The 56,539-nt window shown below is 58.0% G+C and carries 60 protein-coding genes, 4 tRNA genes and 3 rRNA genes (2 of these 67 only partly in view); 9 read left to right on the top strand and 58 right to left on the bottom strand.

The window, feature by feature from the left end:
- Positions 1-468 carry the 3' end of a PLP-dependent aminotransferase family protein gene (locus C2H86_RS14645; RefSeq protein WP_159408684.1) on the top strand. It extends 933 nt beyond the left edge of the window, so 468 of the gene's 1,401 nt are visible here — the last part of the coding sequence; its start codon lies off the left edge, out of view; it ends in the stop codon at positions 466-468.
- Between the two features lie 80 nt (positions 469-548).
- Here C2H86_RS14645 and C2H86_RS14640 read toward each other — a convergent pair whose 3' ends face one another.
- Together C2H86_RS14640 and C2H86_RS14635 are read right to left on the bottom strand one after the other, a co-directional pair.
- A complete protein-coding gene (locus C2H86_RS14640) occupies positions 549-1,091 on the bottom strand; it encodes a single-stranded DNA-binding protein (protein ID WP_085677073.1) in 543 nt (180 codons plus the stop codon).
- A 9-nt stretch (positions 1,092-1,100) separates the two neighbouring features.
- On the bottom strand, positions 1,101-2,495 hold the full coding sequence (locus C2H86_RS14635) for an MFS transporter (RefSeq protein ID WP_103448766.1): 1,395 nt from the start codon (positions 2,493-2,495) through the stop codon (positions 1,101-1,103).
- A 129-nt stretch (positions 2,496-2,624) separates the two neighbouring features.
- Here C2H86_RS14635 and uvrA point away from each other — a divergent pair, with 129 nt between their 5' ends.
- Complete coding sequence (uvrA, locus tag C2H86_RS14630) at positions 2,625-5,459, top strand: excinuclease ABC subunit UvrA (RefSeq protein WP_163985969.1); 2,835 nt, start codon at positions 2,625-2,627, stop codon at positions 5,457-5,459.
- A 72-nt stretch (positions 5,460-5,531) separates the two neighbouring features.
- Here uvrA and bfr read toward each other — a convergent pair whose 3' ends face one another.
- From bfr to tyrS, 54 genes are all read right to left on the bottom strand, one after another.
- Positions 5,532-5,996 carry a bacterioferritin gene (bfr, locus tag C2H86_RS14625; protein ID WP_003257116.1) on the bottom strand — a complete coding sequence of 155 codons (465 nt, stop codon included), beginning with the start codon at positions 5,994-5,996 and terminating at the stop codon, positions 5,532-5,534.
- Between the two features lie 164 nt (positions 5,997-6,160).
- Positions 6,161-7,600, bottom strand: coding sequence for a catalase (locus C2H86_RS14620; protein WP_159408683.1), 1,440 nt, complete (start codon positions 7,598-7,600; stop codon positions 6,161-6,163).
- A 172-nt stretch (positions 7,601-7,772) separates the two neighbouring features.
- Entirely contained in the window at positions 7,773-8,159 is a 387-nt protein-coding gene (gene rplQ, locus C2H86_RS14615; RefSeq protein WP_003255451.1) for a 50S ribosomal protein L17, read from the bottom strand.
- A gap of 42 nt (positions 8,160-8,201) precedes the next feature.
- Positions 8,202-9,203 carry a DNA-directed RNA polymerase subunit alpha gene (locus tag C2H86_RS14610; RefSeq protein ID WP_003255452.1) on the bottom strand — a complete coding sequence of 334 codons (1,002 nt, stop codon included), beginning with the start codon at positions 9,201-9,203 and terminating at the stop codon, positions 8,202-8,204.
- Positions 9,204-9,225: 22 nt separating this feature from the next.
- A complete protein-coding gene (gene rpsD, locus C2H86_RS14605; RefSeq protein ID WP_027917844.1) occupies positions 9,226-9,846 on the bottom strand; it encodes a 30S ribosomal protein S4 in 621 nt (206 codons plus the stop codon).
- A gap of 15 nt (positions 9,847-9,861) precedes the next feature.
- A complete protein-coding gene (gene rpsK, locus C2H86_RS14600) occupies positions 9,862-10,251 on the bottom strand; it encodes a 30S ribosomal protein S11 (RefSeq protein ID WP_003255454.1) in 390 nt (129 codons plus the stop codon).
- 18 nt (positions 10,252-10,269) lie between these two features.
- Entirely contained in the window at positions 10,270-10,626 is a 357-nt protein-coding gene (rpsM, locus tag C2H86_RS14595) for a 30S ribosomal protein S13 (protein ID WP_003255457.1), read from the bottom strand.
- A 131-nt stretch (positions 10,627-10,757) separates the two neighbouring features.
- Positions 10,758-10,874 carry a 50S ribosomal protein L36 gene (gene rpmJ, locus C2H86_RS14590; RefSeq protein ID WP_002555468.1) on the bottom strand — a complete coding sequence of 39 codons (117 nt, stop codon included), beginning with the start codon at positions 10,872-10,874 and terminating at the stop codon, positions 10,758-10,760.
- Positions 10,875-10,902: 28 nt separating this feature from the next.
- Positions 10,903-12,234 carry a preprotein translocase subunit SecY gene (secY, locus tag C2H86_RS14585; RefSeq protein WP_016393394.1) on the bottom strand — a complete coding sequence of 444 codons (1,332 nt, stop codon included), beginning with the start codon at positions 12,232-12,234 and terminating at the stop codon, positions 10,903-10,905.
- On the bottom strand, positions 12,235-12,669 hold the full coding sequence (rplO, locus tag C2H86_RS14580; protein WP_023382625.1) for a 50S ribosomal protein L15: 435 nt from the start codon (positions 12,667-12,669) through the stop codon (positions 12,235-12,237).
- Between the two features lie 3 nt (positions 12,670-12,672).
- Positions 12,673-12,849, bottom strand: coding sequence for a 50S ribosomal protein L30 (gene rpmD, locus C2H86_RS14575; RefSeq protein WP_003255463.1), 177 nt, complete (start codon positions 12,847-12,849; stop codon positions 12,673-12,675).
- A gap of 2 nt (positions 12,850-12,851) precedes the next feature.
- Complete coding sequence (gene rpsE / locus C2H86_RS14570; protein WP_003255465.1) at positions 12,852-13,352, bottom strand: 30S ribosomal protein S5; 501 nt, start codon at positions 13,350-13,352, stop codon at positions 12,852-12,854.
- Between the two features lie 3 nt (positions 13,353-13,355).
- The gene (rplR, locus tag C2H86_RS14565) at positions 13,356-13,706 is read right to left on the bottom strand and encodes a 50S ribosomal protein L18 (RefSeq protein WP_003255467.1); all 351 of its coding nucleotides are present in this window, start codon (positions 13,704-13,706) and stop codon (positions 13,356-13,358) included.
- A gap of 10 nt (positions 13,707-13,716) precedes the next feature.
- Positions 13,717-14,250 (bottom strand): 50S ribosomal protein L6, encoded by a 534-nt coding sequence (gene rplF / locus C2H86_RS14560; RefSeq protein WP_103448762.1) that lies wholly within the window; start codon positions 14,248-14,250, stop codon positions 13,717-13,719.
- Between the two features lie 12 nt (positions 14,251-14,262).
- The gene (rpsH, locus tag C2H86_RS14555) at positions 14,263-14,655 is read right to left on the bottom strand and encodes a 30S ribosomal protein S8 (protein ID WP_003255471.1); all 393 of its coding nucleotides are present in this window, start codon (positions 14,653-14,655) and stop codon (positions 14,263-14,265) included.
- Positions 14,656-14,864: 209 nt separating this feature from the next.
- A complete protein-coding gene (gene rpsN / locus C2H86_RS14550) occupies positions 14,865-15,170 on the bottom strand; it encodes a 30S ribosomal protein S14 (RefSeq protein ID WP_159408682.1) in 306 nt (101 codons plus the stop codon).
- Between the two features lie 13 nt (positions 15,171-15,183).
- Positions 15,184-15,723, bottom strand: coding sequence for a 50S ribosomal protein L5 (gene rplE / locus C2H86_RS14545; protein ID WP_003255474.1), 540 nt, complete (start codon positions 15,721-15,723; stop codon positions 15,184-15,186).
- Between the two features lie 20 nt (positions 15,724-15,743).
- A complete protein-coding gene (gene rplX / locus C2H86_RS14540) occupies positions 15,744-16,058 on the bottom strand; it encodes a 50S ribosomal protein L24 (RefSeq protein ID WP_003255476.1) in 315 nt (104 codons plus the stop codon).
- 11 nt (positions 16,059-16,069) lie between these two features.
- On the bottom strand, positions 16,070-16,438 hold the full coding sequence (rplN, locus tag C2H86_RS14535; RefSeq protein WP_008089810.1) for a 50S ribosomal protein L14: 369 nt from the start codon (positions 16,436-16,438) through the stop codon (positions 16,070-16,072).
- A gap of 23 nt (positions 16,439-16,461) precedes the next feature.
- Positions 16,462-16,728 (bottom strand): 30S ribosomal protein S17, encoded by a 267-nt coding sequence (gene rpsQ, locus C2H86_RS14530; protein ID WP_008089812.1) that lies wholly within the window; start codon positions 16,726-16,728, stop codon positions 16,462-16,464.
- A gap of 2 nt (positions 16,729-16,730) precedes the next feature.
- Complete coding sequence (gene rpmC / locus C2H86_RS14525; protein ID WP_002555481.1) at positions 16,731-16,922, bottom strand: 50S ribosomal protein L29; 192 nt, start codon at positions 16,920-16,922, stop codon at positions 16,731-16,733.
- A complete protein-coding gene (gene rplP, locus C2H86_RS14520; protein WP_003255479.1) occupies positions 16,922-17,335 on the bottom strand; it encodes a 50S ribosomal protein L16 in 414 nt (137 codons plus the stop codon). Before rplP ends, rpmC begins: the two co-directional genes overlap by 1 nt.
- A 12-nt stretch (positions 17,336-17,347) precedes the next feature.
- The gene (gene rpsC, locus C2H86_RS14515; protein ID WP_003255481.1) at positions 17,348-18,034 is read right to left on the bottom strand and encodes a 30S ribosomal protein S3; all 687 of its coding nucleotides are present in this window, start codon (positions 18,032-18,034) and stop codon (positions 17,348-17,350) included.
- Positions 18,035-18,047: 13 nt separating this feature from the next.
- Positions 18,048-18,380 carry a 50S ribosomal protein L22 gene (gene rplV / locus C2H86_RS14510; RefSeq protein WP_003103908.1) on the bottom strand — a complete coding sequence of 111 codons (333 nt, stop codon included), beginning with the start codon at positions 18,378-18,380 and terminating at the stop codon, positions 18,048-18,050.
- Positions 18,381-18,391: 11 nt separating this feature from the next.
- Complete coding sequence (gene rpsS / locus C2H86_RS14505) at positions 18,392-18,667, bottom strand: 30S ribosomal protein S19 (protein WP_003255482.1); 276 nt, start codon at positions 18,665-18,667, stop codon at positions 18,392-18,394.
- Between the two features lie 16 nt (positions 18,668-18,683).
- The gene (rplB, locus tag C2H86_RS14500) at positions 18,684-19,508 is read right to left on the bottom strand and encodes a 50S ribosomal protein L2 (RefSeq protein ID WP_003255483.1); all 825 of its coding nucleotides are present in this window, start codon (positions 19,506-19,508) and stop codon (positions 18,684-18,686) included.
- A 14-nt stretch (positions 19,509-19,522) separates the two neighbouring features.
- A complete protein-coding gene (gene rplW / locus C2H86_RS14495) occupies positions 19,523-19,822 on the bottom strand; it encodes a 50S ribosomal protein L23 (protein WP_003255484.1) in 300 nt (99 codons plus the stop codon).
- On the bottom strand, positions 19,819-20,421 hold the full coding sequence (rplD, locus tag C2H86_RS14490; RefSeq protein ID WP_027917846.1) for a 50S ribosomal protein L4: 603 nt from the start codon (positions 20,419-20,421) through the stop codon (positions 19,819-19,821). The genes rplW and rplD overlap by 4 nt, the downstream gene beginning before the upstream one ends.
- A 12-nt stretch (positions 20,422-20,433) precedes the next feature.
- Positions 20,434-21,069 (bottom strand): 50S ribosomal protein L3, encoded by a 636-nt coding sequence (gene rplC, locus C2H86_RS14485; RefSeq protein WP_027917847.1) that lies wholly within the window; start codon positions 21,067-21,069, stop codon positions 20,434-20,436.
- An 80-nt stretch (positions 21,070-21,149) separates the two neighbouring features.
- Complete coding sequence (gene rpsJ / locus C2H86_RS14480; RefSeq protein WP_003186070.1) at positions 21,150-21,461, bottom strand: 30S ribosomal protein S10; 312 nt, start codon at positions 21,459-21,461, stop codon at positions 21,150-21,152.
- Positions 21,462-21,602: 141 nt separating this feature from the next.
- Entirely contained in the window at positions 21,603-22,796 is a 1,194-nt protein-coding gene (tuf, locus tag C2H86_RS14475; protein WP_010951775.1) for an elongation factor Tu, read from the bottom strand.
- A gap of 31 nt (positions 22,797-22,827) precedes the next feature.
- The gene (fusA, locus tag C2H86_RS14470) at positions 22,828-24,975 is read right to left on the bottom strand and encodes an elongation factor G (protein WP_159408681.1); all 2,148 of its coding nucleotides are present in this window, start codon (positions 24,973-24,975) and stop codon (positions 22,828-22,830) included.
- Positions 24,976-25,005: 30 nt separating this feature from the next.
- Positions 25,006-25,476 (bottom strand): 30S ribosomal protein S7, encoded by a 471-nt coding sequence (gene rpsG / locus C2H86_RS14465; protein WP_003246741.1) that lies wholly within the window; start codon positions 25,474-25,476, stop codon positions 25,006-25,008.
- Positions 25,477-25,582: 106 nt separating this feature from the next.
- A complete protein-coding gene (rpsL, locus tag C2H86_RS14460; RefSeq protein ID WP_003255492.1) occupies positions 25,583-25,954 on the bottom strand; it encodes a 30S ribosomal protein S12 in 372 nt (123 codons plus the stop codon).
- Between the two features lie 211 nt (positions 25,955-26,165).
- A complete protein-coding gene (gene rpoC, locus C2H86_RS14455) occupies positions 26,166-30,365 on the bottom strand; it encodes a DNA-directed RNA polymerase subunit beta' (protein ID WP_152959301.1) in 4,200 nt (1,399 codons plus the stop codon).
- A gap of 64 nt (positions 30,366-30,429) precedes the next feature.
- Positions 30,430-34,503 carry a DNA-directed RNA polymerase subunit beta gene (rpoB, locus tag C2H86_RS14450; RefSeq protein ID WP_159408680.1) on the bottom strand — a complete coding sequence of 1,358 codons (4,074 nt, stop codon included), beginning with the start codon at positions 34,501-34,503 and terminating at the stop codon, positions 30,430-30,432.
- Positions 34,504-34,722: 219 nt separating this feature from the next.
- On the bottom strand, positions 34,723-35,088 hold the full coding sequence (rplL, locus tag C2H86_RS14445) for a 50S ribosomal protein L7/L12 (protein ID WP_003255496.1): 366 nt from the start codon (positions 35,086-35,088) through the stop codon (positions 34,723-34,725).
- 77 nt (positions 35,089-35,165) lie between these two features.
- The gene (gene rplJ, locus C2H86_RS14440) at positions 35,166-35,666 is read right to left on the bottom strand and encodes a 50S ribosomal protein L10 (protein ID WP_060513244.1); all 501 of its coding nucleotides are present in this window, start codon (positions 35,664-35,666) and stop codon (positions 35,166-35,168) included.
- Between the two features lie 198 nt (positions 35,667-35,864).
- Positions 35,865-36,560, bottom strand: coding sequence for a 50S ribosomal protein L1 (gene rplA, locus C2H86_RS14435; protein ID WP_027919361.1), 696 nt, complete (start codon positions 36,558-36,560; stop codon positions 35,865-35,867).
- Positions 36,560-36,991, bottom strand: coding sequence for a 50S ribosomal protein L11 (gene rplK / locus C2H86_RS14430; RefSeq protein ID WP_159408679.1), 432 nt, complete (start codon positions 36,989-36,991; stop codon positions 36,560-36,562). Before rplK ends, rplA begins: the two co-directional genes overlap by 1 nt.
- A gap of 119 nt (positions 36,992-37,110) precedes the next feature.
- Positions 37,111-37,644 (bottom strand): transcription termination/antitermination protein NusG, encoded by a 534-nt coding sequence (gene nusG, locus C2H86_RS14425; RefSeq protein ID WP_003255501.1) that lies wholly within the window; start codon positions 37,642-37,644, stop codon positions 37,111-37,113.
- Between the two features lie 9 nt (positions 37,645-37,653).
- Positions 37,654-38,022 carry a preprotein translocase subunit SecE gene (gene secE / locus C2H86_RS14420; RefSeq protein ID WP_159408678.1) on the bottom strand — a complete coding sequence of 123 codons (369 nt, stop codon included), beginning with the start codon at positions 38,020-38,022 and terminating at the stop codon, positions 37,654-37,656.
- Positions 38,023-38,066: 44 nt separating this feature from the next.
- Positions 38,067-38,142 (bottom strand) — tRNA-Trp (locus C2H86_RS14415).
- A 54-nt stretch (positions 38,143-38,196) separates the two neighbouring features.
- Positions 38,197-39,390: an elongation factor Tu gene (gene tuf / locus C2H86_RS14410; protein ID WP_010951775.1), complete on the bottom strand. Its 1,194-nt coding sequence runs from the start codon at positions 39,388-39,390 to the stop codon at positions 38,197-38,199.
- A 79-nt stretch (positions 39,391-39,469) separates the two neighbouring features.
- A tRNA-Thr gene (locus C2H86_RS14405) sits at positions 39,470-39,545 on the bottom strand.
- A gap of 29 nt (positions 39,546-39,574) precedes the next feature.
- Positions 39,575-39,648 (bottom strand) — tRNA-Gly (locus C2H86_RS14400).
- Between the two features lie 24 nt (positions 39,649-39,672).
- Positions 39,673-39,756 (bottom strand) — tRNA-Tyr (locus C2H86_RS14395).
- A gap of 153 nt (positions 39,757-39,909) precedes the next feature.
- Positions 39,910-40,335: a hypothetical protein gene (locus C2H86_RS14390; protein ID WP_159408677.1), complete on the bottom strand. Its 426-nt coding sequence runs from the start codon at positions 40,333-40,335 to the stop codon at positions 39,910-39,912.
- Positions 40,336-40,342: 7 nt separating this feature from the next.
- Positions 40,343-41,092 carry a pantothenate kinase gene (locus C2H86_RS14385; RefSeq protein ID WP_159408676.1) on the bottom strand — a complete coding sequence of 250 codons (750 nt, stop codon included), beginning with the start codon at positions 41,090-41,092 and terminating at the stop codon, positions 40,343-40,345.
- Positions 41,082-42,041 (bottom strand): bifunctional biotin--[acetyl-CoA-carboxylase] ligase/biotin operon repressor BirA, encoded by a 960-nt coding sequence (birA, locus tag C2H86_RS14380; RefSeq protein WP_159408675.1) that lies wholly within the window; start codon positions 42,039-42,041, stop codon positions 41,082-41,084. Before birA ends, C2H86_RS14385 begins: the two co-directional genes overlap by 11 nt.
- 156 nt (positions 42,042-42,197) lie before the next feature.
- A 5S ribosomal RNA gene (gene rrf, locus C2H86_RS14375) occupies positions 42,198-42,313 on the bottom strand.
- Between the two features lie 140 nt (positions 42,314-42,453).
- Positions 42,454-45,345: ribosomal RNA gene (locus tag C2H86_RS14370) — 23S ribosomal RNA — on the bottom strand.
- Positions 45,346-45,625: 280 nt separating this feature from the next.
- A 16S ribosomal RNA gene (locus C2H86_RS14365) occupies positions 45,626-47,162 on the bottom strand.
- The 16S, 23S and 5S rRNA genes sit together here, the layout of an rRNA operon.
- 572 nt (positions 47,163-47,734) lie before the next feature.
- Positions 47,735-48,934 carry a tyrosine--tRNA ligase gene (gene tyrS, locus C2H86_RS14360; protein ID WP_159408674.1) on the bottom strand — a complete coding sequence of 400 codons (1,200 nt, stop codon included), beginning with the start codon at positions 48,932-48,934 and terminating at the stop codon, positions 47,735-47,737.
- A 215-nt stretch (positions 48,935-49,149) separates the two neighbouring features.
- Here tyrS and C2H86_RS14355 point away from each other — a divergent pair, with 215 nt between their 5' ends.
- Together C2H86_RS14355 and C2H86_RS14350 are read left to right on the top strand one after the other, a co-directional pair.
- Entirely contained in the window at positions 49,150-50,568 is a 1,419-nt protein-coding gene (locus C2H86_RS14355) for a peptidoglycan DD-metalloendopeptidase family protein (protein WP_159408673.1), read from the top strand.
- A gap of 3 nt (positions 50,569-50,571) precedes the next feature.
- Positions 50,572-51,663, top strand: a complete 1,092-nt coding sequence (locus C2H86_RS14350) for an anhydro-N-acetylmuramic acid kinase (protein WP_159408672.1) — start codon at positions 50,572-50,574, stop codon at positions 51,661-51,663.
- Between the two features lie 58 nt (positions 51,664-51,721).
- On the opposite strand, the gene erpA is transcribed toward C2H86_RS14350, so the two are convergent.
- Positions 51,722-52,072: an iron-sulfur cluster insertion protein ErpA gene (gene erpA, locus C2H86_RS14345; protein WP_027917433.1), complete on the bottom strand. Its 351-nt coding sequence runs from the start codon at positions 52,070-52,072 to the stop codon at positions 51,722-51,724.
- Between the two features lie 146 nt (positions 52,073-52,218).
- On the bottom strand, positions 52,219-53,253 hold the full coding sequence (gene argC / locus C2H86_RS14340) for an N-acetyl-gamma-glutamyl-phosphate reductase (RefSeq protein WP_060484764.1): 1,035 nt from the start codon (positions 53,251-53,253) through the stop codon (positions 52,219-52,221).
- 142 nt (positions 53,254-53,395) lie between these two features.
- Between argC and hemJ the strand changes: the two genes are divergently transcribed.
- The 5 genes from hemJ to coq7 all read left to right on the top strand — a co-directional run.
- On the top strand, positions 53,396-53,821 hold the full coding sequence (hemJ, locus tag C2H86_RS14335) for a protoporphyrinogen oxidase HemJ (RefSeq protein WP_159408671.1): 426 nt from the start codon (positions 53,396-53,398) through the stop codon (positions 53,819-53,821).
- A 23-nt stretch (positions 53,822-53,844) separates the two neighbouring features.
- Entirely contained in the window at positions 53,845-54,801 is a 957-nt protein-coding gene (locus tag C2H86_RS14330; protein ID WP_159408670.1) for an NAD(P)H-dependent flavin oxidoreductase, read from the top strand.
- A 67-nt stretch (positions 54,802-54,868) separates the two neighbouring features.
- A complete protein-coding gene (locus C2H86_RS14325; protein WP_159408669.1) occupies positions 54,869-55,651 on the top strand; it encodes an SDR family NAD(P)-dependent oxidoreductase in 783 nt (260 codons plus the stop codon).
- A gap of 62 nt (positions 55,652-55,713) precedes the next feature.
- Positions 55,714-56,052 carry a histidine triad nucleotide-binding protein gene (locus C2H86_RS14320; protein ID WP_159408668.1) on the top strand — a complete coding sequence of 113 codons (339 nt, stop codon included), beginning with the start codon at positions 55,714-55,716 and terminating at the stop codon, positions 56,050-56,052.
- Positions 56,053-56,118: 66 nt separating this feature from the next.
- Positions 56,119-56,539 carry the 5' portion of a 2-polyprenyl-3-methyl-6-methoxy-1,4-benzoquinone monooxygenase gene (gene coq7 / locus C2H86_RS14315; protein ID WP_159408667.1) on the top strand. Its footprint extends 227 nt past the window's final position, so only the first 421 of its 648 coding nucleotides appear in the window; the start codon lies at positions 56,119-56,121; its stop codon lies beyond the right edge, outside the window.

Here is a 56,539-nt window from a genome sequence, read left to right as displayed (position 1 = left end):
CCGGCACTGCGTATCGGCTACCTGTATGCCCCGCCGCAAACCCTCTCGCGGCTATCATCGATGGTACGCAGCAGCGTCTGGATGCCATCACCACTGATGGCGCAACTGGCCAGCAACCTGATCAACAGCGGCATGGCCGATCAGTTGGTGCAGGTGCAGCAGGAGGAAGCGGCTGCGCGTCAGCACATGGCGCGAGAGATTCTGGGTAAGTACAGGATCCGCAGCCAGCCCAACAGCTTCCATATCTGGCTGGAATTGCCCGAGCCCTGGACCAGTGACGAATTTGCCAACCTGGCACGCAACAATGGCGTCACGGTGGTCAGCGGCAGCCAGTTCCTGCCCGAGCGCAGCCATGCCACCTGTGGCGTACGGATTGCCTTGATGTCTCCCAGCCGCCAGGAACTGGGCTTTGCCCTGACCAAACTGGCGAGCCTGCTGGATTCGCCGGAACCGCGGTTGTTTTATTGAGCAGGGTTGTAGGAAGGGCATAAAAAAACCCAGGGCAACTGCCCTGGGTTTCTGTTTCAGCTAGACGCCTTGCCGTTCGATCAGAACGGAATATCGTCATCGAAGCTGTCGAAGTCAGCCGCCGGCTGCGGCGCAGGCTGCTGTGGCGCCGGACGCTGTTGCTGCTGCGGGCGCTGAGCCTGCTGGCGTGGCGGAGCCTGGTTGTACTGTTGCTGCTGGCCGCCACCGTAGTTGCCGCCACCCTGGTTGTATGGGTCACCGCCCTGCTGCTGGCCCTGCGGACGACCGCCGAGCAGCTGCATGGTGCCGTTGATGTCGACGATGATCTCGGTGGTGTAGCGCTTGATGCCGTCTTTTTCCCACTCGCGGGTCTGCAGCTTGCCTTCGATGTAGCACTGCGAACCTTTGCGCAGGTACTCGCCGGCGATTTCGGCAACCTTGCCGAACAGCGACACACGGTGCCACTCGGTACGCTCGACCTTCTGGCCCGACTGCTTGTCGGTCCACTGCTCGCTGGTGGCCAGGCTCAGGTTGGTCACGGCGTTACCGTTGGGTAGGTAGCGGACTTCGGGATCCTGGCCACAGGTGCCGACCAGAATGACTTTGTTAACCCCACGGGCCATAACGTTCTCCTAGGCTTCGCACGCCGAAGAGGCTGGATTCACCAGTCGCTCGAGGGTCGCACGGTCCAAAATTTTCGTATCCAGTTTGATATAGATGGCGGCTTCATCTGCCACCACCACGGCGTCGGTCACACCCGGCACGGCCATCAGGCGCTCGGTCAAGCCGGCTTCCCGAACTGCCTCTGGCGTCAGCGGCATGCGCAGGCTGGTTACATAGGGCGGCTCGTTCATGCGCAAGGCGACGACCAACCAGATGGCACACAGGATTGCGCAACCAAGGAACACCATGTTCAGCCCGCCGTGCTGGAACAGCCAGCCACCGAGGATTCCTCCCAGGGCGGCGCCGAGGAACTGGCTGGTGGAATACACCCCCATCGCCGTCCCCTTGCCACCAGCAGGCGACACCTTGCTCACCAGCGAAGGCAACGAAGCCTCCAACAGGTTGAATGCGGTAAAGAATACCACGGTGCCAATCACCAGTCCGCGCAAACCGTCAGCCCACTGCCAGAAGAACACTTCCGTCAGCAGCAGGACACTGACCGCACCGGCCAACACACGTTTCATCTTGCGCTTTTTTTCGCCGTAGATGATGAACGGGATCATTGCAAAAAATGAGATCAACAGCGCGGTCAGGTACACCCACCAGTGCTGTTCCTTGGGCAGGCCGCCGCGCTCGACGAACGCCAGGGGCAGCGCGACGAAGCTGGCCATGAGGATAGCGTGGAGGATGAAAATGCCCACATCCAGGCGCAGAAGGTCCGGGTGACGCAGGGTCGGGCCGAGGGCCTGGCGCGCCACACCCGACTCGCGATGCTGCAAGGTGCTATGGGTATTGGGTACGACGAAGGCGATCAACAGGATGCCGACCAGGGCAAGTCCTGCAGTGGCAAGGAACAATCCTGACAAGCCGAAGTGGCTTGTGAGCAATGGGCCAATGACCATGGCCACGGCGAACGACAGGCCGATGCTCATGCCGATCATCGCCATCGCCTTGGTCCGGTGCTGCTCGCGGGTCAGGTCCGAGAGCAAGGCCATGACCGCAGCGGAAATTGCCCCGGCGCCCTGCAGGATTCGCCCGGCGATCACGCCCCAGATGGAATCGGCCTGGGCCGCCAACAGGCTGCCCAGGGCAAAGACCACCAGCCCCAGGTAAATCACCGGCCGGCGGCCGATGCGGTCGGAAATCATCCCGAACGGGATCTGCAATACTGCCTGGGTCAGGCCGTAGGCGCCAATGGCCAGGCCGATCAGCGCGGGCGTGGCGCCGGCCAGGTCCATACCGTAGGTGGCCAGCACCGGCAAGACCATGAACATGCCCAGCATACGAAAGGCAAAGACCAGGGCCAGGCCGCTAGCAGCGCGGGTTTCGCCGCTGCTCATGCGCTCGTTGTGGGTGTCGTGCATGGATAAACCTCGTGTGAACCGGCGGCGATTCTATCAGTCCGACAGCCTGAGGGCATCTACGCGACGCTTTGCCGCGTACTGGCAGCGCGCCGTATACTTCCTTGTTTATGCCCGCCGAGCGAGGCCGCAGTGGACAAGATCCTGATTCGTGGGGCGCGTACCCACAACCTGAAGAACATCGACCTGACCCTGCCGCGGGACAAGCTGATCGTGATCACCGGCCTGTCCGGATCCGGCAAGTCGTCCCTGGCGTTCGACACCCTTTACGCCGAAGGCCAGCGCCGCTACGTGGAATCGCTGTCGGCCTATGCCCGGCAATTCCTGTCGATGATGGAAAAGCCCGACGTCGACACCATCGAAGGCCTGTCGCCGGCCATTTCCATCGAGCAGAAGTCGACCTCGCACAACCCCCGCTCCACGGTCGGCACCATCACCGAAATCTACGACTACTTGCGCCTGCTTTATGCCCGCGTCGGTACGCCACGCTGCCCGGACCACGACATCCCGCTGGAAGCGCAAACGATCAGCCAGATGGTCGACCTGGTACTGGAGCGCCCGGAAGGCAGCAAGCTGATGCTGCTGGCGCCGGTCGTGCGCGAGCGCAAGGGTGAGCACCTGGCGGTGTTCGATGAGCTGCGCGCCCAAGGCTTCGTCCGTGCACGGGTCAACGGCAAGCTCTATGAGCTGGACGAACTGCCCAAGCTGGACAAGCAGAAGAAGCACAGCATCGACGTGGTGGTGGACCGTTTCAAGGTCCGCACCGACCTGCAGCAGCGCCTGGCCGAGTCGTTCGAGACCGCTCTGAAGCTGGCCGACGGCATCGCCCTGGTGGCGCCAATGGACGACGAGCCAGGCGAAGAGATGATCTTCTCCGCACGCTTCGCCTGCCCGGTGTGCGGCCACGCGATCAGCGAGCTGGAGCCGAAGCTGTTCTCCTTCAACAACCCGGCCGGTGCCTGCCCGACCTGCGACGGCCTGGGCGTGAAACAGTTCTTCGATACCAAACGCCTGGTCAACAGTGAGCTGACCTTGGCCGAAGGCGCGATCCGCGGCTGGGACCGGCGCAACGTCTACTACTTCCAGATGCTCGGCTCGCTGGCCGCGCATTACGGCTTCAGCCTGGAGGAGCCATTCGGCGAACTCTCGGCCGAGCACCAGAAGGTGATCCTGCAGGGCAGCGGCAAGCAGAGCGTCGACTTCAAGTACCTCAACGACCGCGGCGATATCGTCAAGCGCTCGCACCCGTTCGAAGGCATCGTGCCAAACCTCGAACGCCGCTACCGCGAAACCGAGTCGGCCACCGTGCGTGAAGAGCTGGCCAAGTTCCTCGGCACCCAGCCCTGCCCGGATTGCCGCGGCACCCGCCTGCGCCGCGAAGCCCGCCACGTGTGGGTTGGCGAGAAGACCCTGCCGGCGGTGACCAACCTGCCGATCGGTGAAGCCAGCAGCTACTTCGGTGACCTGACCCTGACCGGCCGCCGTGGCGAGATCGCGGCGAAGATCCTCAAGGAGATCTGCGAGCGCCTGCAGTTCCTGGTCAACGTCGGCCTCGACTACCTGACTCTCGACCGCAGTGCCGACACGCTGTCTGGCGGTGAAGCCCAGCGCATCCGCCTGGCCAGCCAGATCGGTGCCGGCCTGGTCGGGGTGATGTACATCCTCGATGAACCGTCCATCGGCCTTCATCAACGGGACAACGACCGCCTCCTGGCCACCCTCAACCACCTGCGCGACCTTGGCAACACGGTGATCGTGGTTGAGCACGACGAAGACGCTATCCGCCTGGCCGACTACGTGGTGGACATCGGCCCGGGGGCTGGCGTGCACGGTGGCCAGATCGTCGCCGAGGGCTCGCCGCAGGAGGTGATGGACCACCCTGACTCGCTGACGGGCAAGTACCTGTCAGGGCGCAAGAAAATTGTCGTGCCGGCACAGCGCACCCCGCGCAACAAAAAGCTGCAGCTCAAGCTCAAGGGCGCACGTGGCAACAACCTGCAGAACGTAGACCTGGAGATCCCGATCGGCCTGCTGACCTGCGTGACCGGAGTGTCCGGCTCGGGCAAGTCGACGCTGATCAACAACACCCTGTTCCCCCTCGCCGCCACCGCCCTCAACGGCGCGAGCAGCCTGGAAGCCGCACCGCACAGCAGCATGGACGGCCTGCAGCACCTGGACAAGGTGGTGGACATCGACCAGAGCCCGATCGGCCGCACCCCGCGCTCGAACCCGGCGACCTACACCGGCATCTTCACGCCGATTCGCGAGCTGTTCTCCGGCGTGCCGGAATCGCGCTCGCGCGGCTACGGCCCGGGGCGCTTCTCGTTCAACGTCAAGGGCGGCCGTTGCGAAGCCTGCCAGGGCGATGGCCTGATCAAGGTCGAAATGCACTTCCTGCCGGACATCTACGTGCCGTGCGACGTGTGCAAGAGCAAGCGCTACAACCGCGAAACCCTGGAGATCAAGTACAAAGGCAAGAACATCCACGAGGTGCTGGAAATGACCATCGAGGATGCCCGCGAGTTCTTCGATGCGGTACCGGCGCTGGCGCGCAAGCTGCAGACGCTGATGGACGTGGGGCTTTCGTACATCAAGCTGGGGCAATCGGCGACCACCTTGTCCGGTGGCGAGGCGCAACGGGTGAAGCTGTCCCGTGAGCTGTCCAAGCGCGACACTGGCAAGACCCTGTACATCCTCGACGAACCGACCACCGGCCTGCACTTCGCCGACATCCAGCAGCTGCTGGACGTTCTGCATCGCCTGCGTGACCACGGCAACACCGTGGTGGTGATCGAGCATAACCTGGATGTGATCAAGACCGCCGACTGGCTGGTGGACCTGGGGCCGGAAGGCGGTTCCAAGGGTGGTCAGATCATTGCCTGCGGCACCCCGGAAGAGCTGACCAAGATGAAGCAGTCCTACACCGGGCATTACCTCAAGCCGCTGCTGGAACGTGACCGGGCCTGACGGTTGCCGGTGACATTAAAAAGCCCCTGGTACCGTTGGTGCCAGGGGCTTTTTCGTGAAGCTGTGGATAACTTACATCTGCGACTGCAGGTAGTTCTCCAGGCCGATGGCCTTGATCAGGCCCTGCTGCTTCTCCAGCCAGTAGGTGTGATCTTCTTCGGTGTCAGCCAGCTGCGCGCGCAGGATATCGCGGCTGATGTAGTCCTTGTGCAATTCGCACAGCTCGATGCCTTTGCACAGCGCACCACGCACCTTGTACTCGAGCTTGAGGTCGGCCTCGATCATTTCCGGCACGGTGCTGCCCACTTCGAGGTCGTCCGCGCGCATGTCGGGAGTGCCTTCGAGCATGAGGATACGACGCATCAGGGCATCAGCGTGCTGCGTCTCTTCTTCCATCTCGTGGTTGATACGCTCGTAGAGCTTGGACAGGCCCCAGTCTTCGTACATGCGCGAGTGGATGAAGTACTGGTCGCGAGCCGCCAGTTCGCCCTTCAGCAACGTGACGAGGTAGTTGATAACGTCCGGGTGACCTTGCATCGCCCTGATTCTCCCTGTGAAAACGGCTTGATGCACATAGTGTGAACCAGCTTTTGCGCGCGGTCACTGAAAAACGCGCAATTAGATGCAAAAAATCGGCTAAACAGTAGTGATTTTCATTGAAAAACCGCCCAAATGAGGGCGGTTCTTCTTATCACTTCGACTTAGGCGAGATTCACACCCAATGCCTTGGCGATGCCTTCGCCGTAGGCCGGGTCGGCCTTGAAGAAGTACTGCAACTGGCGCTGAATCACCTCTTCGCTGACGCCCGCCATGGTGCCGGCGATGTTGTTGATCAGCAGCGTCTTCTGCTCTTCGCTCATCAGGCGGAACAGTGCACCGGCGTGGCTGTAGTAGTCGTTGTCCTCACGATGGTCGTGGCGATCCGCTGCGCCGCTAAGGGCCAGTGCGGGTTCGGCGTGGCGTGGCGATTGCTTCGGCGCATCAGCGTAGCTGTTGGGCTCGTAGTTCGGCGCACCGCCGTAGCTGCCCATGGCCATCGAACCATCGCGCTGGTAGCTGTTCACCGGGCTGCGTGGCGCGTTCACCGGCAGCTGCTGGTGGTTGGTACCCACACGGTAGCGATGTGCGTCAGCGTAAGCGAACACGCGGCCTTGCAGCATGCGGTCAGGCGACAGGCCGACCCCCGGGACCATGTTGCTCGGGCCGAACGCCGCCTGTTCCACTTCGGCGAAGTAGTTCAGCGGATTGCGGTTGAGCTCCAGCACACCGACTTCTATCAATGGGTAGTCCTTCTGCGACCAGGTCTTGGTCACGTCGAACGGGTTCTCGTCGCGAGCGGCTGCCTCGGCCTCGCTCATCACCTGGATGCACACGGTCCAGCGCGGGAAGTCGCCACGCTCGATGGCCTCGAACAGGTCACGCTGGGCGTAGTCCGGGTCGGTACCGGCCAAGCGTGCTGCATCGGCCGGGGCCAGGTTCTTGATGCCTTGCTGGGTCTTGAAGTGCCATTTGACCCAGGTGCGCTCGCCTTGGGCATTGATCAGGCTGTAGGTGTGGCTACCGAAGCCGTGCATGTGCCGGTACCCGTCCGGGATACCGCGGTCAGAGAACAGGATGGTGACCTGGTGCAGTGCTTCGGGCGAGTGCGACCAGAAGTCCCACATCATCTGGGCGTTCTTCAGGTTGGTTTGCGGGTGGCGCTTCTGGGTGTGGATAAAATCCGGGAACTTGAGCGGGTCGCGGATGAAGAACACCGGGGTATTGTTGCCAACGATGTCCCAGTTGCCTTCCTCGGTGTAGAACTTCACCGCAAAGCCGCGTGGGTCACGCTCGGTATCCGCCGAGCCGCGCTCGCCGCCAACCGTAGAGAATCGCAGGAAGGTCTCGGTCTGCTTGCCGATCTGCTCGAACAGCTTGGCGCTGGTGTACGAAGTGATATCGCGGGTGACGGTGAAGGTACCGTAGGCACCCGAGCCTTTGGCATGCACACGGCGCTCAGGGATGTTCTCACGGTTGAAGTGGGCGAGCTTCTCGATCAGGTGGAAGTCGTCGAGCAGCAGCGGGCCGCGTGGGCCGGCGGAGCGGGAATTCTGGTTGTCAGCTACAGGTGCACCGCTGGCGGTGGTAAGAATCTTGCTCATGGGCTCTCCTTATCGGTCTTCAGGCGCCGGCTAAACGGCTTGAGAAGGAGTATCGACGAGCGATTGCTTCAGAACAAATTCATTACATGACTTGTATCAATAGAAATAAACAATACCTGCAGACACAAAAAACCGGGCACTAGGCCCGGTTCTTTGTAGCAGACAGAACGTCTTACTCAGCAGCTTCTACAGCACCGCCGACCGGACGATCAACCAGCTCGACGTACGCCATAGGCGCGTTGTCGCCAGCGCGGAAACCGCACTTCAGGATGCGCAGGTAGCCGCCCTGACGGGTGGCGTAACGCTTGCCCAGGTCGTTGAACAGTTTGCCAACAGCGGACTTCGAACGGGTACGGTCGAAGGCCAGACGACGGTTAGCAACGCTGTCTTCCTTGGCCAGGGTGATCAGCGGCTCGGCAACGCGGCGCAGTTCCTTGGCTTTCGGCAGGGTGGTTTTGATCAGCTCGTGCTCGATCAACGACACTGCCATGTTCTGGAACATAGCCTTGCGGTGAGAGCTGGTACGGCTCAGGTGACGTCCACTTTTACGATGACGCATGATTCATTCCTTACCAAACACTACGTTCGGTGATTACGACGATCAGGCGGTCGCCTTGTCGTCTTTCTTAAGACTTGCAGGCGGCCAGTTGTCGAGGCGCATGCCGAGAGACAGACCACGAGAGGCCAGAACGTCCTTGATTTCAGTCAGGGACTTCTTGCCAAGGTTAGGAGTCTTCAACAGCTCTACTTCGGTACGCTGAATCAGGTCGCCGATGTAGTAGATGTTCTCCGCCTTGAGGCAGTTGGCCGAACGTACAGTCAGTTCCAGGTCGTCAACCGGGCGCAGCAGGATCGGATCGATCTCGTCTTCCTGCTCGACTACGACAGGCTCACTGTCACCTTTGAGGTCGACGAACGCGGCCAGCTGCTGTTGCAGGATGGTCGCAGCGCGGCGGATAGCCTCTTCAGGATCCAGGGTGCCGTTGGTTTCCAGATCAATGACCAGCTTGTCCAGGTTGGTACGCTGTTCAACACGGGCGTTCTCGACCACATAGGCGATACGACGCACCGGGCTGAACGAAGCGTCCAGCTGCAGACGGCCAATGCTACGGCTTTCGTCTTCGTCGGTTTGACGGGAGTCAGCCGGCTCGTAACCACGACCACGAGCTACGGTGAGCTTCATGTTCAGGGCGCCGTTGGACGCCAGGTTCGCGATTACGTGATCGGGGTTGACGATCTCGACATCGTGATCCAGCTGAATATCGGCAGCGGTAACCACCCCCGAACCCTTTTTCGACAAGGTCAGCGTAACTTCGTCACGACCGTGCAGTTTGATAGCCAGGCCTTTCAGGTTCAACAGGATTTCAATTACGTCTTCCTGAACACCTTCGATCGCGGAGTACTCATGGAGTACGCCATCGATCTCGGCCTCGACTACTGCACAGCCAGGCATGGAGGACAACAGGATGCGGCGCAGCGCGTTGCCCAGGGTATGGCCGAAACCACGCTCGAGAGGCTCGAGCGTAATCTTGGCGCGGGTCGGACTGACTACCTGCACATCAATATGGCGGGGAGTCAGGAACTCATTTACCGAAATCTGCATGGATGCACCTATTTTCTAGCCCTTACTTGGAGTAGAGCTCGACAATCAGGTTTTCGTTGATGTCGGCAGACAGATCGCCACGAGCAGGAACGTTCTTGAAAACGCCCGACTTCTTAGCGGAATCTACGTCTACCCACTCAACGCGGCCACGCTGGGCGCACAGTTCAAGGGCTTGAACAATGCGCAGCTGGTTCAGCGACTTCTCGCGAACCGCGACCACGTCACCCGGACGAACTTGGTAGGATGGAATGTTTACAGTCTTACCGTTGACGCTGATCGCTTTGTGCGAAACCAGCTGACGGGATTCGGAACGAGTCGAACCGAAGCCCATACGGTAAACGACGTTATCCAGACGGCACTCGAGCAGTTGCAGCAGGTTTTCACCAGTTGCGCCTTTTTTCGAGGCAGCAGCTTGGTAGTAACCGCGGAACTGACGCTCCAGAACACCGTAGATACGACGGACTTTTTGTTTCTCGCGCAGCTGGGTACCGTAGTCGGACTGACGGCCACGGCGCTGGCCGTGGATACCTGGGGCTGCTTCGATGTTGCACTTCGATTCCAGAGCGCGAACGCCGCTCTTCAGGAACAGGTCGGTGCCTTCACGACGAGACAGTTTGCATTTTGGACCAATGTAACGTGCCATTCTTCTGTCTCCTGATTACACGCGACGCTTCTTCGGCGGACGGCACCCGTTGTGCGGGATTGGCGTCACGTCGGTGATGCTGGCGATCTTGTAGCCGCAGCTGTTCAGTGCACGAACGGCGGATTCACGACCTGGACCTGGACCCTTGACGTTGACGTCGAGGTTCTTCAGACCATATTCCAGCGCAGCTTGACCAGCACGCTCAGCAGCAATCTGGGCTGCGAACGGGGTGGATTTGCGCGAACCACGGAAACCCGAACCACCGGAAGTAGCCCAGGACAGTGCGTTGCCCTGACGGTCGGTGATGGTCACGATGGTGTTGTTGAAAGAAGCGTGGATGTGGGCGATGCCATCAACCACTGTCTTTTTGACTTTCTTACGAGGACGAGCAGCAGGTTTTGCCATGTCTATATTCCTGGGCGATTACTTGCGGATCGGCTTACGCGGGCCCTTACGGGTGCGTGCGTTGGTCTTGGTGCGCTGACCGCGAACCGGCAGACCTTTACGATGACGCAGGCCGCGGTAGCAACCCAGGTCCATCAAGCGTTTGATCTTCATGTTGATGTCACGACGCAGGTCACCTTCGGTGGTGAACTTCGCGACTTCGCCACGCAGGGTTTCGATTTGCTCGTCGCTCAGATCCTTGATCTTTGCGGCTGGGTTGACACCAGCGTCTGCACAGATCTTCTGTGCAGTTGTGCGACCGACACCATAGATGTAGGTCAGCGAGATAACAGTATGCTTGTTATCTGGAATGTTGACGCCTGCAATACGGGCCATTCAGTGGGACTCCAATTGACAGCTACCTACGCCCCGGAAGCCAAGAAATAGGGCGCGAGATAATATCGCTGTAGAAACGAATAATCAACCCAGCAGCACACTAGCTGCTGGGTTTGAAGCGCAGATCACACTCAGCCTTGGCGCTGTTTGTGACGCGGTTCCGCGCTGCAGATCACTCGTACGACGCCTTCGCGACGGATGATCTTGCAGTTACGGCACAGCTTTTTCACCGATGCACGAACTTTCATTACCGACTCCTCGAACCTTAGGGGCGTATCAGCGCAGCAGACCGCTGCCGCCGTAGCCTTTCAGGTTGGCTTTCTTCATCAGGGATTCGTACTGGTGCGAAACGAGGTGCGATTGTACTTGGGACATGAAGTCCATCACAACCACTACCACAATCAGCAACGAGGTCCCGCCAAGGTAGAACGGCACATTTGCTGCCACCACCAGGAACTGGGGCAGAAGGCAGACGGCCATCATGTAAAGAGCACCGAACATGGTCAGACGAGTCAGAACGCCATCAATGTAGCGTGCGGACTGCTCACCAGGACGGATACCCGGAATAAAGGCACCGGACTTCTTCAGGTTTTCCGCTACGTCTTTCGGGTTGAACATCAACGCTGTGTAGAAGAAGCAGAAGAAAATGATCCCTGCACTAAACAGCAGAATGTTCAACGGCTGACCAGGAGCGATCGACTGCGAGATGTCCTGCAGCCAGCCCATACCTTCGGACTGACCGAACCAGGCACCCAGCGAAGCCGGGAACAGCAAAATGCTGCTCGCGAAAATGGCCGGGATTACCCCCGCCATGTTCACCTTCAGCGGCAAGTGGCTGGTCTGCGCAGCGAAGACCTTGCGGCCCTGCTGACGCTTGGCGTAGTGAACGGCGATACGACGCTGACCACGCTCAATGAACACCACGAAACCGATGATCGCTACTGCAAGCAAACCGATTGCGACCAGGGCGAAAATGTTGATATCGCCTGTGCGTGCAGACTCGAAAGACTGCCCGATTGCTCTCGGAAGACCGGCAACGATACCTGCGAAGATCAACATCGAGATACCGTTGCCCACACCGCGCTCGGTGATCTGCTCGCCCAGCCACATCATGAACATCGCGCCTGCCACGAAGGTGGAGACAGCAACGACATAGAAGCCGAGACCTACAGAAAACGCCACGCCCTGGTTGGCCAGGCCAATGGACATGCCAATGGCTTGAACCAGTGCCAGGATAACGGTGCCGTAGCGGGTGTACTGGCTGATCTTGCGACGGCCAGCTTCACCTTCCTTCTTCAACTGTTCCAGTTGCGGGCTGACCGCCGTCATCAGCTGCATGATGATCGATGCCGAGATGTACGGCATGATCCCCAGTGCAAAGATGCTCATGCGCTCAAGCGCGCCACCGGAAAACATGTTGAACAAGCTAAGAATGGTCCCCTCATTCTGCCGAAACAGATCCGCCAGACGGTCTGGATTGATGCCAGGAACCGGGATATGCGCACCTATCCGATAGACGATGATCGCCATGAACAGAAAGCGCAGACGAGCCCAGAGTTCCGACATCCCGCCCTTACCGAGCGAAGAGAGAGCACCTTGCTTAGCCATTTATTCCTCGAACTTGCCGCCAGCTGCTTCGATAGCCGCACGCGCACCCTTGGTGGCTGCGATGCCCTTGATGGTGACTGCGCGAGTGACTTCGCCAGACAGCATGATTTTCACACGCTGTACGTTCTGGCCAATCACGTTGGCGTCCTTCAGGGACTGTACGGAAACCACGTCGCCTTCCACTTTAGCCAGCTCGGACAGACGCACTTCAGCGCGATCCATGGCTTTCAGGGAAACGAAGCCGAACTTCGGCAGACGACGGTGCAGCGGCTGTTGACCGCCTTCGAAGCCAGGAGCGATCGAACCACCGGAACGGGAGGTCTGACCTTTGTGGCCACGGCCGCCGGTCTTACCCAGACCGCTACCGATACCACGACCTGGACGATGCTTCTCGCGACGGGAACCCGGCGCTGGACTCAGATCATTGAGTTTCATCGATTAACCCTCGACCTTCAACATGTAGTAAGCCTTGTTGATCATCCCGCGGTTCTCGGGAGTATCCTGGACTTCTACAGTGTGACCGATGCGACGCAGACCCAGACCTTTAACGCACAGTTTGTGGTTAGGCAGGCGGCCCGAGACGCTCTTGATCAGCGTTACTTTTACGGTTGCCATGATTAGAAGATCTCCTCAACGCTCTTGCCGCGCTTGGCAGCAATGGACTCAGGAGATTGCATGGCTTTCAGACCCTTGAAGGTGGCGTAAACCACGTTCACTGGGTTGGTCGAACCGTAGCACTTGGCCAGGACGTTCTGAACACCAGCAACTTCCAGGACGGCACGCATGGCGCCGCCGGCGATGATACCGGTACCTTCCGAGGCAGGCTGCATGTAAACCTTCGAGGCGCCGTGGGCAGCCTTGGTGGCGTACTGCAGGGTGGTGCCCTTCAGGTCAACCTGGATCATGTTGCGACGAGCAGCTTCCATGGCTTTCTGGATCGCAGCAGGTACTTCGCGCGACTTGCCACGGCCGAAACCAACGCGACCCTTGCCATCACCAACCACGGTCAGCGCGGTGAAGGTGAAGATACGGCCGCCTTTAACGGTTTTAGCTACGCGGTTAACTTGAACCAGCTTCTCGATGTAGCCTTCGTCGCGCTTTTGATCGTTATTTGCCATAACTTAGAACTCCAGCCCGCCTTCACGAGCAGCATCAGCCAGCGCTTTGACGCGGCCGTGGTACTTGAAGCCGGAACGGTCAAAGGCAACTTGAGATACACCGGCGGCTTTCGCACGCTCAGCTACCAGCTTGCCAACCTTAGTGGCCGCGTCGATGTTGCCAGTGGCGCCATCACGCAGGTCTTTGTCCAAGGTCGAGGCGCTTGCCAGAACCTTGCTGCCGTCGGCCGAAATGACCTGGGCGTAGATGTGCTGCGAGGAGCGGAACACGCACAGGCGCACGACTTCGAGTTCGTGCATCTTGAGGCGTGCTTTGCGAGCGCGACGCAGTCGAATAACTTTTTTGTCGGTCATTTGCTAGGCCCTACTTCTTCTTGGCTTCTTTACGACGGACTGCTTCGTCCGCGTAACGCACACCCTTGCCTTTGTAAGGCTCTGGCGGACGGAACCCGCGGATTTCAGCGGCCACCTGACCTACCAGCTGCTTGTCGATACCCTTGATCAGGATGTCGGTCTGGCTAGGAGTTTCAGCGGTGATGCCGGCTGGCAGTTCGTAGTCCACTGGGTGAGAGAAGCCCAGGGCCAGGTTCAGGATTTCGCCTTTGGCCTGCGCCTTGTAACCAACACCGACCAGCTGGAGCTTGCGCTCGAAGCCTTGGCTTACGCCTTGGACCATGTTGTTCACCAGAGCGCGGGTGGTACCGGCCATGGCGCGAGCTTGCTGGTCACCGTTGCGAGCGACGAAACGCAGCTCACCAGACTCTTCGGTAACTTCAACAGACGAGTGAACGTTCAGTTCGAGAGTGCCTTTGGCACCCTTCACCGAAAGCTGCTGGCCGGCGAATTTGACTTCGACGCCAGATGGCAGCTTAACGGGGTTCTTAGCGACGCGAGACATGCCTATCTCCCCTTAGAACACTGTGCACAGAACTTCGCCGCCGACACCGGCAGCGCGCGCAGCGCGGTCAGTCATCACACCTTTGTTGGTGGAGACAATAGACACGCCCAGACCGCCACGAACTTTCGGCAGGTCGGTGACGGCCTTGTACTGGCGCAGGCCAGGACGGCTGGAACGCTTCAGTTCCTCGATGACCGGACGGCCTTCGAAGTACTTCAGTTCGATCGACAGAGAAGGTTTGGCTTCACCAGTTACCTGGTAGCCAGCGATGTAACCTTCGTCCTTCAGAACTTTGGCAACCGCGACCTTCAGCGTAGAGGAAGGCATGCTTACGACGGACTTTTCAGCCATCTGGGCATTACGGATGCGAGTTAGCATGTCCGCTAACGGGTCCTGCATACTCATGGGCTAGATGCTCCTGATACAAGAATAATTAGCCTTGCGGCTATAAAAACCACCCAAACGGGCAGGGTAAAAAACCCAGGCTCGGGTGAGCCGGTCATTCTAGACACAAGGCGGAAACGAAACAAGCCCCACGAGGGGGCTTGTTTGTTGGCGAGGTCACCGGCGGTCGGAAGATCGCTCCCCTTCCACCGGGATCACACCTGCAGCGATTACCAGGAGGCTTTGACCAGGCCTGGTACGTCGCCGCGCATTGCAGCTTGACGCAGCATGTTACGGCCCAGGCCGAACTTACGGTATACACCGTGAGGACGACCGGTCAGGCGGCAACGGTTGCGCAGACGCGCAGCGCTGGCATCACGTGGCTGCTTCTGCAGAGCGACAACGGCAGCGAAACGCTCTTCTGGAGAGGCGTTCATGTTGACGATGGTCGCTTTCAGTTCAGCACGCTTTTTGGCGAACTTGGCTACCGTGAGCTGACGCTTCAGCTCGCGGTTTTTCATGCTCTTCTTGGCCATTTTCCTACTCCAATCAGTTGCGGAACGGGAATTTGAATGCACGCAGCAGAGCGCGGCCTTCGTCATCCGAACGAGCAGTGGTGGTCAGGGTGATGTCCAAACCGCGCAGAGCATCGATCTTGTCGTAATCGATTTCCGGGAAGATGATCTGCTCTTTCACGCCCATGCTGTAGTTGCCACGGCCATCGAAGGACTTGGCATTCAGGCCGCGGAAGTCGCGAACCCGTGGCAGGGAGATCGCCAGCAGGCGGTCCAGGAATTCGTACATCTTGTCGCTACGCAGGGTCACCTTGACGCCGATCGGCCATCCCTCACGGACTTTGAAGCCCGCGATGGATTTACGAGCGAAAGTCACGACCGGCTTTTGACCGGTGATCTTTTCCAGGTCGGCTACAGCGTGCTCGATGACTTTCTTGTCGCCGATCGCTTCGCCCAGACCCATGTTCAGGGTGATCTTGGTAACGCGCGGAACTTCCATCACGTTCGACAGCTTAAGTTCTTCCTTAAGCTTAGGAGCGATTTCGTTCCGGTAAATCTCTTTCAGTCGTGCCATGGTCTTCTACCTAGCAGTGTTCAAGCATCAACCGCTTTTTGGGTCGACTTGAAGACACGAATTTTCTTACCGTCTTCTACTTTGAAACCAACGCGGTCAGCCTTGTTGGTTTCGCCATTGAAGATGGCAACGTTGGAAGCGTGCAGAGGCGCTTCTTTTTCGACGATACCGCCCTGAACGCCCGCCATCGGGTTAGGCTTGGTATGACGCTTAACCAGGTTCACGCCACCGATGACCAGACGGTCATCAGCCAGAACCTTCAGCACCTTACCGCGCTTACCTTTGTCTTTGCCGGCGATCACGATGATCTCGTCGTCACGACGAATCTTTTGCATGTCGGATCTCCTTACAGCACTTCAGGGGCGAGCGAGACGATCTTCATGAACTTCTCAGTACGAAGTTCACGGGTCACTGGCCCGAAGATGCGAGTGCCGATCGGCTCTTGCTTGGTGTTCAGCAGAACAGCAGCGTTGCCGTCGAAACGAATGATGGAACCGTCAGCGCGACGTACACCGTGACGGGTACGGACGACAACAGCAGTCATCACCTGGCCTTTTTTGACCTTACCGCGCGGAATTGCTTCCTTGACGGTTACTTTGATGATGTCACCGATGCCGGCGTAACGGCGGTGCGAGCCGCCGAGCACCTTGATGCACATGACGCGACGAGCGCCGCTGTTATCGGCCACATCGAGCATGGATTGAGTCTGAATCATAAAATTTCTCCGACCCCTAGCCCTTAGACTTCAACAGCGCGTTCGAGGACTTCAACCAGTGCCCAGGACTTGGTCTTGGCCAGCGGACGGGTTTCACGGATGGAAACCTTGTCGCCGATTTTGCACTGGTTGGATTCGTCGTGCGCGTGCAGCTTAGTCGAACGCTTAACGTATTTACCGTAGATCGGGTGCTTTACGCGACGCTCGATCAGAACGGTGATGGTCTTGTCCATTTTGTCGCTGACGACACGGCCAGTCAGCGTACGGACGGTTTTTTCAGCTTCAGCCATGATCACTTACCTGCCTGCTGGTTAAGCACAGTTTTCACGCGAGCGATGTCACGCTTAACTTGCGAGAGCAGGTGCGACTGCCCCAACTGGCCAGTTGCTTTCTGCATACGCAGATTGAACTGGTCGCGCAGCAAGCCGAGCAGTTGCTCATTCAGTTGCTGTGCAGATTTTTCACGAAGTTCATTCGCTTTCATCACATCACCGTCCGCTTAACAAAGGAGGTGGCGAGAGGCAGCTTTGCAGCAGCCAGGGCGAAAGCTTCGCGCGCCAGCTCTTCAGAAACACCCTCGATCTCGTACAGGACTTTGCCTGGCTGGATCTGGGCAACCCAGTATTCCACGGAGCCCTTACCTTTACCCATACGAACCTCGAGAGGCTTCTTGGAGATCGGCTTGTCCGGGAACACACGGATCCAGATCTTACCGCCACGCTTAACGTGACGGGTCAGCGCACGACGTGCGGACTCGATCTGGCGAGCGGTGAGGCGACCGCGAGCAACAGCTTTCAGGGCGAATTCGCCGAAGCTGACTTTGCTACCGCGCAGTGCCAGACCACGGTTGTGGCCAGTCATCTGCTTGCGGAATTTTGTACGCTTTGGTTGCAACATTTGGCGTACCCCTTACTTAGCAGCTTTTTTACGAGGCGCTGGTGCTTGTGGTTTCAGTTCTTCTTGGCGACCACCAATAACTTCGCCTTTGAAGATCCAAACCTTCACACCGATCACACCGTAAGTGGTGTGAGCTTCGTAGGTGTTGTAGTCGATATCGGCACGCAGGGTGTGCAGAGGCACACGACCTTCGCGATACCACTCGGTACGAGCAATCTCAGCACCGCCGAGACGACCGCTCACCTGGATCTTGATGCCCTTGGCACCAATACGCATGGCGTTCTGTACGGCGCGCTTCATGGCGCGACGGAACATTACGCGGCGTTCCAGCTGCTGAGCTACGCTCTGCGCAACCAGCATAGCGTCGAGTTCCGGCTTGCGGATCTCTTCGATGTTGATGTGCACAGGCACACCCATCTGCTTGGTCAGGTCCTGACGCAGCTTCTCGACATCTTCACCTTTCTTCCCGATAACGATACCTGGACGAGCGGTGTGGATGGTGATGCGTGCAGTTTGAGCCGGACGATGAATATCGATACGGCTTACGGACGCGCTTTTTAGTTTGTCTTGGAGGTACTCACGCGTTTTCAGATCCTTCAACAGGTAATCTGCGTAAGTAGCACCGTCTGCGTACCAGACGGAGGTGTGCTCCTTGACGATTCCCAGGCGAATGCCAGTGGGATGTACTTTCTGACCCATCTGATCGACTCCGTTACTTGTCCGCAACCTTGACAGTGATATGGCAAGACCGCTTGACGATGCGATCAGCACGGCCTTTGGCACGTGGCATGATGCGCTTCAGCGAACGCCCTTCGTTGACGAAGACGGTGGAGACCTTCAGGTCATCAACGTCTGCGCCTTCGTTGTGTTCGGCGTTGGCTACGGCCGACTCGAGGACTTTCTTCATGATTTCAGCGGCTTTTTTGCTGCTGAAGGCCAACAGGTTGAGCGCTTCGCCCACCTTCTTCCCGCGGATCTGGTCGGCGACCAAGCGGGCTTTCTGGGCGGAGATGCGAGCGCCCGACAACTTAGCGGCTACTTCCATTTCCTTACCCCTTAACGCTTGGCTTTCTTGTCAGCCACGTGCCCGCGATAGGTGCGGGTACCGGCGAACTCGCCCAGTTTGTGGCCGACCATGTCTTCGTTCACGAGAACTGGGACATGCTGGCGACCGTTGTGAACCGCGATGGTCAGACCGACCATTTGTGGCAGGATCATCGAGCGACGCGACCAGGTTTTAACTGGCTTGCGATCGTTCTTCTCCACCGCCACTTCGACCTTCTTCAACAGGTGAAGATCGATAAAAGGACCTTTTTTCAGAGAACGTGGCACTGTCGTATCCCTCTAGTTACTTGCGACGACGGACGATCATGTTGTCGGTACGCTTATTACCGCGGGTCTTCGCACCCTTGGTTGGGAAGCCCCATGGCGATACCGGATGACGACCACCGGAGGTACGACCTTCACCACCACCATGTGGGTGGTCAACCGGGTTCATGGCAACACCACGAACGGTTGGGCGAACGCCGCGCCAGCGTTTGGCACCAGCTTTACCCAGCGAACGCAGGCTGTGCTCGGAGTTCGAGACTTCGCCCAGGGTCGCACGGCACTCAGCCAGGACTTTACGCATTTCACCAGAGCGCAGACGCAGGGTCACGTAGACACCTTCGCGGGCGATCAGCTGAGCCGAAGCACCAGCGGAACGTGCGATCTGAGCACCTTTACCCGGCTTCAGTTCGATGCCGTGAATGGTGCTACCTACTGGGATGTTGCGCAGCTGCAGGGAGTTACCGGCCTTGATTGGGGCCAGGGCACCTGCGATCAGCTGGTCGCCAGCGCTCACGCCTTTAGGGGCGATGATGTAGCGACGCTCACCGTCTGCGTAGCACAGCAGGGCGATGTGAGCAGTACGGTTTGGATCGTATTCGATACGCTCGACAGTGGCTGGGATGCCATCTTTGTCGTTGCGACGGAAGTCGACCAGACGGTAATGCTGCTTATGACCACCACCAACGTGACGAGTGGTAATGCGGCCATTGTTGTTACGACCACCAGACTTCGATTTTTTCTCGATCAGCGGTGCGTGAGGAGCGCCTTTGTGCAGCTCCTTGTTGACCACCTTGACCACGAAACGGCGGCCAGGGGAAGTCGGTTTGCATTTAACGATTGCCATGATGCACCCCTTCCTTACTCAGCACTGCTGCTGAAATCGAGATCTTGGCCTGGCTGAAGGGAGACGATCGCCTTCTTCCAGTCATTACGCTTGCCCAGACCACGTGCGGTACGCTTGGTTTTACCCAGAACGTTAACAGTCGACACGTTTTCAACTTTTACGTTGAACAGGCCTTCGACAGCTTTCTTGATTTCCAGCTTGGTTGCATCGGTAGCAACCTTGAATACGAACTGGCCTTTTTTCTCAGCCAGAACGGTAGCCTTCTCGGAAACGTGCGGGCCAAGGAGGACTTTAAATACGCGTTCCTGGTTCATCCCAGCAGCTCCTCGAATTTCTTCACGGCCGAGACGGTGATCAACACCTTCTCGTATGCGATCAGACTGACCGGGTCGGAACCTTGAACGTCACGTACGTCGACGTGCGGCAGGTTGCGAGCAGCCAGGTACAGGTTCTGATCAACAGCGTCGGAAACGATCAGTACGTCGTTCAGACCCATGCCGTTCAGCTTGTTCAGCAGATCTTTGGTTTTCGGCGCTTCAACAGCGAAGTCCTGAACCACGACCAGACGGTCGCTACGCACCAGCTCAGCGAGGATGGAGCGCAGGGCTGCGCGATACATCTTCTTGTTGAGCTTCTGCGAGTGATCTTGAGGACGAGCTGCGAAGGTTACACCACCGCCACGCCAGATCGGACCACGGGTGGTACCAGCACGAGCACGGCCAGTACCCTTCTGACGCCATGGGCGCTTACCGCCACCAGCCACGTCGGAACGGGTCTTCTGCTGCTTGGTGCCCTGACGGCCGCCGGCCATGTAGGCCACGACTGCTTGGTGTACCAGCGTCTCGTTGAATTCGCCACCGAAAGCCAGTTCGGAAACTTCGATCGCCTGAGCGTCATTTACATTAAGTTGCATGTCAGTATCCCCTTAACCGCGAGCCTTGACAGCTGGACGTACAACCACGTCGCCGCCAGTAGCGCCAGGAACGGCACCCTTGACGAGCAGCAGGTTGCGCTCAGCGTCTACGCGAACTACTTCCAGGGACTGAACAGTCACGCGCTCGGCGCCCATGTGACCGGACATTTTCTTGCCCTTGAACACACGACCAGGAGTCTGGCACTGGCCGATGGAACCTGGGACACGGTGCGACACGGAGTTACCGTGGGTGTTGTCCTGGCCACGGAAGTTCCAGCGCTTGATGGTACCGGCGAAGCCTTTACCTTTGGACTGACCAGTAACGTCAACCAGCTGGCCTGCAGTGAAGAGTTCAGCTTTGATCGAGTCGCCAGCCTGGAACTCGCCTTCTTCAAGACGGAACTCCCAGACACCGCGACCAGCGGCAACGTTGGCCTTGGCGAAGTGACCTGCCTGAGCGGCAGTCACACGCGAAGCACGACGCTCGCCGACAGTGACTTGCACTGCACGGTAGCCATCGGTTTCTTCAGTTTTGAACTGGGTGACACGATTCGGCTCGATCTCAATGACCGTGACCGGAATGGAGACACCTTCTTCGGTGAAAATGCGGGTCATACCGCACTTGCGACCGATTACACCAATAGTCATGTTGTAAACCTCATGAGTGTACGGGGCTTTCACCCGCTATGGCCGCCCATTTCAGAGCGTTACACGACTAGACCGAAGTCTTAGCCGAGGCTGATCTGTACTTCCACACCTGCCGCCAGATCAAGCTTCATCAGCGCGTCAACGGTTTTATCCGTTGGCTGGACGATGTCCAGAACACGCTTATGAGTGCGAATCTCGTACTGGTCACGCGCGTCTTTGTTGACGTGCGGGGAGACCAGAACGGTGAAACGCTCTTTGCGGGTAGGCAGTGGAATTGGACCACGCACTTGTGCACCAGTACGTTTCGCGGTTTCCACGATTTCCTGGGTGGATTGGTCGATCAGGCGATGGTCGAAAGCCTTCAACCTGATACGGATTTGCTGATTTTGCATTGGATTTCAGACTCCAGGCTGTTCCCAACGGACGCACTACGCCCGCTAAAAGGAGGCGTGATTCTATAGACGCCCCAATTTAGTGTCAACCCAATAAAAAAAACCCCCGCTGAGCGGGGGTTTTTTCAATCGGTCGAGTGATTACTCGATGATTTTGGCTACGACGCCGGCGCCGACGGTACGACCGCCTTCACGGATAGCGAAGCGCAGACCGTCTTCCATTGCGATGGTCTTGATCAGGGTAACAGTCATCTGAATGTTGTCACCTGGCATTACCATTTCAACGCCTTCCGGCAGTTCGCAGTTACCGGTCACGTCAGTGGTACGGAAGTAGAACTGAGGACGGTAGCCTTTGAAGAACGGAGTGTGACGGCCGCCTTCTTCCTTCGACAGAACGTAGACTTCTGCGGTGAACTTGGTGTGCGGCTTGACCGAACCTGGCTTGACCAGAACCTGGCCACGCTCAACGTCGTCACGCTTGGTACCACGCAGCAGAACGCCGCAGTTCTCGCCAGCACGACCTTCGTCCAGCAGCTTGCGGAACATCTCAACACCGGTGCAGGTGGTGGTGGTGGTGTCACGCAGACCAACGATTTCCAGCGGATCCTGAACGCGGACGATACCACGCTCGATACGGCCGGTAACAACGGTACCACGACCCGAGATCGAGAATACGTCTTCGATCGGCATCAGGAATGGCTGGTCGATGGCACGAACTGGCTCAGGGATGTAGGCATCCAGAGTTTCTACCAGCTTCTTGACAGCGGTAGTACCCATTTCGTTGTCGTCTTTGCCTTCCAGCGCCATACGAGCCGAACCGATGATGATCGGGGTGTCGTCGCCTGGGAAGTCGTAGGTGGACAGCAGGTCGCGAACTTCCATCTCGACCAGTTCCAGCAGCTCAGCGTCGTCTACCAGGTCAGCCTTGTTCAGGAAGACCACGATGTACGGAACGCCAACCTGACGGGACAGCAGGATGTGCTCACGGGTTTGTGGCATCGGACCATCGGCGGCCGAGCAAACCAGGATCGCGCCGTCCATCTGGGCAGCACCGGTGATCATGTTCTTCACGTAGTCAGCGTGACCTGGGCAGTCAACGTGAGCGTAGTGACGAATGTTCGAGTTGTACTCGACGTGAGCGGTGTTGATGGTGATACCGCGCGCTTTTTCTTCTGGAGCCGAGTCGATCTTGTCGAACTCAACGACGGCCGAACCGAAAACTTCGGAGCAGACGCGAGTCAGAGCTGCGGTCAGAGTGGTCTTACCGTGGTCAACGTGGCCGATAGTGCCGACGTTAACGTGGGGAAGGGAACGATCAAATTTTTCTTTAGCCACGACAGTGAACTCCTAGCCTAAAGGGGCTGAATCAGCCTTGTTTTTTAATGAGAGCTTCGACGATGTTCGACGGAGCTTCAGCGTATTTCGAGAATTCCATGGAGTAGCTTGCGCGACCCTGAGACATGGAACGAACGTCGGTTGCGTAACCGAACATCTCTCCCAGCGGTACCTCAGCAGTGATTACCTTGCCGGACACCGAGTCTTCGTTACCCTGGATCATCCCACGACGACGGCTCAGGTCACCCATCACGTCACCCAGGTAATCTTCCGGGGTTACAACTTCGACCTTCATGATCGGCTCAAGCACCACGCCACCGCCCTTCTGGGCCAGTTGCTTGGTCGCCATCGAAGCAGCGATCTTGAACGCCATTTCGTTGGAGTCGACGTCGTGGTACGAACCGTCGAATACCGTAGCCTTCAGGCCGAGCAGCGGATAGCCGGCAACAACGCCGTTCTTCATCTGCTCTTCGATACCCTTCTGGATCGGGGCGATGAATTCCTTAGGAATCACACCACCAACGACTTCGTTGGTGAACACCAGACCTTCGGTGATGTTGCCCTTCTCGTCGACGTCTGGCTCCGAGAAACGGATCCAGCAGTGACCGAACTGACCACGACCACCCGACTGACGAACGAACTTACCTTCGATTTCGACGTTGGACTTGGTGATCTTCTCGCGGTACGAAACCTGCGGCTTGCCGACGTTGCACTCGACGTTGAACTCGCGCTTCATGCGGTCAACGAGGATGTCCAGGTGCAGCTCACCCATACCGGAGATGATGGTCTGGCCGGTTTCTTCGTCGGTCTTGACGCGGAACGACGGGTCTTCCTGGGCCAGCTTGCCCAGTGCGATACCCATCTTCTCCTGGTCAGCCTTGGTCTTCGGCTCTACGGAGAGCGAAATCACCGGCTCAGGGAAGTCCATACGCTCAAGGATGATCGGCTTGTCGGCGTTGCACAGGGTGTCACCGGTGGTGACGTCCTTCATGCCGATCAGAGCAGCGATGTCGCCTGCACGTACTTCCTTGATCTCTTCACGCTGGTTGGCGTGCATCTGCACCATACGACCAACGCGCTCTTTCTTGCCCTTGACCGAGTTGATGACGGAGTCACCGGAGGTCAGGAAGCCCGAGTAGACGCGAACGAAGGTCAGAGTACCCACGAACGGGTCGGTGGCAATCTTGAACGCCAGGGCCGAGAACGGCTCGTTGTCGTCAGCAGGACGCTCGTCGTACTGCTCTGCAGTGACTTCATCCTTCGGCACGTCGATCAGATCAGGGTGGATACCCTTGATCGCAGGGATCTCGGTTGGCGCAGGCAGGAAATCAATAACGGCGTCGAGAACCAGGGGAACGCCCTTGTTCTTGAACGAAGAACCGCAGACAGCAGGAACGATCTCGCTCGCCAGGGTACGGGCGCGCAGACCAGCCTTGATGTCTTCGACGGACAGGTCACCTTCTTCAAGGTACTTGTTCATCAGCTCTTCGTTGGCCTCGGCAGCAGCCTCGACCATGTTGCTGCGCCATTCGTTGGCCAGGTCCACCAGCTCAGCAGGAATCTCTTCCTCGCGGTAGGTAGTACCTTTGTCGTCGTCGTTCCAGTAGATGGCTTTCATCTTGATCAGGTCAACCTGACCCTGGAAGTCGTCTTCCGCACCGATAGCCAGCTGGACCGGAACCGGGGTGTGACCCAGACGGTTCTTGATCTGACCGATAACGCGCAGGAAGTTGGCACCAGCACGGTCCATCTTGTTCACGTAGACAACACGTGGAACGCCGTACTTGTTGGCCTGACGCCATACGGTTTCGGACTGTGGCTCAACGCCGGAAGTACCGCAGAACACAACGACCGCGCCGTCGAGTACACGCAGCGAACGCTCTACTTCAATGGTGAAGTCAACGTGGCCGGGGGTATCGATGACGTTTACGCGGTAGTTGTCGTACTGACCACGGGAACCTTTCCAGAAGGTGGTAACGGCAGCGGAGGTAATGGTGATACCGCGCTCCTGCTCCTGCACCATCCAGTCGGTGGTCGCGGCGCCGTCATGCACCTCGCCCATCTTGTGGCTCAGACCTGTGTAGAACAGGATCCGCTCGGTAGTGGTGGTCTTGCCCGCGTCAACGTGGGCACAGATACCGATGTTACGGTAGCGGTTAATTGCTGTAGTACGAGCCATAAAGCCCTCGCAAAATGATTGATGCTTGAATTAGAAGCGGTAGTGCGAGAACGCTTTGTTGGCTTCAGCCATACGGTGCACGTCTTCACGCTTCTTGACTGCAGCACCTTTGCCTTCGGCAGCATCCAGCAGTTCGCCGGCCAGGCGCAGAGCCATCGACTTCTCGCCGCGCTTGCGGGCGTAGTCTACGAGCCAGCGCATTGCCAGAGCGTTACGACGGGATGGACGAACTTCAACCGGAACCTGGTAAGTGGCACCGCCTACACGGCGGGACTTAACTTCGACCAGCGGAGCGATGGCGTCGAGAGCTTTCTCGAAGATTTCCAGGGGGTCGCTGTTCTTGCGTGCTTTGACGGTATCCAGGGCACCGTAAACGATGCGCTCGGCTACGGCCTTCTTGCCGCTTTCCATCACGTGGTTCATGAACTTGGCGAGGATCTGGGATCCGTACTTCGGATCGTCAAGGATCTCACGTTTTGCTGCTACACGACGTCTTGGCATGATAAGCCCTCAAACGGTCTTCAGGTTAGCCCGGGACGTGGGTCTTCGACCCCTGCCCGACCTTACTCTTATCGACTCAAAAAAATGGAAGTCTGCAAACGGCCGATTACTTCGGACGCTTGGTACCGTACTTCGAACGACCCTGGTTACGGCCTTTAACGCCCGAAGTATCCAGAGAGCCGCGAACGGTGTGGTAACGAACACCTGGCAAGTCTTTTACACGGCCGCCACGGATCAGGACGACGCTGTGCTCTTGCAGGTTGTGGCCTTCACCGCCGATGTACGAGGAAACCTCGAAACCGTTGGTCAGACGCACACGGCATACTTTACGCAGTGCCGAGTTAGGTTTTTTCGGCGTGGTGGTGTACACGCGGGTGCACACGCCACGACGCTGCGGGCAGTTCTGCAGCGCAGGAACGTCGGACTTCTCGACCGAACGCTTGCGCGGCTGACGTACCAGCTGGTTGATAGTTGCCATCTACTAGCTCCACTGATTGTCTTGCGACTCTATTGTCTTGCAAGAAAGCCAAAAATTGGCGAGACGGAGCCTCACCAAATTTAAGGGTACAAAAGTCTACGGAGGATCTTGCACCCAGTCAAGACGAGGCCCCGGCCCTCCTCGCCCGATCATCGGCAACATTTCATGTCACCGATGACCGTTCGAGGGTTGCCGGGGCCCTGCCCTGTACTTAGTTGCCGCTGGAGTTCAGCGCTTCGGTCAGTGCGGCTTCCACCTCACTGGCGCTCACACGCAGCGGTTTGTCGGCATCACGGCGACGCTTGCGCTCGCTGTGGTAGGCCAGACCAGTACCGGCCGGGATCAGACGACCCACGACCACGTTCTCTTTCAGGCCGCGCAGGTAGTCGCGCTTGCCGGTTACCGCCGCTTCGGTCAGTACGCGGGTGGTTTCCTGGAAGGAAGCCGCGGAGATGAACGACTCGGTCGACAGCGACGCCTTGGTGATACCCAGCAGCACGCGGGTGAACTTGGAGATGAACTTGTCTTCCCCTGCCAGGCGCTCGTTTTCCATCAGCACCTGGGTCAGCTCCATCTGGTCGCCCTTGATGAAGCTGGAGTCACCCGACTCGGCGATCTCGACCTTGCGCAGCATCTGACGCAGGATGGTCTCGATGTGCTTGTCGTTGATCTTAACGCCTTGCAGACGGTAAACGTCCTGGATCTCGTTGACGATGTACTTCGCCAGCGCGCTCACACCCAGCAGACGCAGGATGTCGTGCGGATCGCTCGGGCCGTCGGAGATAACTTCGCCGCGGTTTACCTGTTCGCCTTCGAAGACGTTCAGGTGGCGCCACTTCGGAATCAGCTCTTCGTACGGATCGCTGCCGTCGGTCGGAGTAATGACCAGACGACGCTTGCCCTTGGTCTCTTTACCGAACGCGATGGTGCCGCTGACTTCAGCCAGAATCGAGGCTTCTTTCGGACGGCGCGCTTCGAACAGGTCGGCAACGCGTGGCAGACCACCGGTGATGTCACGGGTCTTCGACGTTTCTTGCGGGATACGCGCGATAACGTCACCAACACCGATCTGGGCACCGTCAGCTACACCTACCAAGGCGTTAGCTGGCAGGAAGTACTGGGCAGGTACGTCGGTACCTGGCAGGTACAGGTCCTTGCCAGCGGCGTCGACCATCTTGATTGCCGGACGGATTTCCTTGCCTGCGGCAGGGCGATCCTTGACGTCCAGTACTTCAATGTTGGTCAAGCCGGTCAGTTCATCGGTCTGACGCTTGATGGTGATGTTTTCTTCCATGCCCACGAAGGTCACGGTACCTTTCAGTTCGGTAACGATCGGGTGGGTGTGCGGGTCCCACTTGGCGACGATTGCGCCAGCTTCGACCTTGTCACCTTCCTTGACCGAAATCACCGCACCGTAAGGCAGCTTGTAGCGCTCACGCTCGCGACCGAATTCGTCGGCAATGGCCAGCTCGCCGGAACGCGATACGGCAACCAGGTTACCGTCGGCACGCTCAACCTGTTTCAGGTTGTGCAGGCGAACCATACCGCCGTTCTTCACCTGGACGCTGTCGGCAGCCGAGGTACGGCTTGCAGCACCACCGATGTGGAACGTACGCATGGTCAGCTGGGTACCCGGCTCACCGATCGACTGTGCAGCGATAACGCCGACAGCTTCACCAATGTTCACCTGGTGACCACGAGCCAGGTCACGACCGTAGCACTTGGCGCAGATACCGAAGCGGGTTTCGCAGTTGATCGGCGAACGCACGATCACTTCGTCGATGCTGTTCAGCTCGATGAACTCGACCCACTGTTCGTCGACCAGGGTACCGGCCGGAACGATGACGTCCTCGGTGCCTGGCTTGAACACGTCACGGGCGATGACACGACCCAGTACACGCTCACCCAGCGGCTCTACAACGTCGCCGCCTTCGATGTGCGGGGTCATCAGCAGGCCCTGGTCGGTGCCGCAGTCGATCTCGGTCACGACCAAGTCTTGTGCAACGTCTACCAGACGACGAGTCAGGTAACCGGAGTTCGCAGTCTTCAGTGCGGTATCCGCCAGACCCTTACGAGCACCGTGGGTCGAGATGAAGTACTGGAGTACGCTCAGACCTTCACGGAAGTTCGCGGTGATCGGCGTCTCGATGATCGAGCCATCCGGCTTGGCCATCAGGCCACGCATACCGGCCAGCTGACGGATCTGGGCTGCGGAACCCCGCGCACCCGAGTCAGCCATCATGTACATCGAGTTGAAGGACTCTTGGTCGACTTCGTTACCTTCGCGGTCGATGACCTTCTCTTTCGAGAGGTTGGCCATCATCGCCTTGGACACTTCGTCGTTCGCCTTCGACCACAAGTCGATGACCTTGTTGTACTTCTCGCCCTGGGTTACCAGGCCGGAGGCGTACTGGCTCTCGATTTCCTTCACTTCGTCGGTAGCGTTACCGATGATGCGGGCCTTCTCGTCCGGGATAACGAAGTCGTTAACACCGATGGAAACGCCGGAAATGGTCGAGTAAGCGAAACCGGTGTACATCAGCTGGTCAGCGAAGATAACGGTCTCTTTCAAACCAACCACGCGGTAGCACTGGTTGATCAGCTTGGAGATCGCCTTCTTCTTCATCGGCTGGTTGACCACGTCGTACGGCAGGCCTGCCGGAACAACCTGGAACAGCAGCGCACGGCCGACGGTGGTGTCGACGATGCGGGTGTTCTTGGTGATGCTGCCATCGCGGTCTTTCACGGTTTCGTTGATACGAACCTTGATTTTCGCGTGCAGGGCAGCTTCGCCGGCGCGGAACACGCGGTCGACTTCCTGCAGGTCGGCGAATACGCGACCTTCACCCTTGGCGTTGATGGCTTCACGGGTCATGTAGTACAGACCCAGTACAACGTCCTGCGACGGAACGATGATTGGCTCACCGTTGGCTGGCGACAGGATGTTGTTGGTCGACATCATCAGCGCGCGCGCTTCGAGCTGGGCTTCCAGCGTCAGCGGCACGTGAACGGCCATCTGGTCACCGTCGAAGTCGGCGTTGTACGCGGCACAGACCAGCGGGTGCAGCTGGATAGCCTTACCTTCGATCAGAACCGGCTCAAATGCCTGGATACCCAGACGGTGCAGGGTCGGTGCACGGTTAAGCAGCACGGGGTGTTCGCGGATCACCTCGGCGAGCACGTCCCACACCTCTGGCAGCTCGCGCTCGACCATCTTCTTGGCAGCCTTGATGGTGGTCGCCAGACCACGCATTTCCAGCTTGCCGAAAATGAACGGCTTGAACAGCTCGAGGGCCATCTTCTTAGGCAGACCGCACTGGTGCAGACGCAGGGTCGGGCCTACGGTAATTACCGAACGGCCGGAGTAGTCCACGCGCTTACCGAGCAAGTTCTGACGGAAGCGACCTTGCTTACCTTTGATCATGTCGGCCAGGGACTTCAGCGGACGCTTGTTCGAGCCAGTGATGGCGCGACCGCGACGGCCGTTGTCCAGCAGGGCGTCGACCGCTTCCTGCAGCATGCGCTTTTCGTTGCGCACGATGATGTCCGGCGCCGACAGATCGAGCAGGCGCTTCAGACGGTTGTTACGGTTGATCACCCGACGATACAGGTCGTTCAGGTCGGAGGTCGCGAAGCGGCCGCCATCCAGCGGCACAAGCGGACGCAGGTCCGGCGGCAGCACTGGCAGGACGGTCAGGACCATCCACTCAGGCAGGTTGCCCGAGCCCTGGAAAGCTTCCATCAGCTTCAGGCGCTTGGACAGCTTCTTGATCTTGGTTTCCGAGTTGGTCTGCGGAATCTCTTCGCGCAGGCGGCCAATCTCGTGCTCCAGGTCGATCGCGTGCAGCAGCTCGCGGACAGCCTCGGCACCCATGCGGGCGTCGAAGTCGTCACCGAACTCTTCCAGCGCTTCGAAGTACTGCTCGTCGTTCAGCAGCTGACCCTTCTCGAGGGTGGTCATGCCCGGATCGATCACGACGTAGCTCTCGAAGTAGAGCACGCGCTCGATGTCACGCAGGGTCATGTCCATCAGCAGGCCGATACGGGACGGCAGCGACTTCAGGAACCAGATGTGGGCAACCGGCGAGGCCAGTTCGATGTGCGCCATGCGCTCACGACGAACCTTGGCCAGGGCAACTTCAACGCCGCACTTCTCGCAGATCACGCCGCGGTGCTTGAGGCGCTTGTACTTGCCGCACAGGCACTCGTAGTCCTTGACTGGGCCAAAGATCTTGGCGCAGAACAGGCCGTCACGCTCAGGCTTGAACGTACGGTAGTTGATGGTTTCCGGCTTCTTAACTTCACCGAACGACCACGAACGGATCATTTCAGGCGACGCCAGACCGATGCGGATGGCGTCGAACTCTTCGACTTGACCCTGGTTTTTCAGCAAATTCAGTAGGTCTTTCAAGGCCTTTCCTCCTGGCGGAGCAGGGAGCGGGCATTACCTGCCCCACTCCCCTTCGCGTCACGTGTTATTCGGTTTCCAGATCGATATCGATACCGAGCGAACGGATCTCTTTGATCAACACGTTGAAGGACTCGGGCATGCCCGGCTCCATACGGTGATCGCCATCCACGATGTTCTTGTACATCTTGGTACGGCCGTTCACGTCGTCCGACTTCACTGTGAGCATTTCTTGCAGGGTGTATGCCGCGCCGTATGCTTCCAGCGCCCACACTTCCATCTCCCCGAAACGCTGACCACCGAACTGCGCCTTACCACCCAGCGGCTGCTGGGTAACCAGGCTGTAGGAACCAGTGGAACGCGCGTGCATCTTGTCGTCCACCAAGTGGTTCAGCTTGAGCATGTACATGTAACCAACGGTCACAGGACGCTCGAACTTGTTGCCGGTACGGCCGTCGAACAGCACCATCTGGCCACTTTCTGGCAGGTCTGCCAGTTTCAGCATGGCCTTGATCTCACGCTCCTTGGCACCGTCGAAGACTGGGGTGGCCATAGGCACGCCTTTCTTCAGGTTGTTCGCCAGGGCGATGATCTCTTCGTCGGTGAACTCTTCAAGGTTCTCCTGACGACCACCGATCTCGTTGTAGATCTCGGTGAGGAAGGTGCGCAGTTCAGCGGCTTTACGCTGCTCTTCGATCATGCGGTCGATCTTCTCGCCCAGACCTTTGGCCGCGAGGCCCAGGTGGGTTTCAAGGATCTGACCGACGTTCATACGCGAAGGTACGCCCAGCGGGTTCAGTACGACGTCGACCGGAGTACCGTTGGCGTCATGCGGCATGTCTTCTACCGGCATGATCACCGAGACGACACCCTTGTTACCGTGACGACCGGCCATCTTGTCACCCGGCTGGATGCGACGGCGGATTGCCAGGTAGACCTTGACGATCTTCAGTACGCCTGGAGCCAGGTCATCGCCCTGCTGCAGCTTGCGCTTCTTGTCTTCGAACTTGTCGTCCAGCAGACGGCGACGATCGACGATGTACTGCTGAGCCTTTTCCAGCTGCTCGTTCAGTGCATCTTCGGCCATGCGCAGTTTGAACCACTGGCCGTGCTCCAGACCGTCCAGCACTTCGTCAGTGATCACGGTGCCTTTCTTCAGGCCCGCGCCACCGTCGACCACCTGGCCGTTCAGGGCAGCACGCAGACGCTCGAAGGTTGCACCTTCGACGATGCGGAACTCTTCGTTGAGGTCCTTGCGGATCTCGTCCAGCTGCATCTTCTCGATGGACAGGGCGCGGCTGTCGCGCTCAACGCCATCACGGGTGAAGACCTGTACGTCGATGACGGTACCCTTGGTGCCAGTCGGCACGCGCAGGGAGGTGTCTTTAACGTCGCTAGCCTTCTCACCGAAGATCGCACGCAGCAGTTTTTCTTCCGGAGTCAGCTGGGTTTCGCCTTTTGGCGTGACCTTGCCGACCAGGATGTCGCCAGCGCCGACTTCAGCACCTACGTAGACGATACCGGCTTCGTCCAGCTTGTTCAGAGCAGCTTCACCCACGTTCGGGATGTCTGCAGTGATTTCCTCTGGGCCAAGCTTGGTGTCACGCGCCACACAGGTCAGTTCCTGAATGTGGATGGTGGTGAAGCGGTCTTCCTGAACCACACGCTCGGACAGGCAGATGGAGTCTTCGAAGTTGAAGCCGTTCCACGCCATGAACGCGATGCGCATGTTCTGACCCAGTGCCAGTTCACCCATGTCGGTGGACGGGCCGTCAGCCATGATGTCGCTGCGCTGAACCTTGTCACCTTTGCTCACCAGCGGACGCTGGTTGATGCAGGTGTTCTGGTTCGAACGGGTGTACTTGGTCAGGTTGTAGATATCTACACCTGCTTCGCCGGTCTCGACTTCGTCGTCATTGACGCGAACGACGATACGGCTGGCGTCGACCGAGTCGATCACACCACCGCGGCGTGCTACCACGCAGACACCGGAGTCACGGGCAACGTTGCGCTCCATGCCGGTACCTACCAGCGGCTTGTCGGCACGCAGGGTTGGTACAGCCTGACGCTGCATGTTCGAACCCATCAACGCACGGTTGGCGTCGTCGTGCTCGAGGAACGGAATCAGCGACGCAGCAACGGAAACAACCTGCTTCGGCGAAACGTCCATCAGGGTGACGTCTTCCGGCGCCTTGACGGTGAATTCGTTCAGGTGACGAACCGCTACCAGCTCATCGATCAGCTGCTTTTTCTCGTTCATCGCGGCCGAAGCCTGGGCGATGACGTGATCGGCTTCTTCGATCGCGGACAGGAACACGATGTCGTCGCTGACAACGCCTTCCTTCACCACGCGGTACGGGCTTTCCAGGAAGCCGTACTGGTTGGTGCGGGCATAGGCTGCCAGGGAGTTGATCAGACCGATGTTCGGACCTTCAGGGGTCTCGATCGGGCACACGCGGCCGTAGTGGGTCGGGTGTACGTCACGGACTTCGAAGCCAGCACGCTCACGGGTCAGACCGCCAGGGCCGAGTGCGGAAACACGGCGCTTGTGGGTGATCTCGGAGAGCGGGTTGTTCTGGTCCATGAACTGCGAGAGCTGGCTGGAACCGAAGAACTCCTTCACCGCCGCCGCTACCGGCTTGGCGTTGATCAGGTCTTGCGGCATCAGGCCTTCGCTTTCGGCCATCGACAGACGTTCCTTGACCGCACGCTCAACACGTACCAGGCCAACGCGGAACTGGTTCTCGGCCATCTCGCCGACGCAACGAACGCGACGGTTACCCAGGTGGTCGATGTCGTCGACGATGCCTTTACCGTTACGGATGTCGACCAGGGTCTTCAGAACCTCGACGATATCTTCCTTGCTCAGCACGCCCGAACCTTCGATCTCGGTACGACCGATACGACGGTTGAACTTCATACGGCCAACGGCGGACAGGTCGTAACGCTCGGCGCTGAAGAACAGGTTGTTGAACAGGGTCTCGGCAGCATCCTTGGTCGGCGGCTCGCCTGGACGCATCATGCGGTAGATCTCGACCAGAGCTTCCAGCTGGTTGCTGGTGGTGTCGATCTTGAGGGTATCCGAGATGAACGGACCGCAGTCGATGTCGTTGGTGTACAGGGTCTCGATGCGGACAACCTGAGCCTTGGCGATCTTGATCAGCAGCTCGGTGGTCAGCTCGGTGTTGCACTCAGCCAGGATCTCGCCGGTGGCCGGGTGAACGATGGCTTTGGCGGTGGTGCGACCCAGGACGTATTCCATCGGCACGTCCAGCTGGTTGACACCGGCCTTCTCGAGCTGATTGACGTGGCGCGCGGTAATACGGCGGCCCTGCTCGACAATGACCTTGCCGCTGTCGTCATGGATGTCCATGACCGCGACTTCACCACGCAGACGCTGAGGTACCAGTTCCAGGCTGAGTTTTTCGCCGGAAATGTGGAATACGTTGGTGGTGTAGAAGGTGTTGAGTACTTCTTCCGTGCTGTAACCCAGCGCGCGCAGCAGTACCGAAGCCGGCAGTTTGCGGCGACGGTCGATACGCACGAACACGCAGTCTTTCGGATCGAACTCGAAGTCCAGCCACGAACCGCGGTAAGGGATGATGCGAGCGGAGTACAGCAGCTTGCCGGAGCTGTGCGTCTTGCCACGGTCGTGGTCGAAGAACACACCAGGCGAACGGTGCAGCTGGGAAACGATTACTCGTTCGGTACCGTTGATAACGAAGGTACCGTTCTCAGTCATCAGGGGGATTTCACCCATGTAGACTTCTTGCTCTTTGATGTCCTTGATCGCTTTGTTCGACGATTCCTTGTCGAAGATGATCAGGCGCACCTTGACCCGCAGTGGGACCGCGAAGGTCACGCCACGCAGGACACATTCCTTCACATCGAAGGCGGGATCGCCCAGGCGGTAGCCTACGTACTCCAGGGCAGCATTGCCGGAGTAGCTGATGATCGGGAATACCGACTTGAAGGCCGCGTGCAGGCCGACGTCACGGAACTGATCCTTGGATGCTCCCGCTTGCAGGAATTCGCGATACGAATCCAGCTGGATGGCCAGAAGATATGGCACATCCATGACGTCCGGCAACTTGCTAAAGTCCTTGCGGATACGTTTTTTCTCAGTGTATGAGTAAGCCATCAGCGTTCCCCAGCTTGGTCACCTGCTTGTTTGGCTTCTCCCGGCGGGAGCAGCCAGAAAATCGTGCAAACCCCTTGGTTTGCGCACCCACATGGGTGTCTTGCAGCGTGTTATCGGGGCCGGCATGACCGACCACCAATAACGGAAAAAGGCCGGTGGCATAAGCCACCAGCCATCAGCCCTTCGCTCAACGCTCAGGCTGGCATCGCAAAGTCGAAATTACTTCAGCTCGACTTTAGCGCCTGCTTCTTCCAGCTTCTTCTTAGCGTCTTCAGCGGCTTCTTTCGAAACGCCTTCAGCTACAACCTGAGGAGCGCCGTCGACTTTCTCTTTGGCTTCTTTCAGGCCCAGACCGGTCAGTTCGCGAACGGCTTTGATCACGTTCACTTTCTTGTCGCCGGCTTCAACCAGAACAACGTTGAACTCGGTCTGCTCTTCAACAACGGCAGCAGCAGCAGCTGGGCCAGCAGCGGCAACAGCAGCGGTAACGCCGAAGGTTTCTTCCATTGCTTTGATCAGCTCAACAACTTCCAGAACGGTTTTCTGGCCGATTGCTTCGATGATTTGTTCGTTAGTCAGAGACATGACTTAAATCCTGTATTGGGGTGACAGCCTACGCAGCCATCAAATTAAACGTATGATTTTGAAAGAATTCGCGTGCCTTAGGCAGCGGTAGCTTCTTTCTGGTCGCGAATGGCTGCCAGAGTACGAGCCAGCTTGCTGGTGGCGCCTTGAATAACGCTCATCAGTCGTGCAATAGCTTCGTCGCGGGTCGGCAGGGAAGCCAACACGTCGATCTGGTTCGCTGCAATCAGATTGCCGTCAAATGCGGCTGCCTTGATCTCGAACTTGTCCTGACCCTTGGCGAACTCTTTGAACAGACGAGCAGCAGCGCCCGGGTGTTCGTTGGAGAAGGCAATCAGGGTCGGGCCTTTGAACGCGTCGTTGAGGATCGAGAATTCGGTGCCTTCAACAGCGCGCTTGAGCAGGGTGTTACGTACGACACGTACGTATACGCCAGCTTCGCGGGCCTCTTTACGGAGTCCGGTCATTGCGCTTACAGTCACACCACGGGCATCGGCCACGACAGCGGACAGAGCGACTTTGGCAGCCTCGTTGACTTCAGCGACGATGGCCTTCTTGTCTTCGAGTTTAATTGCCACGGGTTTACTCCTGGTTTTTACCGTTTCATCTGGCCGAAGCCGGATGTCGTTTTGGTGTCTGATTCGGTAAACGAATCGGGAGCACCATCTGCGTGGGCTGGTGTTTTAAGGCTTGCGCCGCCTACGGTCTTGGATAGCCCCCGCCAGGCAGGGACCCCAATTTTTGCAGGTGGCGCGACACGTCGCGCCACCAAGTTCTTACACGTTCAGCGAGCTTTGATCGATGATCAGACCTGGGCCCATGGTGGTGCTCAGGGTAACGCGCTTGACGTAGATACCTTTCGAAGAGGCCGGCTTGATACGCTTCAGGTCAGCGATCAGGGCTTCAACGTTTTCCTTCAGCTTGTCAGCTTCGAAGCCGATTTTGCCAACGGAGGTGTGGATGATACCGTTTTTGTCGGTACGGTAGCGAACCTGACCAGCCTTGGCGTTTTTGACTGCGCCGGCTACGTCTGGAGTCACGGTACCAACTTTCGGGTTAGGCATCAGGCCGCGAGGACCCAGAACCTGACCCAGCTGACCTACAACGCGCATGGCATCAGGCGATGCGATGACGACGTCATAGTTCAGGTCGCCGCCTTTCATTTCGGCAGCCAGATCGTCCATACCTACACGGTCAGCGCCGGCAGCCAGAGCGGCTTCAGCAGCTGGACCCTGGGTGAAGACAGCAACGCGTACGGTCTTGCCAGTGCCGTGTGGCAGCACGGTAGCGCTACGAACGACCTGGTCGGATTTACGCGGGTCAACACCGAGGTTAACGGCGATGTCGTAGGATTCTACGAATTTGGCAGCCGGCAGCGAAGCGAGCAGGGTTGCAGCTTCTTCGAAGTTGTAGGCCTTGCCTGCTTCGATTTTCTCGGCGATTGCCTTTTGGCGCTTGGTCAGCTTAGCCATTACACACCCTCCACGTTCAGGCCCATGCTGCGGGCAGAGCCAGCGATGGTGCGTACAGCTGCGTCCAGGTCAGCGGCGGTCAGATCAGCCTGTTTAGCCTTGGCGATATCTTCCAGCTGAGCACGGGTAACGGTACCGACTTTAACGGTGTTCGGGCGAGCCGAACCACTGGACAGGCCAGCAGCTTTCTTCAGCAGAACCGAGGCAGGGGTGCTCTTGGTCTCGAAGGTGAAGCTACGGTCGCTGTAGACAGTGATGATCACTGGAGTCGGCAGGCCGGCTTCTTGACCCTGAGTACGGGCGTTGAAGGCCTTGCAGAACTCCATGATGTTCACACCGTGTTGGCCCAGAGCTGGACCGACGGGTGGGCTTGGGTTGGCCTGGCCGGCCTTAACTTGCAGCTTGATGTAAGCCTGAATCTTCTTAGCCATGAGCTACTCCAAAATCGGGTACGAACGCCTATTGGCTCCCCGGATGACTTGCGTTTTATCCCAGTGACGACAAAACCCCGCAGCACACAGGGCTGCGGGGTATGGGATGCTTCGTCCGCCTAGACCTTTTCGACCTGGCTGAACTCGAGCTCCACCGGAGTAGAGCGACCGAAAATGAGCACTGCAACCTGCAGGCGGCTCTTCTCGTAGTTAACCTCTTCGACACTACCATTGAAGTCAGCGAACGGACCATCAATGACACGAACCACTTCACCTGGCTCGAACAGTGTCTTCGGCTTCGGCTTGTCACTACCGTCGGCAACGCGACGCAGGATAGCCTCAGCTTCTTTATCGGTAATCGGCGCAGGCTTGTCTGCAGTACCACCGATAAAGCCCATCACACGAGGGGTGTCCTTGACCAAGTGCCAAGTCCCTTCGTTCATCTCCATCTGGACCAGTACATAGCCAGGGAAGAATTTGCGCTCACTCTTGCGCTTCTGGCCGTTGCGCATTTCAACGACTTCTTCGGTCGGGACCAGGATCTCGCCGAAGCCGTCTTCCATGCCAGCCAGCTTCACGCGCTCGATCAGGGAGCGCATTACATGCTTCTCGTAACCCGAGTAAGCATGCACAACATACCAACGCTTAGCCACGGGACACCTTTAGCCAACGATCAGGGAGACCGCCCAGCCGAGCAGGGAATCAAGACCCCACAGCAGCAGTGCCATAACCAGCACGACAGCCACGACAATCAGCGTGGTCTGGGTGGTTTCCTGGCGGGTCGGCCACACGACTTTACGGATCTCGGTACGAGCTTCCTTCGCCAGCGTAAAGAACGACTTACCCTTCGCAGTCTGCAGAGCTACAAAGCCTGCGACAGCAGCCAGGGCGAGAAGTGCAAGAACGCGGTACAGGATCGGAGACGCGGAGTAATATTGATTACCCACAACACCAACAACCACCAAAGCCACTACAGCCAGCCACTTGAACAGATCAAAACGCGATTCTTGGGCTTCAGTTTTGGGGGTCATCGAGGAGGATCCTGTAAGAAGAAAGCCATCACACCGAGGTGAAATGGCAGGTCAGGAGGGAATCGAACCCCCAACCTACGGTTTTGGAGACCGTCGCTCTGCCAATTGAGCTACTGACCTGTAACGCTGTATCAGGCCGGCCATTATACCGGCCTGATTAGGAAAATCAACTACTTATTCAATAATTTTTGCTACGACGCCGGCGCCGACGGTACGACCGCCTTCACGGATAGCGAAGCGCAGACCGTCTTCCATTGCGATGGTCTTGATCAGGGTAACAGTCATCTGAATGTTGTCACCTGGCATTACCATTTCAACGCCTTCCGGCAGTTCGCAGTTACCGGTCACGTCAGTGGTACGGAAGTAGAACTGAGGACGGTAGCCTTTGAAGAACGGAGTGTGACGACCGCCTTCTTCCTTCGACAGAACGTAGACTTCTGCGGTGAACTTGGTGTGCGGCTTGACCGAACCTGGCTTGACCAGAACCTGGCCACGCTCAACGTCGTCACGCTTGGTACCACGCAGCAGAACGCCGCAGTTCTCGCCAGCACGACCTTCGTCCAGCAGCTTGCGGAACATCTCAACACCGGTGCAGGTGGTGGTGGTGGTGTCACGCAGACCAACGATTTCCAGCGGATCCTGAACGCGGACGATACCACGCTCGATACGGCCGGTAACAACGGTACCACGACCCGAGATCGAGAATACGTCTTCGATCGGCATCAGGAATGGCTGGTCGATGGCACGAACTGGCTCAGGGATGTAGGCATCCAGAGTTTCTACCAGCTTCTTGACAGCGGTAGTACCCATTTCGTTGTCGTCTTTGCCTTCCAGCGCCATACGAGCCGAACCGATGATGATCGGGGTGTCGTCGCCTGGGAAGTCGTAGGTGGACAGCAGGTCGCGAACTTCCATCTCGACCAGTTCCAGCAGCTCAGCGTCGTCTACCAGGTCAGCCTTGTTCAGGAAGACCACGATGTACGGAACGCCAACCTGACGGGACAGCAGGATGTGCTCACGGGTTTGTGGCATCGGACCATCGGCGGCCGAGCAAACCAGGATCGCGCCGTCCATCTGGGCAGCACCGGTGATCATGTTCTTCACGTAGTCAGCGTGACCTGGGCAGTCAACGTGAGCGTAGTGACGAATGTTCGAGTTGTACTCGACGTGAGCGGTGTTGATGGTGATACCGCGCGCTTTTTCTTCTGGAGCCGAGTCGATTTTGTCGAACTCAACGACGGCCGAACCGAAAACTTCGGAGCAGACGCGAGTCAGAGCTGCGGTCAGAGTGGTCTTACCGTGGTCAACGTGGCCGATAGTGCCGACGTTAACGTGGGGAAGGGAACGATCAAACTTTTCCTTAGCCATCGATACAATCCTCCGCAGAAGAAAATAGTCTTACGCTGATAAAACAAAGGCAGATATTTTCATATCTGCCTTGTTTATATGGAGCTCTTGAGCGGATTTGAACCGCTGACCTCACCCTTACCAAGGGTGTGCTCTACCAACTGAGCTACAAGAGCGAAACACTTTGCGCAAAATCCAGCAAACTTGGAGCGGGTAGCGGGAATCGAACCCGCATCATCAGCTTGGAAGGCTGAGGTTCTACCACTAAACTATACCCGCGGAGCTTGCGGCTCTCGCTAAAACTGGTGGAGGGAGAAGGATTCGAACCTTCGAAGCTCTCGCAACGGATTTACAGTCCGTCCCCTTTGACCGCTCGGGAATCCCTCCAGATGTGGCCGGCATTCTATGTGTCTGCCGTCCTAGTGTCAAGCTTTTTTTCAAATTTTTTCAATCAAATCTGAAGCTTAGCTGTTTTGACACTCGCTTCCAGTTCTGCCACCTAAGTGGTGTTCCCTGTGAAGCGGGCGCCATTCTATCAAGCTATTCGCCAGTTGCAATACCCTGGCAGAAAATAATTTTACGTTTTAAGTCTTTGAAATCGTTGGAAAGAGTCTCGAGGACGGTTTGATCCAACAAACGCTCGCTTTCCGGGGAAATCTTGAGCCAGAAACCTTCGGCTCCAGGCAGCTGCCCAGACACCGGCGCAGCATTGATATCCAGGCTCAGCAGGCGTTGTCGCAGCGCATCGAGCTGATCGCGAGCAACCAGGCCTCCTACTACCAGGCATTCATCTCGGCGTCGGGGCGGTGCAGACGCCCCGGTCTCCTTGAGTAGGCGAATCTCTTGCTGATTACCTTTGTATAACGACAACGGCGCGACGTCCTTCGCCTTCAGCGGGGCTTCCTGTTGGTGCCAGACGTAATAGAAGACGTTGAGCACCAGCAACAGCAGAAACAACCAACGCATAAGCACCTCAGTCCAGTGGACAGGCCATGGCCAGGCCGACAAATACCAGGTCAGGGACAACCCTGGCCTGTGGCACCGCCTCGCGCACCAGCGGCGCATCCCCTCCCGTCAGGAACACCGTGAAGTCCTCGCCCCACAAGGCCTGAGCCTGCTCGAGCTGAGTGCGGGCAAAACCCTGCAGCATCAATACACAACCGCGCTCTACCGCTTCTACAGTGGAGCGCCCTGGCGCTAGGCTGCTCAAGGCGCGCTCAGCCGAAGCGTCGTCATAGCGAATACGGCGGGTATGCGTGCGCAGCTGGCTACGCATCAGCGGCATGCCTGGGCAGATATAGCCACCCAGGTGCTCACCCTCGGCCGAGACAAAATCCGCCTTGGCCGCGGTGCCCAGGTCAATGACCAGGCATGCGCCCTTGGCGAGATGGAACGCACCCAATGCCGCCAGCCAGCGATCCATGCCGAGGCGCTGGTAGTCGACATAACCGTTGCGCACACCTGCCATTTCTTGTGCGGGCTCGGCAACACGGGCAACGACAGCAAAAGCCTTGGCGATCAACGCACAGAGGGCAGCGGTTTCATCCTCGCTGCGCACACTGACAATTCGACAGCCTGTCAGGCGCAATGACGGGAGCGCCGCGACCTCGCCTACCAGTGCCTGATCCGAATCGACAATACCACCCCCTACAATGGTGGCGTCGGCAGAGTGAATGACACGCCACTTGATGAAGCTGTTACCGCAATCGAGCTCAAGAATCATCACGCAACCTCAAACTGAGCTCACCACCACTGAAGCTCTTTTCCACACCGTCGACCTCAAGGCGCAATCCGCCCTGCCCGTCCACGCCCAGCACGATACCATCGATACGCGTGGTACCTGCGATGAGAGAGACATTACGCCCCTGCCACAGATGCGCCTGCTCCCACTCTTCCTGGAACGCAGCAAAACCGTAGCGCCGATGACGGGCCAATTCATGTTGCAACTGCTGACTGAGCTTGGCCACCAGCCGGTTGCGATCGATTGTCACACCGACTTCACGCCGCATCGAGGTCCACTGCTGATCGACCTGCTCATTGGCCTGCATGTTCACATTGATGCCAATGCCGAGCACGACATGACAGACGTCTGCAGGGTCGCCCACAAGTTCCAGGAGAATACCGGTGATCTTCTGCCCACGAACCAGGACATCGTTGGGCCATTTCAACCCCACGTCCTTTACGCCAAATGCCTGCAGCGTGCGCATCACGGCCAACCCGACCACCAGGCTGAGACCCTCTAGCTGACGCATGCCGCCATCAACGCGCAGAACCAGGCTGTAGTAGAGGTTTTCTGCAAATGGACTTATCCACATGCGGCCACGTCGACCACGGCCAGCACTCTGGCGCTCGGCCAGGACCAGGAATGGTGCTGATTTCCCCTCGCCAACCAGGCGCAAGCCTTCGGCATTGGTCGAATCAATGGTTTCATGGATGAAAACGGGCCAGCGCTCACCTTCGGTGAGCTCTGCGATCGCTTGCGTATCGAGCAAGCTCAGCGGCGCGGCCAACTGGTAGCCACGCCCACGAACTTTATAAATGGTGAGGTTCAGCTCACTTTCCAGGTGTTGCAGCTGCTTCCAAACGGCGCTGCGACTTACCCCGAGGGCTGCCCCCAAGGCTTCTCCGGAATGGAACCGGCCATCCTTGAGGAGATTCAACAACTTCAGCATGCCAGTCTCGACTTGGAATAAGGCTGGCATGATAGCTAGGGGTCGTTGGCTTGCATAGGAAAAGGGCTGCGGGCAACCGCCACAAGTACCGAGTATTTCGGTCAGAAAAGACAAAACCCCTACCTGCATGCGCAGATAGGGGTTTTGCGAAATGAATCTTGACGATGACCTACTCTCACATGGGGAAACCCCACACTACCATCGGCGATGCATCGTTTCACTACTGAGTTCGGGATGGGATCAGGTGGTTCCAATGCTCTATGGTCGTCAAGAAATTCTGTAGCCAGAATGTCCAGATGGACAGCCCAGCGAATTCGGATATGTGAATTTGTGCTGCTCTTGTGAAAAGCGAATCTTCGGTTCTTTCGTCTTCACCACCGCAATCTGCGCTAGCAAATTGCTTGGGTGTTATATGGTCAAGCCTCACGGGCAATTAGTATTGGTTAGCTCAACGCCTCACAGCGCTTACACACCCAACCTATCAACGTCGTAGTCTTCGACGGCCCTTTAGGGGATTCAAGATCCCAGTGAGATCTCATCTTGAGGCAAGTTTCCCGCTTAGATGCTTTCAGCGGTTATCTCTTCCGAACATAGCTACCCGGCAATGCCACTGGCGTGACAACCGGAACACCAGAGGTTCGTCCACTCCGGTCCTCTCGTACTAGGAGCAGCCCCTCTCAAATCTCAAACGTCCACGGCAGATAGGGACCGAACTGTCTCACGACGTTCTAAACCCAGCTCGCGTACCACTTTAAATGGCGAACAGCCATACCCTTGGGACCGGCTTCAGCCCCAGGATGTGATGAGCCGACATCGAGGTGCCAAACACCGCCGTCGATATGAACTCTTGGGCGGTATCAGCCTGTTATCCCCGGAGTACCTTTTATCCGTTGAGCGATGGCCCTTCCATACAGAACCACCGGATCACTAAGACCTACTTTCGTACCTGCTCGACGTGTTTGTCTCGCAGTCAAGCGCGCTTTTGCCTTTATACTCTACGACCGATTTCCGACCGGTCTGAGCGCACCTTCGTACTCCTCCGTTACTCTTTGGGAGGAGACCGCCCCAGTCAAACTACCCACCATACACTGTCCTCGATCCGGATAACGGACCTGAGTTAGAACCTCAAAGTTGCCAGGGTGGTATTTCAAGGATGGCTCCATGAGAACTGGCGTCCCCACTTCAAAGCCTCCCACCTATCCTACACAAGCAAATTCAAAGTCCAGTGCAAAGCTATAGTAAAGGTTCACGGGGTCTTTCCGTCTAGCCGCGGATACACTGCATCTTCACAGCGATTTCAATTTCACTGAGTCTCGGGTGGAGACAGCGCCGCCATCGTTACGCCATTCGTGCAGGTCGGAACTTACCCGACAAGGAATTTCGCTACCTTAGGACCGTTATAGTTACGGCCGCCGTTTACCGGGGCTTCGATCAAGAGCTTCGCTTGCGCTAACCCCATCAATTAACCTTCCGGCACCGGGCAGGCGTCACACCCTATACGTCCACTTTCGTGTTTGCAGAGTGCTGTGTTTTTAATAAACAGTCGCAGCGGCCTGGTATCTTCGACCGGCATGGGCTTACGGAGCAAGTCCTTCACCCTCGCCGGCGCACCTTCTCCCGAAGTTACGGTGCCATTTTGCCTAGTTCCTTCACCCGAGTTCTCTCAAGCGCCTTGGTATTCTCTACCTAACCACCTGTGTCGGTTTGGGGTACGGTTCCCAGTTATCTGAAGCTTAGGAGCTTTTCTTGGAAGCATGGCATCAACCACTTCGTCGCCTAATGGCAACTCGTCATCAGCTCTCGGCCTTGAAATCCCGGATTTGCCTAAGATTTCAGCCTACCACCTTAAACTTGGACAACCAACGCCAAGCTGGCCTAGCCTTCTCCGTCCCTCCATCGCAATAACTGGAAGTACAGGAATATTAACCTGTTTTCCATCGACTACGCTTTTCAGCCTCGCCTTAGGGACCGACTAACCCTGCGTCGATTAACGTTGCGCAGGAAACCTTGGTCTTTCGGCGTGCGAGTTTTTCACTCGCATTGTCGTTACTCATGTCAGCATTCGCACTTCTGATACCTCCAGCAAGCTTCTCAACTCACCTTCACAGGCTTACAGAACGCTCCTCTACCGCGTCATCAAAGATGACACCCGTAGCTTCGGTGCATGGTTTGAGCCCCGTTACATCTTCCGCGCAGGCCGACTCGACTAGTGAGCTATTACGCTTTCTTTAAAGGATGGCTGCTTCTAAGCCAACCTCCTAGCTGTCTAAGCCTTCCCACATCGTTTCCCACTTAACCATGACTTTGGGACCTTAGCTGACGGTCTGGGTTGTTTCCCTTTTCACGACGGACGTTAGCACCCGCCGTGTGTCTCCCATGCTCGGCACTTGTAGGTATTCGGAGTTTGCATCGGTTTGGTAAGTCGGGATGACCCCCTAGCCGAAACAGTGCTCTACCCCCTACAGTGATACATGAGGCGCTACCTAAATAGCTTTCGAGGAGAACCAGCTATCTCCGAGCTTGATTAGCCTTTCACTCCGATCCACAGGTCATCCGCTAACTTTTCAACGGTAGTCGGTTCGGTCCTCCAGTCAGTGTTACCTAACCTTCAACCTGCCCATGGATAGATCGCCCGGTTTCGGGTCTATACCCAGCGACTAAACGCCCTATTAAGACTCGCTTTCGCTACGCCTCCCCTATTCGGTTAAGCTCGCCACTGAATATAAGTCGCTGACCCATTATACAAAAGGTACGCAGTCACCTAACAAAGTAGGCTCCCACTGCTTGTACGCATACGGTTTCAGGTTCTATTTCACTCCCCTCTCCGGGGTTCTTTTCGCCTTTCCCTCACGGTACTGGTTCACTATCGGTCAGTCAGTAGTATTTAGCCTTGGAGGATGGTCCCCCCATGTTCAGACAAAGTTTCTCGTGCTCCGTCCTACTCGATTTCATTGACAAGAGATTTTCGTGTACGGGGCTATCACCCACTATGGCCGCACTTTCCAGAGCGTTCCACTAATCTCAAACCAACTTAAGGGCTGGTCCCCGTTCGCTCGCCACTACTAAGGGAATCTCGGTTGATTTCTTTTCCTCAGGGTACTTAGATGTTTCAGTTCCCCTGGTTCGCCTCTTGCACCTATGTATTCAGTACAAGATACTCAGCTTATGCTGAGTGGGTTCCCCCATTCAGAGATCTCTGGATCACAGTCTGTTTGCCGACTCCCCAAAGCTTATCGCAGGCTACCACGTCTTTCATCGCCTCTGACTGCCAAGGCATCCACCGTATGCGCTTCTTCACTTGACCATATAACCCCAAGCAATCTGGTTATACTGTGAAGACGACATTCGCCGAAAATTCGCATTTCGCTCAATTAAGAGCAGAACTCACAAATTTTACCTTAGCCTGATCCACCAGCAGTGAAACTGGTGTTCAGTCTATATCTATCACATATCCGAATTTTTAAAGAACGATCTGACAAAAGTCAGAAATCAACATTCACAGGGAATGCTCATTACTGAGTTCTGATCAGCAAATGAATCAAGCAATTCGTGTGGGAGCTCATCAGCAGGCTGATGTCGTCGATTAAGGAGGTGATCCAGCCGCAGGTTCCCCTACGGCTACCTTGTTACGACTTCACCCCAGTCATGAATCACACCGTGGTAACCGTCCTCCCGAAGGTTAGACTAGCTACTTCTGGTGCAACCCACTCCCATGGTGTGACGGGCGGTGTGTACAAGGCCCGGGAACGTATTCACCGCGACATTCTGATTCGCGATTACTAGCGATTCCGACTTCACGCAGTCGAGTTGCAGACTGCGATCCGGACTACGATCGGTTTTGTGAGATTAGCTCCACCTCGCGGCTTGGCAACCCTCTGTACCGACCATTGTAGCACGTGTGTAGCCCAGGCCGTAAGGGCCATGATGACTTGACGTCATCCCCACCTTCCTCCGGTTTGTCACCGGCAGTCTCCTTAGAGTGCCCACCATTACGTGCTGGTAACTAAGGACAAGGGTTGCGCTCGTTACGGGACTTAACCCAACATCTCACGACACGAGCTGACGACAGCCATGCAGCACCTGTGTCAGAGTTCCCGAAGGCACCAATCCATCTCTGGAAAGTTCTCTGCATGTCAAGGCCTGGTAAGGTTCTTCGCGTTGCTTCGAATTAAACCACATGCTCCACCGCTTGTGCGGGCCCCCGTCAATTCATTTGAGTTTTAACCTTGCGGCCGTACTCCCCAGGCGGTCAACTTAATGCGTTAGCTGCGCCACTAAAATCTCAAGGATTCCAACGGCTAGTTGACATCGTTTACGGCGTGGACTACCAGGGTATCTAATCCTGTTTGCTCCCCACGCTTTCGCACCTCAGTGTCAGTATCAGTCCAGGTGGTCGCCTTCGCCACTGGTGTTCCTTCCTATATCTACGCATTTCACCGCTACACAGGAAATTCCACCACCCTCTACCGTACTCTAGCTTGCCAGTTTTGGATGCAGTTCCCAGGTTGAGCCCGGGGCTTTCACATCCAACTTAACAAACCACCTACGCGCGCTTTACGCCCAGTAATTCCGATTAACGCTTGCACCCTCTGTATTACCGCGGCTGCTGGCACAGAGTTAGCCGGTGCTTATTCTGTCGGTAACGTCAAAACAGCAAGGTATTAGCTTACTGCCCTTCCTCCCAACTTAAAGTGCTTTACAATCCGAAGACCTTCTTCACACACGCGGCATGGCTGGATCAGGCTTTCGCCCATTGTCCAATATTCCCCACTGCTGCCTCCCGTAGGAGTCTGGACCGTGTCTCAGTTCCAGTGTGACTGATCATCCTCTCAGACCAGTTACGGATCGTCGCCTTGGTGAGCCATTACCCCACCAACTAGCTAATCCGACCTAGGCTCATCTGATAGCGCAAGGCCCGAAGGTCCCCTGCTTTCTCCCGTAGGACGTATGCGGTATTAGCGTTCCTTTCGAAACGTTGTCCCCCACTACCAGGCAGATTCCTAGGCATTACTCACCCGTCCGCCGCTGAATCAAGGAGCAAGCTCCCGTCATCCGCTCGACTTGCATGTGTTAGGCCTGCCGCCAGCGTTCAATCTGAGCCATGATCAAACTCTTCAGTTCAATACTGCTTGGGTTTTTAAGAAACCCTAAACTTGGCTCAGCAATCTCAAATGACTATGTGATTTCTCGCATGGCCACTTGTGATGCTGATAATCTTTTTGACTATCAGTCCATACTCACAAGCACCCACACGAATTGCTTGATTCGATTTGTTAAAGAGCGTTTGGTTAAGAGCTTTTCGTCTCAACCGAGGCGCGCATTCTACGCTTTCCTCATTTCGTGTCAAGCGTTTATTTTGAAGTTTTTTGCGAGAAACTCGTTTAGCTTCAAACACTTGACTCGCTGCGATCACTCGCTAGCGGGAGGCGAATAATACAGCGTTTAAAACCGCTGTCAACCTTCATCTCAACCGCTATCGATCTTTCGACCGAAGCGCCTTCAACCTCACCTTAACCACCTAACTCATTGAATTTCAAGGAGCTTGTCGTTCCGATGTCGCTGGAAGTGGGGCGCATTATAAGGGGATTCGAAAGCGCGTCAACCTTTTATTTCAAGAAACTTTAATATCGCTGAAAACAAAGCGGGGAGGCCTGTCGGCCTCCCCGCTTCTATATAGCTACACCACCAGGCGGTCACTCAGCCTTGAGGGTAACCCGGCCGAACGACTTCTTGCCCGCCTGGCACACATGGGTCGCACCGAGGGCAAACATGAAGTCCTTGTCGACCACCGCGCCATCGACCTTCACCGCTCCACCACTGAGCAGGTCACGCGCCTGCGCCGAGTTCTTCACCAGGCCCGCACGATTCAGCACGGCAGCGATTGGCAAGTCTTCAGCTGCAGCCACTTCAACTTCTGGCAGATCCTCCGGCAGCTCGCCTTCCTTCATGCGGTTACCCGCCGCACGGTGAGCATTGGCCGCAGCCTCTTCACCATGGAAGCGCGCAACGATCTCTTCGGCCAGCTTGATCTTGATATCACGCGGATTCGCACCGCTGGCAACGTCGGCGCGGAACTGATCGATCTCTTCCATCGAACGGAAGCTCAGCAGCTCGAAGTAACGCCACATCAGGGTGTCCGGGATCGACACCAGCTTGCTGTACATCACACCCGGCGCTTCCTGGATGCCAACATAGTTACCCAGCGACTTGGACATCTTCTTCACGCCATCAAGCCCTTCGAGCAATGGCATGGTCACGATGTTCTGTGCTTCCTGCCCATAGGAACGCTGCAACTCGCGCCCCATCAGCAGGTTGAACTTCTGGTCGGTACCACCCAGCTCCACATCAGCCTTCAGCGCCACGGAATCGTAGCCCTGCACCAACGGGTAGAGGAACTCGTGGATCGCAATCGGCTGATTGGTGGTGTAACGCTTGTCGAAGTCGTCACGCTCGAGCATGCGCGCAACGGTGTACTGCGATGCCAGGCGAATGAAGTCGGCCGGCGTCAGCTTGTCCATCCAGGTGGAGTTGAACGCAACCTCGGTCTTGGCCGGATCGAGAATCTTGAACACTTGCTGCTTATAGGTCTCGGCGTTGTCCAGCACCTGCTCGCGGGTCAGCGGCGGGCGCGTGGCGCTCTTGCCGCTCGGGTCACCGATCATGCCGGTGAAGTCACCGATCAGGAAGATGACCTGGTGCCCCAGCTCCTGGAACTGGCGCAGCTTGTTGATCAGCACCGTGTGCCCCAGGTGCAGGTCAGGCGCAGTCGGGTCGAAGCCTGCCTTGATACGCAGAGGCTGGCCGCGCTTGAGCTTCTCTACCAGTTCCGACTCGACCAATACCTCTTCCGCACCGCGCTTGATAAGCGCCAGCTGCTCTTCAACCGACTTCATAGACAGACCCGCAAGGCTCAGATTCAAAGGGAGCCAACCATACAAGATCGGCCATCAATTACAAGTTTCGAAATGAAATGTGACCCGACCGACGCGTCACGGCGTCTACGCGCCCTTGCGCGAAAGTAGATTTGGTTATATTTTATACAGTTATTTCATCTTCATCATGTCACTCATCTTTTCCATATTCATTTTTCTTCAAAGTCACCTTACCTATGACCAACGAAACGCCTAAAGCGCCCCCGCTTTATCCGAAAAGCCATCTGTTGGCCGCCAGCGGCATCGCCGCTCTGCTCAGCCTGGCACTGCTGGTATTTCCCTCCAGCGAAGTAGAAGCCAAGAAGACCACCCTCAGCCTGGAGCTGGAAAGCCCGGCCGAGCAGCTGAAGGATGAGTCCAACGCCGCCCCGCTGGTACAGACACAAGGCGATCAGGGTTCTCCCTTCGCCCAGATCGACGGCGCCGAAACCAATACCGAACAGGCGGCACAAGAAGCGCCTGCCAGCGAGAAAAAGCCTGAAGTCAAGGAACCCGGCCATCGCGAAGTCACCGTTTCCCGTGGCGACACGCTGTCTACCCTGTTCGCCAAGGTCGGCTTGCCGGCCAATGCGGTGCACGACCTGCTGGCCAGCAACAAGCAAGCCAAGCAATTCAGCCAACTGAAGCATGGCCAGGTCCTGCAGTTCGAACTCGACAAGGATGGCCAGCTGGCCAGCCTGCACAGCAAAGTCAGCAACCTCGAAACCATCCGCCTGACCAAGACCGCCAAGGGCTACACCTTCGATCGTGAGATCAGCAAGCCCGTGGTCCGCACCGCTTACGCCCATGGCGTGATCAAGAGTTCGTTGTCGGCCTCGGCCCAGCGCGCCGGCCTGTCCCACAGCATGACCATGGACATGGCCAAGGTCCTGGGCTACGACATCGATTTCGCCCAGGATATCCGCCCGGGCGACGAGTTTGACGTGGTCTACGAGCAGAAGGTGATGGACGGCAAGGTGGTCGGCACCGGCAACATCCTGTCCGCACGCTTCACCAACCGCGGCAAGACCTACACCGCCGTGCGCTACACCAACAAGCAGGGCAACACCAGCTACTACACCGCCGACGGCAACAGCCTGCGCAAGGCGTTCATCCGTACCCCGGTCGACTTCGCCCGCATCAGCTCGCGCTTCTCCGCCGGCCGCAAGCACCCCATCCTGAACAAGATCCGCGCGCACAAGGGCGTGGACTACGCCGCACCGCGTGGTACGCCGATCAAGGCAGCCGGTGATGGTCGCATTGAACTGGCTGGCCGCCGCGGTGGTTACGGCAACACCGTGATCATCGCCCACGGCAACAGCTACAAGACCCTTTACGGTCACATGCAGGGCTTTGCCAAGGGCATCAAGACCGGCAGCAACGTGAAGCAGGGCCAGATCATCGGTTACATCGGTACTACTGGCCTGTCGACCGGCCCGCACCTGCACTACGAGTTCCAGGTCAACGGCGTGCACGTCGACCCGCTGAGCCAGAAGGTGCCGATGGCTGACCCGATCGCCAAGAACGAACGTCAGCGCTTCCTGCAGCAGAGCCAACCACTGATCGCCCGCATGGACCAGGAAAAGGCCACCATGCTCGCGGCGAACAAGCGCTGATCCATGGCGCTTTATCTGGGGGTGATGTCCGGCACCAGCCTCGATGGCCTGGACATCGCCTTGATCGATCAAGGCGAGCAGCTTCAACTGCTCGCCACTCACTACCTCCCCATGCCGGCCGAGCTGCGCCAGCAACTGCTCAGCCTCTGCAGCAGCGGCCCTGACGAGATTGCCCGCGCCGCCCTGGCAGAAAACCGCTGGGCCAGCCTGGCAGGTGACGGTGTGCGGCAATTGCTGGCCAAGCAAGGGCTGCAGGCCGAAGCCATCCGCGCCATCGGCAGCCATGGCCAGACCATCCGCCATGAGCCGGCTCGCGGCTTCACTGTGCAGATCGGCAACCCCGCGCTGCTCGCCGAGCTTACCGGCATCAGCGTGGTCGCCGACTTCCGCCGTCGCGATGTAGCGGCAGGCGGCCAGGGTGCCCCCCTGGTGCCGGCATTCCATCAAACCCTGTTCAGCCACCTCGGCCAACACTTGGCGGTGCTCAATGTGGGAGGTTTCAGCAACCTGAGCCTGATCGAACGCGACAAGCCCGTGCATGGCTTCGACTGCGGGCCAGGCAACGTATTGCTGGACGCCTGGATCGAGCGAAAGCGTGGCCAGGCCTATGATGCCGATGGCGCCTGGGCTGCCAGTGGCAAGGTGCAAGGCGATTTGCTCAGCAGCCTGCTGAGTGACCCGTTCTTCGCCGGCAGCGGCCCGAAAAGCACTGGCCGCGAGGTGTTCAACCTGCCCTGGCTGGATGGCCACCTGACTGGCCTGCCTGCCTTCCGTGACGAAGACGTCCAGGCCACCCTGCTGGAGCTGACTGCGCGCAGCATCATCGAATCGCTGCAAAACGCCCAGCAAGGTACCGAGGCGCTGCTGGTCTGCGGCGGCGGTGCTCGCAATGGTGCCCTGATGGCTCGGCTTGCCGAACTGCTGCCAAAGGCCAGTGTCACCAGCACCGGGGCCCATGGTGTGGATCCGGACTGGGTAGAGGCCATGGCCTTTGCCTGGCTCGCCCACTGCTGCCTTGAAGGCATAGCCGCCAATCGTCCAAGCGTGACGGCGGCCAAGGGGTTACGCGTACTCGGCGCAATCTACCCAGCCTGATCCCAAGCCAGAATGCAAAACGCCGCGCAATTGCGCGGCGTTTTCGTACAGCCTGGCCTCAGATCGAGAACGAGGAGCCACAACCGCAGGTGGTCGCGGCATTCGGGTTCTTGATCACGAAACGCGAACCTTCCAAGCCTTCCTGGTAGTCCACTTCGGCACCGGCCAGATACTGGTAGCTCATCGGGTCGACCACCAGCGAAACACCTTCACGCTCGACAATGGTGTCATCTTCGGCCACGTCTTCATCGAAGGTGAAACCGTACTGGAAGCCCGAGCAGCCGCCACCGGTGACGAACACGCGCAGCTTCAGGCGGTCATTGCCTTCCTCGGAAACCAGGTTCTTCACCTTTTGCGCGGCGCCGTGGGTGAATTCCAAAGCCGTAGGGGTGAAGGTTTCGACGCTCATGTTGATTCTCCCGGCGCAGTAGCCGCCATAAAACTCGATGACGCGCATTATCCGCTTCTCCGAGAAAATCGGTCAAGAATTGTGCGGCTTTAGTCGCGACAAACAAAAAGGCCCGCACACTGCGGGCCTTTTCGATCAACAAGCGCTTACGGCAGCAGGCCGGCATGGGACAGGCCCATACGCTCGTCCAGGCCGAACAGGATGTTGAGGTTCTGCACTGCCTGGCCCGACGCGCCCTTGACCAGGTTGTCGATCACCGACAGCACCACCACCAGGTCACCACCTTGCGGGCGATGCACGGCGATGCGGCAGACGTTGGCACCGCGAACGCTGCGGGTTTCCGGGTGGCTGCCGGCCGGCATCACGTCGACGAACGGCTCATCGGCATAGCGTTTCTCGAACAGCGCCTGCAGGTCTACCGACTTGTCGGCAACGGTCGCGTACAAGGTGGCGTGGATACCACGGATCATCGGGGTCAGGTGCGGCACGAAGGTCAGGCCGATGTCCTTGCCAGCGGCCAGGCGCAGGCCCTGGCTGATCTCGGGCAGGTGACGGTGCCCCTTGACCGCGTAGGCCTTCATGCTTTCGCCAGCCTCACAGAACAGCGAGCCAACCGCTGCACCACGGCCAGCGCCGCTGACGCCCGACTTGCAGTCGGCGATCAGGCGCGACGGGTCGGCCAGGCCAGCTTCCAGCAGCGGCAGGAAGCCCAGCTGGGTGGCGGTTGGGTAGCAACCCGGTACCGCAATCAGGCGCGCCTGGCGGATCTTTTCACGGTTGACTTCAGGCAGGCCGTAGACGGCGTCCTTGAGCAGCTCTGGAGCGCCATGGGGCTGGCCATACCATTTGCCCCATTCGGTCGCGTCCTGCAGACGGAAGTCTGCAGACAGGTCGATGACCTTGGTCCCGGCAGCCAGCAGTTCACCAGCCAAGGCATGGGCGACACCGTGCGGGGTAGCGAAGAACACCACGTCGCAGGCGGCCAGGGTCTTGCTGTCCGGCACGCTGAAAGCCAGGCCGTCATAGTGACCGCGCAGGTTCGGATACATGTCGGCAACCGCCACGCCCGCTTCGGACCGCGAAGTGATGACCGCCACTTCGGCCTGTGGATGCTGCGCCAGCAGACGCAACAGTTCGACCCCGGTGTAACCCGTGCCGCCGACGATACCGACCTTGATCATAACGCTTGCCCCTTATCAACGAGCCGTCTGGAAAGCGCACGATAATAGGGGTGCAAAGCGTCTGTAACAACTCTTGGGGTGCCCCTCCTGGCGCTTGGGCTCTACTATCTGACGACCGTGATTACCTGAAGGAACTCCCTCCATGCTTTACCTATGGATAAAAGCGCTGCATATCGTCAGCGTGGTCTGCTGGTTCGCCGGCCTGTTCTACCTGCCCAGGCTGTTCGTCTACCACGCCCAGAGCCAGGACAGCATCAGTCAGGAACGCTTCGTCACCATGGAGCGCAAGCTGTACCGCGGCATCATGAACCCGGCAATGATCGCCACCTACGTGTTCGGCGCCTGGATGCTCTACCTCACCCCAGGCTGGCTGAGCCAAGGCTGGTTGCATGCCAAGCTCACCCTGGTGATCCTGCTGACCGGCTACCATCACATCTGTGGCGCCCAGCGCAAACGCTTCGCCGCGGGCAGCAATACCCGCAGTCACGTCTACTACCGCTGGTTCAACGAGGTGCCCGTGCTGTTCCTGCTGGGCATTGTGATTCTCGTGGTGGTCAAACCGTTCTGACATAACTCGATGGAGCCTCACCCATGTCCCTGCCCGCTTCGCTCGAACAACGCCTGCGCTTGCCTGTGGTGGCGGCGCCGATGTTCCTGATTTCCAATCCCCAGCTGGTGCTGGCCTGCTGTGGCAGCGGCGTGGTCGGCAGCTTCCCGGCACTGAATCAACGTGACAGCGCCGGCTTCAAGGCCTGGCTGGAAGAAATCGAGGCAGGCTTGGCACAGTTGCAGGCGCCGGCGCCCTATGCGGTGAACCTGATCGTCCACCCGACCAATCCGCGATTACAGGCCGATCTCGCACTGTGCGCCGAGCACCGCGTACCGATTGTCATCACCAGCCTCGGCGCCGTGAAGGAAGTGGTGGATGCGGTACATGGCTACGGCGGCCTGGTGTTTCATGATGTCACCACACGGCGCCACGCGGAGAAAGCCGCCGAAGCCGGCGTCGATGGGTTGATCGCCGTGGCAGCGGGCGCCGGTGGCCATGCTGGGACCTGGAGCCCGTTTGCTCTGGCGGCCGAAATCCGTCAGTTCTTCGACAAGACCCTGCTGCTGGCCGGTTGCATCAACCACGGCAATGAGATTCTCGCCGCTCAGCTGCTCGGCGCCGACCTGGCCTACATGGGCACACGTTTCATTGCCACCCGCGAAAGCCATGCCCAAGCGGCCTACAAGCAGATGTTGCTCGAAGCTCAAGCCGCAGACATCATCCACACCCCAGCGGTGTCCGGCATCCCGGCCAGCTTCCTGCGCCCCAGCCTGGAACAGGCCGGCTATGACATGGCCGCACTGAAATCCGGGCACGAGCAAGGCAAGCTCAAGCCGATCGACGATGAAGCCAAGGCCTGGAAGACCGTCTGGTCCGCCGGCCAGGGTGTCGGCGACATCCATGACCTGCCCACTGCCGCCACACTGATCGAGCGCTTGCACGGCGAGTACCGCACCGCTCTGGAGCGTACCCAGGCTTTGCGCGTCAAGGCCTGGTAGCAAAAGGCAACAACTCACCCGGCCAGGCTGTACACTAGGCGCCCTCTTCCGCCCCCAGGAGCCTTGCATGACCCGTTACGCCATGATTACCGGAGCTTCCAGCGGCCTGGGCCTGGCCCTGGCGGAAGCCCTGGCACGGCGCGGGCGCAACCTGATCCTGGTGGCACGCCATCGAGAAACGCTTGAGCCGGTAGCGCTCGAACTGGCCCAACGCTTCGGCGTCGAAGTGCTGCTGCGCGCCTGCGACCTCAGCCAGCCCCTGCGGTTGTCCGGGTTCGTGCTGGAACTCGAAGAGGGCGAGCGACGCATCGACCTGCTGGTCAACTGTGCCGGCCAGCGCACCTATGGCCCGTTCCTGGCCCACGAATGGGCCGACGAGCAGGACCTGCTGGAGGTCAATATCCTTGCCCTGAGCCGCCTTTGCCACGCCATTGGCAACCTGATGGCGGTGCAAGGTGGTGGGCAGATCCTCAACGTCGCCGGCCTGGCTGCCGTCGCACCGGGCCCGGGCATGGCCACCTATGCCGCCAGTAAGGCCTATGTCATGAACTTCAGCGAAGCGCTGCGCGAAGAGCTCAAGCCCGCAGGCATCAAGGTCTCGGTACTTTGCCCCGGCCCGGTGCGCTCGTCGCGCCGGCGCATTCCCAGGCTTGAAGGCAACAGCTGTTGCCTGAGCCCTGAAGAAGTGGCGTTGTACACAGTGCGCGCATTGGCCAAGAACCGGGCAGTGATCATGCCGGTACGCCGTAATCGCTGGCTGGCCTTCGCGCCGCGCCTGCTGCCGCGCTGGCTGACGCGCAAGCTGGCCGGCTTCATCCACCGCCGTTACTGCCCGGTCGGCATGGAATAGCCTCTGGGCGAGTGGCGCCCGGCTGAGTACACTCGGCCGACACTCACCATGGAGCACGTGCTGTGGACGATCTATTCCTCAAAATCATCAACCGGGAAATCCCGGCGGATATCATCTATGAAGATGACCAGATCCTGGCCTTCAAGGACATCGCCCCAGCGGCGCCGGTACATTTTCTGGTCATCCCGAAGAAACACATCCGCACCCTCAACGACCTGACCGAAGAGGACAAGGCCCTGGCCGGCCATATCCTGTTCACCGCACAACGCCTGGCGGTCGAGCAAGGCTGCGAAGAAGGCTTCCGCGTGGTCATGAACTGCAATCCGAAAGGCGGCCAGACCGTCTACCACATCCACATGCACGTACTTGGCCAGCGCCAGATGCAATGGCCACCGGGCTGACCCAAGGCAAGCTCCTCCCAGGCGATTGAGGTAAACTGTCGGGCATCACTTCAGCGGAGGTGCCCGATGGCCACCGAACGTCACTACTCGCCGCTAGACCGCTTGTTGCTGCAGGCCGATACCGCCATGCGCACCTTGCTGCCCTTCAGCGGCCAACCATCCCGCCCATCGCCGGCGATCATCCAACCGGATGCGGAACTGGATGACGACCAGACCCGCCACATTGCCGGGCTCATGCGTATCAACCACACCGGCGAAGTCTGCGCCCAGGCGCTGTATCAGGGCCAGGCCCTGACCGCCAAGCTGCCGCAAGTGCGCAAGGCCATGGAGCATGCTGCCGAAGAAGAAGTCGACCACCTGGCCTGGTGTGAACAGCGCATCCGCCAACTGGGCAGCCACCCAAGCGTGCTCAACCCACTGTTCTACGGCATGTCGTTCGGCATCGGCGCCCTTGCCGGCCTGGTCAGCGACAAAGTCAGCCTTGGTT

The sequence above is a fragment of the Pseudomonas putida genome, assembly GCF_009883635.2.
GTDB classification, from domain to species: domain Bacteria; phylum Pseudomonadota; class Gammaproteobacteria; order Pseudomonadales; family Pseudomonadaceae; genus Aquipseudomonas; species Aquipseudomonas putida_W.
This window is presented reverse-complemented; position numbering and strand designations above follow the sequence as displayed.

Bases quoted from the DNA above. Each gene is read 5' to 3' on its own strand.
- C2H86_RS14325 (WP_159408669.1), top strand. From the start codon at position 54,869: ATGACCCGTTACGCCATGATTACCGGAGCTTCCAGCGGCCTGGGCCTG.
- C2H86_RS14635 (WP_103448766.1), bottom strand. From the start codon at position 2,495: ATGCACGACACCCACAACGAGCGCATGAGCAGCGGCGAAACCCGCGCT.
- rplP (WP_003255479.1), bottom strand. From the start codon at position 17,335: ATGTTGCAACCAAAGCGTACAAAATTCCGCAAGCAGATGACTGGCCAC.
- rpsL (WP_003255492.1), bottom strand. From the start codon at position 25,954: ATGGCAACTATCAACCAGCTGGTACGTCAGCCGCGCAAGCGTTCGGTC.
- rpsN (WP_159408682.1), bottom strand. From the start codon at position 15,170: ATGGCCAAGAAGAGCATGAAAAACCGCGAGCTGAAGCGTCAGCTCACG.
- rpmD (WP_003255463.1), bottom strand. From the start codon at position 12,849: ATGGCAACCGTAAAAGTAACGCTGATCAAGAGCGTCTCGGGCCGCCTG.
- rpsC (WP_003255481.1), bottom strand. From the start codon at position 18,034: ATGGGTCAGAAAGTACATCCCACTGGCATTCGCCTGGGAATCGTCAAG.
- C2H86_RS14640 (WP_085677073.1), bottom strand. From the start codon at position 1,091: ATGGCCCGTGGGGTTAACAAAGTCATTCTGGTCGGCACCTGTGGCCAG.
- rpsH (WP_003255471.1), bottom strand. From the start codon at position 14,655: ATGAGTATGCAGGACCCGTTAGCGGACATGCTAACTCGCATCCGTAAT.
- rpsQ (WP_008089812.1), bottom strand. From the start codon at position 16,728: ATGGCTGAAGCTGAAAAAACCGTCCGTACGCTGACTGGCCGTGTCGTC.
- C2H86_RS14350 (WP_159408672.1), top strand. From the start codon at position 50,572: ATGGCGCTTTATCTGGGGGTGATGTCCGGCACCAGCCTCGATGGCCTG.
- rplW (WP_003255484.1), bottom strand. From the start codon at position 19,822: ATGAACCAGGAACGCGTATTTAAAGTCCTCCTTGGCCCGCACGTTTCC.
- hemJ (WP_159408671.1), top strand. From the start codon at position 53,396: ATGCTTTACCTATGGATAAAAGCGCTGCATATCGTCAGCGTGGTCTGC.
- C2H86_RS14390 (WP_159408677.1), bottom strand. From the start codon at position 40,335: ATGCGTTGGTTGTTTCTGCTGTTGCTGGTGCTCAACGTCTTCTATTAC.
- rplR (WP_003255467.1), bottom strand. From the start codon at position 13,706: ATGACCGACAAAAAAGTTATTCGACTGCGTCGCGCTCGCAAAGCACGC.
- C2H86_RS14355 (WP_159408673.1), top strand. From the start codon at position 49,150: ATGACCAACGAAACGCCTAAAGCGCCCCCGCTTTATCCGAAAAGCCAT.
- secE (WP_159408678.1), bottom strand. From the start codon at position 38,022: ATGACCCCCAAAACTGAAGCCCAAGAATCGCGTTTTGATCTGTTCAAG.
- tuf (WP_010951775.1), bottom strand. From the start codon at position 39,390: ATGGCTAAGGAAAAGTTTGATCGTTCCCTTCCCCACGTTAACGTCGGC.
- rpmJ (WP_002555468.1), bottom strand. From the start codon at position 10,874: ATGAAAGTTCGTGCATCGGTGAAAAAGCTGTGCCGTAACTGCAAGATC.
- rplO (WP_023382625.1), bottom strand. From the start codon at position 12,669: ATGAAACTCAATGATCTGAGTCCAGCGCCGGGTTCCCGTCGCGAGAAG.
- erpA (WP_027917433.1), bottom strand. From the start codon at position 52,072: ATGAGCGTCGAAACCTTCACCCCTACGGCTTTGGAATTCACCCACGGC.
- secY (WP_016393394.1), bottom strand. From the start codon at position 12,234: ATGGCTAAGCAAGGTGCTCTCTCTTCGCTCGGTAAGGGCGGGATGTCG.
- rpsD (WP_027917844.1), bottom strand. From the start codon at position 9,846: ATGGCACGTTACATTGGTCCAAAATGCAAACTGTCTCGTCGTGAAGGC.
- C2H86_RS14385 (WP_159408676.1), bottom strand. From the start codon at position 41,092: ATGATTCTTGAGCTCGATTGCGGTAACAGCTTCATCAAGTGGCGTGTC.
- rplN (WP_008089810.1), bottom strand. From the start codon at position 16,438: ATGATTCAGACTCAATCCATGCTCGATGTGGCCGATAACAGCGGCGCT.
- rpoB (WP_159408680.1), bottom strand. From the start codon at position 34,503: ATGGCTTACTCATACACTGAGAAAAAACGTATCCGCAAGGACTTTAGC.
- bfr (WP_003257116.1), bottom strand. From the start codon at position 5,996: ATGCAAGGTCACCCGGACGTTATCAACTACCTCGTCACGTTGCTGAAG.
- C2H86_RS14330 (WP_159408670.1), top strand. From the start codon at position 53,845: ATGTCCCTGCCCGCTTCGCTCGAACAACGCCTGCGCTTGCCTGTGGTG.
- rpsG (WP_003246741.1), bottom strand. From the start codon at position 25,476: ATGCCAAGACGTCGTGTAGCAGCAAAACGTGAGATCCTTGACGATCCG.
- rplF (WP_103448762.1), bottom strand. From the start codon at position 14,250: ATGTCTCGCGTCGCTAAGAACCCCGTTAAGCTGCCATCTGGCGTCGAA.
- rpsK (WP_003255454.1), bottom strand. From the start codon at position 10,251: ATGGCAAAACCTGCTGCTCGTCCTCGTAAGAAAGTCAAAAAGACAGTG.
- rplK (WP_159408679.1), bottom strand. From the start codon at position 36,991: ATGGCTAAGAAGATTCAGGCTTACATCAAGCTGCAAGTTAAGGCCGGC.
- fusA (WP_159408681.1), bottom strand. From the start codon at position 24,975: ATGGCTCGTACTACAGCAATTAACCGCTACCGTAACATCGGTATCTGT.
- rpsE (WP_003255465.1), bottom strand. From the start codon at position 13,352: ATGGCAAATAACGATCAAAAGCGCGACGAAGGCTACATCGAGAAGCTG.
- rplC (WP_027917847.1), bottom strand. From the start codon at position 21,069: ATGACTATTGGTGTAATCGGTCGCAAGTGCGGTATGACCCGCATTTTC.
- tyrS (WP_159408674.1), bottom strand. From the start codon at position 48,934: ATGAAGTCGGTTGAAGAGCAGCTGGCGCTTATCAAGCGCGGTGCGGAA.
- rplD (WP_027917846.1), bottom strand. From the start codon at position 20,421: ATGCAACTTAATGTAAATGACGCTCAGGCGATCGAAGTTTCCGAACTG.
- rplE (WP_003255474.1), bottom strand. From the start codon at position 15,723: ATGGCACGACTGAAAGAGATTTACCGGAACGAAATCGCTCCTAAGCTT.
- rplL (WP_003255496.1), bottom strand. From the start codon at position 35,088: ATGTCTCTGACTAACGAACAAATCATCGAAGCAATCGGCCAGAAAACC.
- argC (WP_060484764.1), bottom strand. From the start codon at position 53,253: ATGATCAAGGTCGGTATCGTCGGCGGCACGGGTTACACCGGGGTCGAA.
- rplA (WP_027919361.1), bottom strand. From the start codon at position 36,560: ATGGCTAAGCTGACCAAGCGCCAAAAGGCAATCGCCGAGAAAATCGAA.
- rplB (WP_003255483.1), bottom strand. From the start codon at position 19,508: ATGGCAATCGTTAAATGCAAACCGACTTCCCCTGGCCGCCGTTTCGTG.
- rpsJ (WP_003186070.1), bottom strand. From the start codon at position 21,461: ATGCAAAATCAGCAAATCCGTATCAGGTTGAAGGCTTTCGACCATCGC.
- rplV (WP_003103908.1), bottom strand. From the start codon at position 18,380: ATGGAAGTAGCCGCTAAGTTGTCGGGCGCTCGCATCTCCGCCCAGAAA.
- rpmC (WP_002555481.1), bottom strand. From the start codon at position 16,922: ATGAAAGCGAATGAACTTCGTGAAAAATCTGCACAGCAACTGAATGAG.
- C2H86_RS14620 (WP_159408683.1), bottom strand. From the start codon at position 7,600: ATGAGCAAGATTCTTACCACCGCCAGCGGTGCACCTGTAGCTGACAAC.
- rpsM (WP_003255457.1), bottom strand. From the start codon at position 10,626: ATGGCCCGTATTGCAGGCGTCAACATTCCAGATAACAAGCATACTGTT.
- birA (WP_159408675.1), bottom strand. From the start codon at position 42,041: ATGCTGAAGTTGTTGAATCTCCTCAAGGATGGCCGGTTCCATTCCGGA.
- C2H86_RS14610 (WP_003255452.1), bottom strand. From the start codon at position 9,203: ATGCAGATTTCGGTAAATGAGTTCCTGACTCCCCGCCATATTGATGTG.
- rplX (WP_003255476.1), bottom strand. From the start codon at position 16,058: ATGCAAAAGATTCGTCGTGACGACGAGATCATCGTGATCGCCGGCAAA.
- rplQ (WP_003255451.1), bottom strand. From the start codon at position 8,159: ATGCGTCATCGTAAAAGTGGACGTCACCTGAGCCGTACCAGCTCTCAC.